General features: G+C 66.7%; 46 protein-coding genes and 2 pseudogenes (2 of these 48 cut by a window edge). 28 read left to right on the top strand and 20 right to left on the bottom strand.

Features of this window, described 5'->3' with window-relative positions; all coding sequences use genetic code 11:
- From PWP93_RS19965 to ribA, 3 genes are all read right to left on the bottom strand, one after another.
- A protein-coding gene (locus PWP93_RS19965; RefSeq protein WP_421045651.1) for a helix-turn-helix transcriptional regulator crosses the window boundary here: on the bottom strand, positions 1–243 show its 5' portion. 9 nt of this gene lie to the left of the window's left edge; only the first 243 of its 252 coding nucleotides appear in the window; the start codon lies at positions 241–243; its stop codon lies off the left edge, out of view.
- A gap of 568 nt (positions 244–811) precedes the next feature.
- Positions 812–2086: a tyrosine-type recombinase/integrase gene (locus tag PWP93_RS19960; RefSeq protein WP_421045650.1), complete on the bottom strand. Its 1275-nt coding sequence runs from the start codon at positions 2084–2086 to the stop codon at positions 812–814.
- Positions 2087–2305: 219 nt separating this feature from the next.
- On the bottom strand, positions 2306–2953 hold the full coding sequence (gene ribA / locus PWP93_RS19955) for a GTP cyclohydrolase II (protein ID WP_421045649.1): 648 nt from the start codon (positions 2951–2953) through the stop codon (positions 2306–2308).
- Between the two features lie 290 nt (positions 2954–3243).
- Between ribA and PWP93_RS19950 the strand changes: the two genes are divergently transcribed.
- Complete coding sequence (locus tag PWP93_RS19950) at positions 3244–3687, top strand: CBS domain-containing protein (protein WP_421045648.1); 444 nt, start codon at positions 3244–3246, stop codon at positions 3685–3687.
- A 199-nt stretch (positions 3688–3886) separates the two neighbouring features.
- On the opposite strand, the gene PWP93_RS19945 is transcribed toward PWP93_RS19950, so the two are convergent.
- Together PWP93_RS19945 and PWP93_RS19940 are read right to left on the bottom strand one after the other, a co-directional pair.
- Complete coding sequence (locus PWP93_RS19945) at positions 3887–4240, bottom strand: DUF4148 domain-containing protein (RefSeq protein ID WP_421045647.1); 354 nt, start codon at positions 4238–4240, stop codon at positions 3887–3889.
- A gap of 158 nt (positions 4241–4398) precedes the next feature.
- Positions 4399–5097 carry a DNA-3-methyladenine glycosylase gene (locus tag PWP93_RS19940; protein ID WP_421045646.1) on the bottom strand — a complete coding sequence of 233 codons (699 nt, stop codon included), beginning with the start codon at positions 5095–5097 and terminating at the stop codon, positions 4399–4401.
- A 233-nt stretch (positions 5098–5330) separates the two neighbouring features.
- Here PWP93_RS19940 and PWP93_RS19935 point away from each other — a divergent pair, with 233 nt between their 5' ends.
- Complete coding sequence (locus tag PWP93_RS19935) at positions 5331–5723, top strand: hypothetical protein (RefSeq protein WP_421026547.1); 393 nt, start codon at positions 5331–5333, stop codon at positions 5721–5723.
- Between the two features lie 54 nt (positions 5724–5777).
- Here PWP93_RS19935 and prpR read toward each other — a convergent pair whose 3' ends face one another.
- Positions 5778–7889 (bottom strand): propionate catabolism operon regulatory protein PrpR, encoded by a 2112-nt coding sequence (prpR, locus tag PWP93_RS19930; protein WP_421045645.1) that lies wholly within the window; start codon positions 7887–7889, stop codon positions 5778–5780.
- A gap of 197 nt (positions 7890–8086) precedes the next feature.
- Here prpR and prpB point away from each other — a divergent pair, with 197 nt between their 5' ends.
- The 5 genes from prpB (at position 8087) to prpF (ending at position 14590) form a co-directional block, all read left to right on the top strand.
- Positions 8087–8977, top strand: coding sequence for a methylisocitrate lyase (gene prpB / locus PWP93_RS19925; RefSeq protein WP_421026545.1), 891 nt, complete (start codon positions 8087–8089; stop codon positions 8975–8977).
- Between the two features lie 54 nt (positions 8978–9031).
- Entirely contained in the window at positions 9032–10198 is a 1167-nt protein-coding gene (prpC, locus tag PWP93_RS19920) for a bifunctional 2-methylcitrate synthase/citrate synthase (protein ID WP_421045644.1), read from the top strand.
- Between the two features lie 137 nt (positions 10199–10335).
- On the top strand, positions 10336–12930 hold the full coding sequence (acnD, locus tag PWP93_RS19915; protein WP_421045643.1) for a Fe/S-dependent 2-methylisocitrate dehydratase AcnD: 2595 nt from the start codon (positions 10336–10338) through the stop codon (positions 12928–12930).
- A 61-nt stretch (positions 12931–12991) separates the two neighbouring features.
- On the top strand, positions 12992–13375 hold the full coding sequence (locus PWP93_RS19910) for an endonuclease domain-containing protein (RefSeq protein WP_421045642.1): 384 nt from the start codon (positions 12992–12994) through the stop codon (positions 13373–13375).
- A gap of 24 nt (positions 13376–13399) precedes the next feature.
- Positions 13400–14590, top strand: a complete 1191-nt coding sequence (gene prpF, locus PWP93_RS19905) for a 2-methylaconitate cis-trans isomerase PrpF (protein WP_421045641.1) — start codon at positions 13400–13402, stop codon at positions 14588–14590.
- A 174-nt stretch (positions 14591–14764) separates the two neighbouring features.
- On the opposite strand, the gene PWP93_RS19900 is transcribed toward prpF, so the two are convergent.
- Positions 14765–15688, bottom strand: a complete 924-nt coding sequence (locus tag PWP93_RS19900) for a peptidoglycan DD-metalloendopeptidase family protein (protein WP_421045640.1) — start codon at positions 15686–15688, stop codon at positions 14765–14767.
- Between the two features lie 660 nt (positions 15689–16348).
- Here PWP93_RS19900 and PWP93_RS19895 point away from each other — a divergent pair.
- Positions 16349–17449, top strand: a complete 1101-nt coding sequence (locus PWP93_RS19895; RefSeq protein WP_421045639.1) for an OpgC domain-containing protein — start codon at positions 16349–16351, stop codon at positions 17447–17449.
- Between the two features lie 286 nt (positions 17450–17735).
- Positions 17736–18494 carry an alpha/beta hydrolase gene (locus tag PWP93_RS19890; protein WP_421046126.1) on the top strand — a complete coding sequence of 253 codons (759 nt, stop codon included), beginning with the start codon at positions 17736–17738 and terminating at the stop codon, positions 18492–18494.
- 49 nt (positions 18495–18543) lie between these two features.
- On the opposite strand, the gene PWP93_RS19885 is transcribed toward PWP93_RS19890, so the two are convergent.
- A complete protein-coding gene (locus PWP93_RS19885) occupies positions 18544–19611 on the bottom strand; it encodes an AI-2E family transporter (RefSeq protein WP_421045638.1) in 1068 nt (355 codons plus the stop codon).
- A 382-nt stretch (positions 19612–19993) separates the two neighbouring features.
- Between PWP93_RS19885 and PWP93_RS19880 the strand changes: the two genes are divergently transcribed.
- The 3 genes from PWP93_RS19880 to PWP93_RS19870 all read left to right on the top strand — a co-directional run bounded on the left by PWP93_RS19880 (position 19994) and on the right by PWP93_RS19870 (position 25110).
- Positions 19994–20284, top strand: coding sequence for a DUF3331 domain-containing protein (locus tag PWP93_RS19880; RefSeq protein WP_421026537.1), 291 nt, complete (start codon positions 19994–19996; stop codon positions 20282–20284).
- 287 nt (positions 20285–20571) lie between these two features.
- On the top strand, positions 20572–23082 hold the full coding sequence (locus PWP93_RS19875) for an adenosylcobalamin-dependent ribonucleoside-diphosphate reductase (RefSeq protein WP_421045637.1): 2511 nt from the start codon (positions 20572–20574) through the stop codon (positions 23080–23082).
- A 138-nt stretch (positions 23083–23220) separates the two neighbouring features.
- Entirely contained in the window at positions 23221–25110 is a 1890-nt protein-coding gene (locus PWP93_RS19870; protein WP_421045636.1) for a putative bifunctional diguanylate cyclase/phosphodiesterase, read from the top strand.
- Between the two features lie 16 nt (positions 25111–25126).
- On the opposite strand, the gene PWP93_RS19865 is transcribed toward PWP93_RS19870, so the two are convergent.
- Positions 25127–26014: a LysR family transcriptional regulator gene (locus PWP93_RS19865; RefSeq protein WP_421045635.1), complete on the bottom strand. Its 888-nt coding sequence runs from the start codon at positions 26012–26014 to the stop codon at positions 25127–25129.
- Between the two features lie 150 nt (positions 26015–26164).
- Between PWP93_RS19865 and PWP93_RS19860 the strand changes: the two genes are divergently transcribed.
- From PWP93_RS19860 to PWP93_RS19850, 3 genes are all read left to right on the top strand, one after another.
- Positions 26165–27928, top strand: a complete 1764-nt coding sequence (locus PWP93_RS19860) for an acyl-CoA dehydrogenase family protein (RefSeq protein WP_421045634.1) — start codon at positions 26165–26167, stop codon at positions 27926–27928.
- Positions 27929–27938: 10 nt separating this feature from the next.
- Positions 27939–29159, top strand: coding sequence for a CaiB/BaiF CoA transferase family protein (locus PWP93_RS19855; protein ID WP_421045633.1), 1221 nt, complete (start codon positions 27939–27941; stop codon positions 29157–29159).
- A 190-nt stretch (positions 29160–29349) separates the two neighbouring features.
- Positions 29350–30657 carry an MFS transporter gene (locus tag PWP93_RS19850; RefSeq protein WP_421045632.1) on the top strand — a complete coding sequence of 436 codons (1308 nt, stop codon included), beginning with the start codon at positions 29350–29352 and terminating at the stop codon, positions 30655–30657.
- Between the two features lie 18 nt (positions 30658–30675).
- On the opposite strand, the gene PWP93_RS19845 is transcribed toward PWP93_RS19850, so the two are convergent.
- Positions 30676–32778 (bottom strand): EAL domain-containing protein, encoded by a 2103-nt coding sequence (locus PWP93_RS19845; RefSeq protein ID WP_421045631.1) that lies wholly within the window; start codon positions 32776–32778, stop codon positions 30676–30678.
- Between the two features lie 190 nt (positions 32779–32968).
- Positions 32969–33925, bottom strand: a complete 957-nt coding sequence (locus tag PWP93_RS19840) for an AraC family transcriptional regulator (RefSeq protein WP_421026529.1) — start codon at positions 33923–33925, stop codon at positions 32969–32971.
- A 264-nt stretch (positions 33926–34189) separates the two neighbouring features.
- Between PWP93_RS19840 and PWP93_RS19835 the strand changes: the two genes are divergently transcribed.
- The 3 genes from PWP93_RS19835 (at position 34190) to PWP93_RS19825 (ending at position 37554) form a co-directional block, all read left to right on the top strand.
- Positions 34190–35242 (top strand): NAD(P)-dependent alcohol dehydrogenase, encoded by a 1053-nt coding sequence (locus PWP93_RS19835; protein WP_421045630.1) that lies wholly within the window; start codon positions 34190–34192, stop codon positions 35240–35242.
- A gap of 280 nt (positions 35243–35522) precedes the next feature.
- On the top strand, positions 35523–36479 hold the full coding sequence (locus PWP93_RS19830) for a LysR family transcriptional regulator (protein WP_421045629.1): 957 nt from the start codon (positions 35523–35525) through the stop codon (positions 36477–36479).
- Positions 36480–36699: 220 nt separating this feature from the next.
- The gene (locus PWP93_RS19825; RefSeq protein ID WP_421045628.1) at positions 36700–37554 is read left to right on the top strand and encodes a helix-turn-helix domain-containing protein; all 855 of its coding nucleotides are present in this window, start codon (positions 36700–36702) and stop codon (positions 37552–37554) included.
- On the opposite strand, the gene PWP93_RS19820 is transcribed toward PWP93_RS19825, so the two are convergent.
- Positions 37541–39691 (bottom strand): ATP-binding protein, encoded by a 2151-nt coding sequence (locus PWP93_RS19820; RefSeq protein WP_421045627.1) that lies wholly within the window; start codon positions 39689–39691, stop codon positions 37541–37543. The genes PWP93_RS19825 and PWP93_RS19820 overlap by 14 nt on opposite strands.
- Positions 39692–39698: 7 nt before the next feature.
- Positions 39699–40280, bottom strand: coding sequence for a molybdopterin-dependent oxidoreductase (locus tag PWP93_RS19815; protein ID WP_421045626.1), 582 nt, complete (start codon positions 40278–40280; stop codon positions 39699–39701).
- A gap of 336 nt (positions 40281–40616) precedes the next feature.
- On the opposite strand from PWP93_RS19815, the gene PWP93_RS19810 reads away from it, so the two are divergent.
- On the top strand, positions 40617–41564 hold the full coding sequence (locus tag PWP93_RS19810; RefSeq protein WP_421026523.1) for a phosphoribosyltransferase family protein: 948 nt from the start codon (positions 40617–40619) through the stop codon (positions 41562–41564).
- Between the two features lie 135 nt (positions 41565–41699).
- On the opposite strand, the pseudogene PWP93_RS19805 reads toward PWP93_RS19810, so the two are convergent.
- Both PWP93_RS19805 and PWP93_RS19800 read right to left on the bottom strand, forming a co-directional pair.
- Positions 41700–43355 (bottom strand): annotated as a pseudogene (locus PWP93_RS19805) (ATP-binding domain-containing protein); the annotation flags it as partial.
- Positions 43356–43535: 180 nt separating this feature from the next.
- Positions 43536–43717: pseudogene (locus PWP93_RS19800) on the bottom strand (DUF1016 N-terminal domain-containing protein); the annotation flags it as partial.
- Between the two features lie 74 nt (positions 43718–43791).
- Here PWP93_RS19800 and PWP93_RS19795 point away from each other — a divergent pair.
- Together PWP93_RS19795 and PWP93_RS19790 are read left to right on the top strand one after the other, a co-directional pair.
- Positions 43792–44418, top strand: coding sequence for a glutathione S-transferase family protein (locus PWP93_RS19795; protein ID WP_421045625.1), 627 nt, complete (start codon positions 43792–43794; stop codon positions 44416–44418).
- A gap of 52 nt (positions 44419–44470) precedes the next feature.
- The gene (locus tag PWP93_RS19790) at positions 44471–45118 is read left to right on the top strand and encodes a Fur family transcriptional regulator (RefSeq protein ID WP_421045624.1); all 648 of its coding nucleotides are present in this window, start codon (positions 44471–44473) and stop codon (positions 45116–45118) included.
- Between the two features lie 72 nt (positions 45119–45190).
- Here PWP93_RS19790 and PWP93_RS19785 read toward each other — a convergent pair whose 3' ends face one another.
- From PWP93_RS19785 to PWP93_RS19775, 3 genes are all read right to left on the bottom strand, one after another.
- Positions 45191–45601 (bottom strand): response regulator, encoded by a 411-nt coding sequence (locus PWP93_RS19785; RefSeq protein WP_035533084.1) that lies wholly within the window; start codon positions 45599–45601, stop codon positions 45191–45193.
- Between the two features lie 167 nt (positions 45602–45768).
- Positions 45769–47289: a cryptochrome/photolyase family protein gene (locus PWP93_RS19780; RefSeq protein ID WP_421046125.1), complete on the bottom strand. Its 1521-nt coding sequence runs from the start codon at positions 47287–47289 to the stop codon at positions 45769–45771.
- A gap of 61 nt (positions 47290–47350) precedes the next feature.
- Complete coding sequence (locus PWP93_RS19775; RefSeq protein ID WP_421045623.1) at positions 47351–48085, bottom strand: TetR/AcrR family transcriptional regulator; 735 nt, start codon at positions 48083–48085, stop codon at positions 47351–47353.
- A gap of 126 nt (positions 48086–48211) precedes the next feature.
- Here PWP93_RS19775 and PWP93_RS19770 point away from each other — a divergent pair, with 126 nt between their 5' ends.
- Positions 48212–49732 (top strand): MDR family MFS transporter, encoded by a 1521-nt coding sequence (locus tag PWP93_RS19770; RefSeq protein WP_421045622.1) that lies wholly within the window; start codon positions 48212–48214, stop codon positions 49730–49732.
- A gap of 184 nt (positions 49733–49916) precedes the next feature.
- Positions 49917–51221, top strand: coding sequence for an MFS family transporter (locus tag PWP93_RS19765; RefSeq protein ID WP_421045621.1), 1305 nt, complete (start codon positions 49917–49919; stop codon positions 51219–51221).
- 29 nt (positions 51222–51250) lie between these two features.
- Here PWP93_RS19765 and PWP93_RS19760 read toward each other — a convergent pair whose 3' ends face one another.
- Positions 51251–52735 (bottom strand): PLP-dependent aminotransferase family protein, encoded by a 1485-nt coding sequence (locus tag PWP93_RS19760; RefSeq protein WP_421045620.1) that lies wholly within the window; start codon positions 52733–52735, stop codon positions 51251–51253.
- Between the two features lie 117 nt (positions 52736–52852).
- Between PWP93_RS19760 and PWP93_RS19755 the strand changes: the two genes are divergently transcribed.
- From PWP93_RS19755 to kch, 4 genes are all read left to right on the top strand, one after another.
- Positions 52853–53770 (top strand): DMT family transporter, encoded by a 918-nt coding sequence (locus tag PWP93_RS19755; RefSeq protein WP_421045619.1) that lies wholly within the window; start codon positions 52853–52855, stop codon positions 53768–53770.
- 136 nt (positions 53771–53906) lie between these two features.
- Entirely contained in the window at positions 53907–54473 is a 567-nt protein-coding gene (locus PWP93_RS19750; protein WP_421045618.1) for a GNAT family N-acetyltransferase, read from the top strand.
- Between the two features lie 177 nt (positions 54474–54650).
- A complete protein-coding gene (locus tag PWP93_RS19745; protein WP_421045617.1) occupies positions 54651–55523 on the top strand; it encodes a mechanosensitive ion channel family protein in 873 nt (290 codons plus the stop codon).
- Between the two features lie 54 nt (positions 55524–55577).
- On the top strand, positions 55578–56762 hold the full coding sequence (gene kch / locus PWP93_RS19740; RefSeq protein ID WP_421045616.1) for a voltage-gated potassium channel protein: 1185 nt from the start codon (positions 55578–55580) through the stop codon (positions 56760–56762).
- A gap of 20 nt (positions 56763–56782) precedes the next feature.
- Here the strand turns inward: kch and PWP93_RS19735 are convergent, their stop codons facing one another.
- A complete protein-coding gene (locus tag PWP93_RS19735) occupies positions 56783–57340 on the bottom strand; it encodes a putative glycolipid-binding domain-containing protein (protein ID WP_421045615.1) in 558 nt (185 codons plus the stop codon).
- A gap of 230 nt (positions 57341–57570) precedes the next feature.
- Here PWP93_RS19735 and PWP93_RS19730 point away from each other — a divergent pair, with 230 nt between their 5' ends.
- Positions 57571–57671 carry the start of an urea transporter gene (locus PWP93_RS19730; protein ID WP_421045614.1) on the top strand. Its footprint extends 892 nt past the window's final position, so only the first 101 of its 993 coding nucleotides appear in the window; it begins with the start codon at positions 57571–57573; its stop codon lies beyond the right edge, outside the window.

Below are 57671 nucleotides of genomic sequence, written 5' to 3'. Positions count from 1 at the left end.
GGGGCGCTCGCGTTTGTCTTCGCGGACTTGCCGCCTCTTCGCACCCGTATTTTCCGGTGGCAGCAGGTCTGCAACCGGACGGGCGTCAGCCCACTTTTGAACTTCATGCGTAAGCCATCCCACCCTGCGACCAGACAGTAGTCGCGGTTCAGGGAAAGTTTTCTCTCGGACAAGCTTTTGTACCGTCGTCTCTGATAGCGAGAGTGCCTCTGCCACTTCTTTCAGAGAGAAGTAGATCTTCATCACGATTTCACCTTTTGTCTGTTGCCGCTAATTTTTTATTCGCGCAGGGAGTCGTCAACGCGAGCGACCGACAATCGATAAGGAATGGAAAGCACTATCTTCACGCCGACAACCACGCAAATCCGAATTTAATTGGTCATATCAGGTCATGGCAAACGCATTTGTGAGAATAAAATTTCGCCTGGCAGTTCATCAGTAGCGCGATGGATGTCCCGGTAGTTCTACTGCAGTCCACCGATACAGGAGACTGAGCGGAAACTACCTGCGGGCCTGCTTCTTGGCGTGGATCTTTTTTGTTTCAAGTACGCGTGATCCTAGCCGTGCGGCATGTCGGCGGATGAATGAAATCTCGCGCCTTGGTCGTTGCACTATCGCTAGATTCGCCAATCGATAACCCTTCGTGGGGTCTGCTGGCTGAAACAGGCGCCATTCACGAACGCTCTCCCCTAATCCCGAAAGGTTCCAAGTCAACTCGTCAAATGTCTGCCCGCAAGTTCGAGGCGTGATCGAGCAACCGTAGCGATCTTCCCCACCGTCGAACGCTGACCACAATGATCTGCATGCGGGTCTACTTCGTTGTGGGATACTTAACTGCGATCGACTCCAAGAGATGCGACAGCTGGGTGAGCCATTCGCGGCGCTCCTTGTCATAGGTATGGCGGTTGTAGATACCAACTATTCCAGGCTGTACATGACCCAGCACCGCCTCGGCAATATCATTGGGGCATCCCAGCGTTGCAAGCAACGTCCGGGTCGTTCGTCTAAGGTCGTGGGCTGACCAATGCGTGACGGGCAAACGCGGCCGGTCATGCTTCGGAGTGATCTTGCAATACGGCTGATGATAGTAGACCCCGTGCTGAACCACGGTCTGGTCCATCGGCGTTCCTCGCGCTGATGAAAACAGAGATGTTCCCTTAGCCTGATCGAGGCGTCGTCGCACGACGACTTCGGCGCGACCTATAAGTGGTACGCGCAAGTCCGTTGCTCTCTCGTTGTTGAGCCCCTTAGTCTTTTGTTTCGGGACAGTCCACCAAAAGCCGTCTGCTTCCTCCGAGATCTCCGTGCTCTCCATGGCCACGATTTCACTGCCCCTCGTACCGGTCCAAAGGTAAAGTGTCAACGCATCGGCAACGGTCAAACTGAAGTTCGGCAACCAACGGATCAATATGCCAAGCTCGTCTGCGGAGAGCACCCGCTTCTGTGTTCCCGTATATTTCCCCTCGATCTTGCGCCCCTTGCTCTTCAAGCGCCCTCTTAATACATCTCTCCACCAATTCGCAGTGTTTTCCGGAAGACGGCCAGCATCGAGCGCGTAATGCCATGCACAACCTAGCTCCATACGCAGGCGTCCCGCGAGCACTGGCGTCGACCGATATGAGTCGAGGAAATCGAATGCCTGAGCGCGTGTGATATTGGCGGCGGGCAAATCTGCAATTGGCCCCAGCATCGCCTTGAATATGCGCGCGACTTCGACTGCCCCCTTAGCCTTGCGATTTACTTCTACGTGCCCTGCCAGGTAGTCGCGACACAGCTGATTGACGGTGTAGTCCGTTGGCGACGGACGAGTGCCAGCTTTTTTCCGCTTTCGACGCATTGCGGATAATTCTGCTCCCGAATCGCGCTCGACGCGGTTCGTTTCCCAGGCAGCGATCGCTGCAGGAAATGCCATAGCCGGCCATTCTCCGAGCTTGACCTGTCGCATGCGACCGTCGATTGGCGACTTGTAGCGATACGTCCATGACTTGCGGCTTGCCGAAGCCTGGAGGCGCAATCCCGGGAATTGCTCAAACGTCATGTGTTCGCCGCTCGGCAGCTTGGCCGCGACACGCGCATCGAAGTGCATTCTTCTCTCGGCGTAGGTTTTCCTGAGAGAAGGATAGTTGGCGTAGGTTTTTTGTTCAACGCCAAAAAACCTACGCCAACCCGGCGAGTTTAGGCGCACGGAGATAAGCGTCGATGCACCAATCCAAGGGCAATGAAATCGAAAATTTTTCTTTTAATTCATGCCGTTACAGTACTTATCGAATCACCCCGGACCTCCCCGGACACTGCTGAATTTTTCCTACTCATTCTCTTCGAAGTAATGCCCGAACTTGATCTGCTTGGTGCGGATATAGCGTTCGTTTTCCTCGCGCATCGGGATCGCCAGCGCAACGCGCTCGATCACGGGAATGCCGTGCTTCGAAAGCGTGTCGAACTTTTTGGGGTTATTGCTCATCAGCCGCACTGACGTAACCCTCAGCAGGCGCAGGATTGCCGCTGCCGAATCGTATTCGCGCGCATCATCGGGCAGGCCGAGGTCGAGATTCGCCTCGACGGTGTCGCGGCCCTGCTGCTGCAGTTGATAAGCGCGGATCTTGTTCGACAGGCCGATACCCCGGCCTTCATGGCCGCGCAAATACAGCAGCACGCCGCGCCCCTCGGCCGCGATATAGCGCAGCGCGAGGTCAAGCTGCTCGCCGCAGTCGCATCGGTACGAGCCGAACACATCGCCGGTCAGGCATTCGGAGTGCAGGCGCGCGAGCACGGGCTCGCCGCCGCCCACGTCGCCCATTACGAGCGCAACGTGCTCGGCACCGCCGTCCTTGACCCGATAAACATAAGATTCGAACGTGCCGTAACGGGTAGGCAGCGTGGCGACCGCGTCAAGCACGACGCATTCGTTGGCGTTATCACCATCCGCGCAGGACGGCTCGTGGGGCGTAGACATGATCTGGTACAAATCGCTGGCATAAACCGGCCCATGGCCGGATTGAAGTTTGGAACCGGAGTGTACCGCCATTTGTCCCGATCCGCCCCGCCCGCCCCCTCGCTGTGTGTCATCGGCCCCATAATCGGACGCATATCCTGGTGCCACGCGCCAGCCCATCGGCCTATACTGGTATGGCTTTCATGGCTTACTGCATCATGGCTCACTGAACGGTCGCGGGCAGCGCATACCCCGCTCGCGCCACACCACGCAATGTCCGAACCACACGAAGGACGAACAGGAGTCGCCCTATGACGAGCGTTGCCCAAGTACTCAAATCCAAGCCGGAACAGGTGGTCCATACGATTGCCGCCAGCGATTCCGTGTTCAACGCCATCCGCCTGATGGCCGAAAAGCAGATCGGCGCACTGGTGGTCACCGACGGCGACGCGATCGTCGGCATCGTGACCGAGCGCGACTATGCGCGCAAGATCGTGCTGATGGACCGCTCGTCCAAAACGACCCCTGTGCGCGACATCATGAGTCCGCACGTGCGCTTCGTTCAGCTCGACCAGACCACCTACGACTGCATGGCGCTCATGACCGAGCGGCGCATGCGCCACCTTCCTGTCATGGCCGAGGGCAAGCTCGTGGGCATGGTGTCGATCGGCGACCTCGTGAAGGAAATCATCGCCGAGCAGCAGTTCACAATCTCGCAACTGGAGCACTACATCACGGGCGGCGCGGGCGCGTGACGGCCCGCTCCCGTCGAAATACCCGCATGCGGCAGCCAGCAAAAAACGCCCAATCCCGAGCGGGTTGGGCGAAGCCGCCTTGCGGCGGCGGAGGTTACACGCATGAAAAAATCGGCGCTCGCTTGCAAACCGGCAAGCGAGCCGGCCAGGCGGGCGCCACCCGTCTGGCCGGCCTGCGCGCGGCGTCTGAGCGCCTGAATCAGTTACCGAAATAGGTCGACTGGGCCGGCGACGGCGCCACGCGCGGCGCGGGCTGGCCCGACTGCATCGTGCCCATCGGCGCGCCGCCGTAGCTGGTGTCGGCTACCGGCAATTGCGCCTGGGCCATGCCCTGTTGTTGCGACGCGCGCGCTTCGGCGGCCTGGATGTCTTGCGGATACATCGAGTCGTTAGCCGTCGCCGGGTTATAGCCGGCCTGCTCGATCTGGATCAGTTCCTGGCGCACTTCGGCGCGGGACTTGGGGGCGCTGCTCGAATCCTGCGCGAACGACAGCGCCGGAGCGGCAACGAGGGCGGCGACAACCGCGGCTTGAATCAGAGTACGGGTCTTCACGATCACTTACCTCCATAGCTTGTTCTGCGCCGGCCGGCAGCGCCTTGCCGCGAGCCAACGATTTCAAGTTTATTAAGACAAGAGATAAGGGCAAATACCTATTTCTCTAAAATACAATTCCGTACCGGGCAACAATGCAATATGCACATGAATCGGCTTCAAACGCCCTCCCCCAGCAGCTTGCGCGGACCGCTGACAAACGGGTTGCCCACCTCGTAAAAGCGCAGTAGCCGTTGGGTTTCGCGCGACAAGCCGATGCGCGTCGTCACGCCCGTGGCGCTCTCCAGCGCTTGCTCCGCTCCGTTTTGCATCGTCGCGTCCAGCCGCCCGATCCACAGCCCTTGCCCGCTGCAAAGATCGAAGCCGTCGAACGACTGGCCGACGCCATAAGCCTGCGTAAGCCGCCCGGGTCCGCGCGCGAGGTCGCGCAGCGGCGCGCCGCGGCGGCGGTGCGTCATCGCCGCCAGTCCTTCGAGCGGCTCCACGGCGCGAAACAGCACGCCCGCGCCCACCTCCTCGGCTTCGCTCGACATGTTGAGCATGTAGGCACTGCCGTAAGTGAGCCGGATATACGCATGCCCGCGCGCAAGGAACATCGACGCGTTCCAGGCGCGCCGCCCAATGAAGGCGTGGCTCGTCGAATCGCCGAGCGGGTAGGCTTCCACTTCGACGAGGCGGCCCGCGATGCGCCCCTCGCCGGAGTCGCGAACGAGATACTTGCCGACCATGAAGCGCGCAAGCTCGACCGTGTCGATGGGCAGGTCCTCCCGGCGCAGCGGCACGATGGGCAGCGCGACATGCGCGTCGCCGGATGGCGTGCTGGCGTTGCGGGTGAATTTGCTGGCTACGGTCGACATGGCGTGCGCCTCCGATGCGGGAATGGCCGATTGCCGTCGATCGATCCAGGGCGCGATCGCGGCCGTGCGGGAACCGGCCGAGTGTAGCGCCGCGCTCCCGGGCGCGCCCGCCCGCCTGGCTTCGATCACACCGCATCGGTGCCACGCGCGCTGCCCTGTTGCGCTACCATCGTCGCCATGGGCGCGCGCCTTGCGCGCCGCGCGATGTCGAACCCACTCCAGGAGCCGCCACGATGGACGAAGCCCGCGCAATCCAGTTCCTCTCCGAGATCCGCAAGCCGCTCCTCACGCTGCACAAGGCGATCCTCGACCACGAGCGCGCCGTATATGAACGCGAGTTCGGGCCGACGCCGCCGGCGGCCTTCCTGCAAGTGTTGATCAACGGGCCGGAGTTCCGCTGGCTGATGCCGCTCTCGACGGTGATTGCGAACGTCGACGAAACGCTCGACGCCAAGGACGCCAAGTCTGAAGACCGCGTGGGCGCCGCCGAAGGCGTGGCTGGGCTCTTCGCAGGCGAGGAATCGGTGGAGTTTTTCGAGCGCTATCAGGCGCTCCTGCAAAAGAGCCCCGAGGTGCTGCACCTGCACGGCGGGGTTGCGAAGCTGCTCAACGGCATCAAGAACTGAGCGCGCGACGAGGGCGGCGGCGCGTCCTCACACGCCCTCGCACGCCCTCCCACGTCAGGACTCGCGCGCCGCTTTGCGCCGCACACCCTCTCCATTTCCTCCGCCTGCGTGATTCGCGCCCGGTTTGGCCTTCGCGGCGTTCAGGCGCCGCCAGAGCGTCGTCTTGCTGATGCCAAGCTGCGCGCACACGCGGTCGCGGTCGCCGCCATGCGCTTCGAGCGCTGTGCGAATCTCGTCGGCTTCCACGTGCAGGCTGCGCTCGCGCAAGGTGAGCGGCTGACCGGCCGGGCCGGCTGGCATATCGACCGGAGCGGCCGTCGCATCCTGCACGGCCCGTGCATCGTGCAACGCCGCTGCGCTCGGCATGGACATTCCTCGCGCTGCGCCGCCGCGCAGCTCGAACACCTCGGGCGCGATCGAGCGCAGCACCTCGGGCGTGAGCACGTCCACGTCAGAATCGGCCAGCTCCACCACCATCCGCTCCACCACGTTCTGCAATTCGCGCACGTTGCCTGGCCACGCATGACGCGCAAGCGCGTCGCCGACGGGCGCGAGCGCGCGCGCCGCGTCGTCCTGGTTGCGGATGCGCAGCGCCACGCGCGGCTCGCGGCGCGCCGACTGCTGCAGCAACTCGGCGGCGAGCGGCACGATGTCCGCGCCGCGCTCGCGCAGCGGCGGAATCGCCAGATTCAGAATATTCAGCCGATAGAACAGATCCGCGCGGAATTCGCCCGAGTCGATCTGCTCGGTGAGCCCGCGGTGCGTGGCCGCCACCACGCGCACGTCCACGCGCGTGGGTTCGGTTGCGCCGAGGCGCACCACCTCGCGCTCCTGCAGCACCCGCAGCAGACGGCTTTGCAGCGGTAGCGGCATCTCGCCGATTTCGTCGAGAAAGAGCGTGCCGCGATGCGCGGCCTCGATCAGCCCGACCTTGCCGCCGCGCCGCGCGCCCGTGAACGCGCCTTCCTCGTAGCCGAACAACTCGCTCTCCAGCAGCGCTTCGGGAAACGCGCCGCAGTTGATCGCCACGAACGGGAAATCGCGCCGCGCACTCTCGCGGTGGATGCCTTGCGCCACCATCTCCTTGCCGGTGCCGCTTTCGCCGCGGATCAGCACGGTAGCGTCCGAGCGCGAGTAGCGCTGCGCGAGCTCGCGCACGCGCGCGATGCCCGGCGTCGCGCCGCTCAGGTCGCCGAGCCGGTAGCGCGCCACGAACTGCTGGGTGCGCTGGCGCGAGCGCAAGGTGCGGTCGAGCCGCTCCACCGCGCGCGATTCCTGGAACGTGAGCACCGCGCCCGAGGCCACGCCATTGTCGACGAGCGGCCCGCGATGCACGACATAGCTCACGCCGCGCACGGTTTCGAGCGATTCGCCGTCGGCGTCGGGCAGCGTGAAGGCGATGTCGGGCGCGAGCTCTTCGAGCGAGCGGCCCGCCGCCGCCGCCGGGTCGACGCCGAGCACGGCGGCAAGGCGCTGGTTGATCGCCTCCACGCGCCCGTTCGCGTCGAGCGCCACCACGCCGTCGCGCAGATGCTGGAGCACGCTGTCGAGGCGCTGACGCCGCTGCGTTTCGCGCCACGTGGCCTGCACGACTTCGAGCGCGTTGTCGAAGGCGAGCCGCACCGAGGAGCGCGAGTAGACGAAAAACGGCACGAGCCCGAGCCGCGCCGCAAGGTCGTTCACATGACCCGGCCCCACCACCGCGCCCACGCCCCGGTCGCGCAGGTCCAGCACGCAAGCCTCGGCGTCCTGCACGGTGCGGTAGGACGCGAACACCACATCGAGGCCGTAGGCGCTCGCGAAGCGCCGTACTTCGGCTGGCGTCTCGCCATAGGTCACGAGCGCGACGAGGTCGGCCTCGCGGCGCGCGCGCGCGAGCGCCTGCATCACGTCGAAGCCGGTGGGCTGCACTAGCACCACGGGCAAGTCGATGCGCGCCTTCAGCCAGGTGCCGTTCGAGCCCGCCGCCACGACCACGTCGGGCCGCTGATGGGGCGCGGCCGCCGCGATTTCGGCCGCGGCTTCCTCGAAGCCGCGCGGGACCACGCGCAGGTCGGCCAGCCCCTCGTATTCGCCGGCGATGTCGCGGAACAGGTCCCGCAGACGGCTGATGCCCATCGCCCAGACGCGCGGGCGAAATTCGGAAGCAGTGGGAAAGCGGTTCATGGGGCGGCGGTTCATCATCGGCTCGAAATTTCATTATCGCGCGATGATTTCAAATTTGAAATCACAATTTCAGGCAGGAAATTGGGGCGCAAGGCGGCCTCGGCGCGATCAGGCGAAAAATCAACGCATTAGCGGCGTTGGTCAGAGCTGGCACGGTATCTGCAGTATGAGCCCCGTTCCTTTGGAGACTCGCACACATGAACAGCAAATCCCCCGCAAGCGCCGGCGCGAAATTCCGCGCGGCCGTAGCCACCGAACAACCGCTGCAGGTCGTGGGCGCCATCACCGCCTATGCCGCCAAGCTCGCCGAGCAGACCGGCTTCAAGGCGGTGTACCTCTCGGGCGGCGGCGTGGCCGCCAACTCGCTCGGCGTGCCGGATCTCGGCATCAGCACGATGGACGACGTCCTGATCGACGCGCGCCGCATCACCGACGCCGTCGACATCCCGCTGATGGTCGACATCGACACCGGCTGGGGCGGCGCCTTCAACATCGCGCGCACGATCAAGTCGTTCATCAAGGCGGGCGTCGCCGCCGTGCACCTCGAAGACCAGGTGGGCCAGAAGCGCTGCGGCCATCGCCCGGGCAAGGAAGTCGTCTCGACCGACGAAATGGTGGACCGCGTAAAGGCCGCCGTGGACGCGCGCACCGACGATGGCTTCGTGATCATGGCCCGCACCGATGCAGCAGCCGCGGAAGGCATCGACGCCGCCATCGAGCGCGCGGTCGCCTACGTGGAAGCGGGCGCCGACATGATCTTCCCCGAAGCCATGAAGACGCTCGACGACTACCGCCGTTTCCGCGCGGCCGTGAAGGTGCCGATTCTCGCGAACTTGACCGAATTCGGCTCGACGCCGTTCTTCACGACCGAAGAACTGAAGAGCGCCAACGTGGACATCGCGCTCTACTGCTGCGGCGCGTACCGCGCAATGAACGCGGCGGCGCTGAACTTCTACGAGACGGTCAAGCGCGACGGCACGCAAAAGGCCGCCGTTTCGACGATGCAAACGCGCGAGGACCTCTACAAGTACCTCGGCTATCACGCGTATGAGGACAAGCTCGACGCGCTCTTCGCCGCGAAGAAGTAACGCCGCACAAGTATTCAACTATCTGCCCAGATTAGAGAGAGGAAGGACGACACCATGAGCGAAACCGACAACACCACTCAAGCCGCAGGCGCCTTCAAGCCGAAGAAGTCCGTCGCGCTGTCCGGCGTGACCGCGGGCAACACCGCGCTGTGCACCGTGGGCCGCACCGGCAACGACCTGCACTACCGCGGCTACGACATTCTCGATCTCGCCACCGCGTGCGAATTCGAAGAAGTCGCATACCTGCTCGTGCACGGCAAGCTGCCGAACACCGCCGAGCTCGCTGCCTACAAGACCAGGCTCAAGGCGCTGCGCGGTCTGCCCGCGAACGTGAAGGCGGCGCTCGAATGGGTGCCGGCTTCGGCGCACCCGATGGACGTGATGCGCACCGGCGTCTCGGTGCTCGGCACCGTGCTGCCGGAGAAGGACGACCACAACCTGCCCGGCGCGCGCGACATCGCCGACCGCCTGATGGCCTCGCTCGGCTCGATGCTGCTGTACTGGTATCACTACTCGCACAACGGCAAGCGCATCGAAGTGGAAACCGACGACGACTCGATCGGCGGCCACTTCCTGCACCTGCTGCACGGCCGCGAGCCGTCGAAGTCGTGGGTCGACGCGATGCATGTCTCGCTGAACCTGTACGCGGAGCACGAGTTCAACGCCTCGACCTTCACGGGCCGCGTGATCGCCGGCACGGGCTCGGACATGTACTCGGCCATCACCGGCGCGATCGGCGCGCTGCGCGGCCCGAAGCATGGCGGCGCCAATGAAGTCGCGTTCGAGATCCAGTCGCGCTACGACACGCCTGATCAGGCGGAAGCCGACATCCGCCGCCGCGTGGAAGCGAAGGAAGTCGTGATCGGCTTCGGCCACCCGGTCTACACGATCTCGGACCCGCGCAACAAGGTGATCAAGGAAGTCGCGAAGAAGCTCTCGAAGGAGCAGTCGAACCTGAAGCTGTTCGACATCGCCGAGCGCCTCGAATCGACGATGTGGGAAATCAAGAAGATGTTCCCGAACCTCGACTGGTTCAGCGCGGTTTCATACCACATGATGGGCGTGCCGACGGCGATGTTCACGCCGCTGTTCGTGATCTCGCGCACGGCCGGCTGGAGCGCGCACATCATCGAGCAGCGCATCGACAACAAGATCATCCGCCCGAGCGCCAATTACACGGGTCCGGAGAATCTGAAGTTCACGCCGATCGGCAAGCGCTGATCGAGGCACGCCAGCCTGCCGGACGGACTATGCCGTTTGGCAGGCTGTGAGACGGCGGCACGTGCGCGTAGAGTGAGCACATCGCTTACGGCGCGCGTGCCCGCCGCAACCCCACTACACCATTGGTCCCCACAGCCGTGAATACCGCCTACCGCAAGCCCCTACCCGGCACCCGGCTCGATTACTTCGACGCGCGCGAAGCCGTCGAGGCCATCCAGCCCGGCGCATGGAGCACGTTGCCCTACACCTCGCGCGTGCTCGCCGAAAACCTCGTGCGCCGCTGCGACCCGGCCACGCTCACCGACTCGCTCAAGCAGCTCATCGAGCGCAAGCGCGACCTCGACTTTCCGTGGTTCCCCGCGCGCGTCGTGTGCCACGACATCCTCGGCCAGACCGCGCTCGTCGATCTCGCCGGCCTGCGCGACGCCATCGCCGACCAGGGCGGCGACCCCGCCAAGGTGAACCCGGTCGTGCCGGTGCAGCTGATCGTCGACCACTCGCTCGCCGTCGAATGCGGCGGCTTCGACCCGGACGCGTTCAAGAAGAACCGCGCGATCGAAGACCGCCGTAACGAGGACCGCTTCGACTTCATCAACTGGACGAAGAAAGCGTTCAAGAACGTCGACGTGATTCCGCCGGGCAACGGCATCATGCACCAGATCAATCTGGAGAAGATGTCGCCGGTGATCCAGGCGCGCGACGGCGTGGCGTTCCCCGACACCTGCGTGGGCACGGACAGCCACACGCCGCACGTGGACGCGCTCGGCGTGATCGCCATCGGCGTGGGTGGCCTGGAAGCCGAGAACGTCATGCTCGGCCGCGCCTCGTGGATGCGCCTGCCCGACATCGTCGGCGTGGAGCTCACGGGCAAGCGCCAGCCCGGCATCACCGCCACCGACATCGTGCTCGCCCTCACCGAGTTCCTGCGCAAGGAAAAAGTCGTGGGCGCGTATCTGGAGTTCCGCGGCGCCGGCGCGTCGAGCCTCACGCTCGGCGACCGCGCGACCATCTCGAACATGGCGCCCGAGTACGGCGCCACGGCCGCGATGTTCTTCATCGACGACCAGACGCTCGACTATCTGCGCCTCACGGGCCGCGAGGAAGAGCAGGTCAAGCTGGTCGAAACGTATGCGAAGACCGGCGGCCTGTGGGCCGATACGCTGGCCAACGCGCAGTACGAGCGCACGCTGACGTTCGATCTGTCGAGCGTGGTGCGCAACATGGCCGGCCCGTCGAACCCGCACAAGCGCCTGCCCACCTCGGCACTGGCCGAGCGCGGCATCGCGGGCAAGTGGGAAGAAACGCCGGGGCAGATGCCCGACGGCGCGGTGATCATCGCCGCCATCACGAGCTGCACGAACACCAGCAACCCGCGCAACGTGATCGCCGCCGCGCTGCTCGCGCGCAACGCGAACGCGCGCGGCCTCACGCGCAAGCCGTGGGTGAAGAGCTCGCTCGCGCCGGGATCGAAGGCGGTCGAGCTGTATCTGGAAGACGCGAAGCTGCTGCCCGAACTCGAAAAGCTGGGCTTCGGCATCGTGGCGTTCGCGTGCACGACATGTAACGGCATGTCGGGCGCGCTCGATCCGAAGATCCAGCAGGAGATCATCGACCGCGACCTGTACGCAACCGCCGTGCTCTCGGGCAACCGCAACTTCGACGGCCGCATCCATCCGTATGCGAAGCAGGCGTTCCTTGCCTCGCCGCCGCTCGTGGTCGCGTATGCGATTGCCGGCACGATCCGCTTCGACATCGAGCAGGATTCGCTGGGCACGGACCAGAACGGCAAGCCGGTGTACCTGAAGGACATCTGGCCGAGCGACGAGGAAATCGACGCCATCGTCGCGCAAAGCGTGAAGCCCGAGCAGTTCCGCAAGGTGTACGAACCGATGTTCGCGGTCACGGCCGCCAGCGGCGAGACCACCGACCCGCTCTACGACTGGCGCGCGCAAAGCACGTACATCCGCCGTCCGCCGTACTGGGAAGGCGCGCTTGCGGGCGAGCGCACGTTGAAGGGCCTGCGCCCGCTCGCCGTGCTTGGCGACAACATCACGACCGACCACCTCTCGCCCTCGAACGCGATCCTGGCGAACAGCGCAGCGGGCGAATACCTCGCGAAAATGGGCCTGCCCGAAGAGGACTTCAACTCGTACGCTACGCACCGCGGCGACCACCTCACGGCGCAGCGCGCAACCTTTGCGAACCCCACGCTCATCAACGAGATGGCCGTGGTGGACGGCGCCGTGAAGAAGGGCTCGCTCGCGCGCATCGAGCCGGAAGGCAAGGTCACGCGCATGTGGGAAGCCATCGAGACCTACATGCAACGCAAACAGCCGCTCATCATCGTGGCGGGTGCGGACTACGGCCAGGGCTCGTCGCGCGACTGGGCGGCCAAGGGCGTGCGTCTTGCGGGCGTGGAAGTGATCGTGGCGGAGGGCTTCGAGCGCATTCACCGCACGAACCTGATCGGCATGGGCGTGCTGCCGCTGGAGTTCAAGGCGGGCACGAACCGCACGACGCTGGGCATCGACGGCACGGAGACGTATGACGTGATTGGCGAGCGCACGCCGCGCGCCGACCTCACGCTCGTGATCCAGCGCAAGAACGGCGAGCGCGTGGAAGTGCCGGTCACGTGCCGCCTCGACACGGCGGAGGAAGTCTCGATCTACGAAGCGGGCGGCGTACTGCAGCGCTTCGCACAAGACTTCCTGGAGTCCTCCCAGGCGGCGTAACCGGCGATAGCCCCTCTCCCCTTGGGGGAGAGGGGTTGGGGAGAGGGGAAAGGGAAACGCGATGAATCAGACCCAACGAGCCAGAGCCCTGCGCCAAACCATGACCGACGCGGAACGGCTGCACTGGCGCCACCTCCGCGCGCATCGCCTGCACGGTCAGAAATTCCGCCGCCAGCAACCCATCGGTCCGTATATCGTGGACTTCGTGCATTTCGGTGCGCGCTTGATCGTCGAAGCCGATGGCCGCCAGCACAACGGCAACGCCAACGATGCGGTGCGTGACGCGTGGTTGAAGCGCCAAGGCTTTACGGTGCTGCGTTTCTGGAACGACGAGATATTGCTGAACACCGAAGCGGTGCTGGAGGCAATTCTTGGCGCGCTCGGCAAGAACACTTCCCCCTCTCCCCCGGCCCCTCTCCCTCAAGGGAGAGGGGAGATCGCGTAACTTCATCGATACAGGATTTTTTCCATGGGACATAAACCCCAGATCCGCATTCCCGCCACCTACATTCGCGGCGGCACCAGTAAAGGCGTGTTCTTCCGCCTCCAGGATCTGCCCGAAGCCGCGCAGCAACCCGGCGAGGCGCGCGACAAGCTGCTCATGCGCGTGATCGGCAGCCCCGACCCTTACGGCAAGCAGATCGACGGCATGGGCGGCGCCACCTCAAGCACCAGCAAGACCGTGATCGTCGCTAAAAGCAGCCGGCCCGACCATGACGTCGACTATCTGTTCGGCCAGGTCGCCATCGACCGCGCCTTCGTCGACTGGAGCGGCAACTGCGGCAATCTCTCGGCCGCGGTCGGTCCGTTCGCGATCAGCGGCGGGCTTGTCGACCCGAGCCGCATTCCCGCCACTGGCACCGCCACCGTGCGCATCTGGCAGGCCAATATCGGCAAGACCATCGTCGCGCATGTACCCATCACGGACGGCGAGGTGCAGGAAACCGGCGACTTCGAGCTCGACGGCGTGACCTTCCCCGCCGCCGAAGTGCAGCTCGAGTTCCTCGACCCCGCCGCCGAAGAAGAAGGCGCGGGCGGCGCGATGTTCCCCACCGGCCAACTCGTGGACGATCTCGAAGTGCCGGGCGTCGGCACGCTCAAGGCCACCATGATCAACGCCGGCATTCCGACGATCTTCGTGAACGCCGAAGCCATCGGCTATACGGGCACGGAACTGCAGGACGCCATCAACGGCGACGCCGAAGCGCTGAAGAAGTTCGAGACCATCCGCGCGCACGGCGCGCTGCGCATGGGCCTCGTCAAGCACCTCGACGAGATCGCCACGCGCCAGCACACCCCGAAGATTGCCTTCGTGGCGAAGCCGCAGGGCTATGCGGCTTCGAGCGGCAAGCGCGTGGAAGCCGGCGACGTCGATCTGCTGGTGCGCGCGATGTCGATGGGCAAGCTCCATCACGCCATGATGGGCACGGCGGCGGTGGCGATCGGCACGGCGGCGGCCATTCCGGGCACGCTCGTGAATCTCGCGGCGGGCGGCGGCGAGCGCAAAGCGGTGCGCTTCGGCCACCCGTCGGGCACGCTGCGCGTGGGCGCCGAGGCGCACGAGGAAAACGGCGAGTGGGTGGTCAAGAAAGCCATCATGAGCCGCAGCGCGCGCGTGCTGATGGAAGGGTCGGTGCGGGTGCCGGGAGATGCGTTTTAAGAAGCGGTTTGCAGCAGCGCACGGTTTGCGCTGATTGAAAAAAACGTCCTGACGCGGCGATGCGTCAGGACGTTTTTTGCTTTACGGCAATGTGTTGGCTCTATCTGATCGAGCAAGCGAAGCTGTCCGGCAATCGGCCGCGACGCCCTTGCGCCGCGCTCCGAAACGGCGCGCTCAGCTTTGCGGAGCGGGCAGATACGGTATCGGGTCGACCGGCTTGCCGTCGCGGCGCACCTCGAACATCACCGCCACGCGGTCGTTGTTCTCGCTGCCCATCTCCGCGATCTGCTGGCCCTGGTGGACCATGTCTCCCGTCCTCACGAGCAGGCGCCGGTTGTGCGAATAAGCCGTCAGGAAGTCCTTGTTGTGCTGGACGATGATCAGGCTGCCGTACTCGTTCAGGCCCGTGCCCGCATACATGACCTTGCCGTCGGCGGCGGCAATCACCGGGTCGCCGGCCTTGCCCGCGATCTCGATGCCGCGCGTCGTGCCCGGCTCGAACGGCTCCACCACCTTGCCCTTAGCGGGCCACACCAGCGCCACGCTGCGGGCATGGCGCTTGACTTCGGCCGCGACCTGGCGGCTGTCCTCGGCGCTCGTCGTCGAGCTTGCCGCCGAATCTGCTGCCGCGCTGCTTCCCCTGCTTGCTGCGCCGCCGGACTGCGCGGGCGCGGCGGCTTGCACCGTGATCGTCTGCTTCGAGACCAGCTTGAGCGACTGGCCGATCCGCACGTGGCTGGTGGGCTTGATGCCGTTCCATGCCGCGAGGTCCTTGACCGCAACCTTGTGGCTCGCCGCGATCCCGAGCAGCGAGTCGCCGCGGCGCACACGTATCCACGTGGTCTTGGTGACCACGCGCGTGACAGGCGCGGCTGCTTGCAGCTGGCTCGCCGACGCTTTCGCGGCGGTGGCGGCCGCATCCGATGCGGCGCTCGCGGCAGCCGACTGATCGGGCTGCGGCTGCGGCTGCGGCTGCGCCGGTTGCTGGTCAACGTTTGCGCAAGCGCCCAGCAATGCCGCGAGACCGAAGCCTGCGAGACATTGCCAGAGACGGCGCGCCAGACCGTTGGCGCCCTGCCCGGAACGATCGTCGAACATGGTTGTTGCTCTCCTGTCCCATGCAAAGCCGCTCATCGCAACGGAACGCCACTCGGGCGGCCCCGAGCAGGTCTGCAGCGTCGAAACGCGCTCCCTTCCGCTCCCCGGCCAGTCGCATGCGCCGGCCCGGCCCCATCTGCGTTCAAATTGCGGGCTTTACATGACAAAATCCGCTACCGTCGCGCAAATTCCATGACAGCAGCTCCGAATCCATCTTAAAAACCGTCTGGCATTGTAAAACGCATTTCACATATATCCGGTAGGCAACAACACTCTGATACAAATCTTAAAAATACGAAGAATGTTCTCGTCCCGCGCGACTGAAATAGAGTCAGATCGAGCGCTCATCCGACATATCGGCAGGCTGAACCAGAACTTAAGTAGCCGAGTCTCCTGAAAGCCGTTTGAAACTCATGTAGTATTGCCCCCGTCAAGCGGATAACCCGAAGCATGGGAACCTTGACGCGTCAATTCAGGTCATTCCTGGGGCCTCCGTTGTGCATTCGCGGGGGCTTTTGACTTTTCGCGCCCCTCCGGCTTCGTGCGGGAGGCGGCCCGCCACTGCAGCGACCTTTTTGCATGCGCCAGCGCGGCCGTGCGCGCCCTCCCAGGCCGACCCTGGCCCCACATGGCGCGCCATAGCCGGCTGACGCCCGATCCATGTCACAGTCACCCAAACGTCTCGTCGAGCTCGACTTCTTTCGTGGCCTTGTCCTGCTGATCATCGTCGTCGATCACATCGGCGGCAGCATCCTCTCGCGCGTCACGCTGCATGCTTACGCGCTGTGCGATGCCGCCGAAGTGTTCGTGTTCCTGGGCGGCTTCGCCACGGCCACCGCGTGGGCCGCGCTATGCGCGCGCCGCACCGAGGCCGCCGCGCGCCAGCGCTTCATCAAGCGCGCGTTCGAGATCTACCGCGCCTTCGTGGTCACCGCGCTGCTCATGCTGCTCGTGACCGCGATCATGGTCGCCTGCAACGTCGACGCGCCGAACCTCGCCACCACCGATCTCGACGATCTCACGCTCGCCCCCGCCGCCGCACTGCGCGATATCGTGCTACTGCGCCGCCAGCCGTATCTCGCGGGCGTGCTGCCGATGTACGCGTGCTTCGCGCTGGCCGCGCCGCTGGCCCTGCCGCTCGCGCGCACGCGCCCGTGGCTGCTGGCCGCCATCAGCTTCGCGCTGTGGGCCATCGGCCCGTATCTCACGCCGTGGCTGCCGCACGTGGCCGACATGAGCTGGGACTTCAATCCGTTCGGCTGGCAATTGATGTTCGTGGCCGGCGTGATTGCCCAGGCGCAGCCGGTGTTCCAGAGCGTCACCGCGCAGCGCAGGCTCGGTGCTTTCGTCACCGCGCTCGCGCTCGCCGTTGTCGTGGCCGCCGCCATCTACCGCCTGCATCTGGGCGACACCACGCTCGACGGCGACTACAAGCGCAATCTCACGTGGTTTCGCGCCGTCAACTTCTTCGGCATCGCGTGGCTCACCGCGCACATGATCCGGCTCGGCTGGGCGAAGAAGCTCGCCGCCGCGCTGCCGTGGGTGGGACTCGTAGGCCGCAAGGGGATGCTGTCGTTCGTGGCCGGCGCGGTCATCTCGCTGACGGTGGACTCGGTCCTCTACTGGTACACCGACGGCTATCTGAACGTGCCGCTCGGCCTCGCCGCCGACGCCATCGCATTGACCTCGCTGCTGCTGGTTGCACGCGCATCCGATCCGCTCAAGCGCCTGCTGGCCTCGCGCGCGAGGGTGTCGGCCTGAAGAAGGGTCGGCCTGAAAAGCGTCGCCGCGCTTCCGGCGCGCACGGGCCGCTGCTAGCATGATGGGCCCGCGCGCCGCTGACGCGCCTTCCTCATCGGCCACGCCTGCCATGCGCAGACCTCCCCGCACCGCGGACTTTGCACCGTCTTTCGCACCGTCTTTCGCACGGTCTTTCGCCGCGGCGCGCATGGCGCTGCTCCGCGCGGCGCTCGTGATCCTCATGGCCTTCGCGACCTTCGCGGCGCTCGTCCCGTTCGCCGGGCGCGCCACGGCCGGCACGGTCGCCATGCACAGCTTCCACGCGACGGCGCTCGGGCGCGACTGGCCTTACGCGGTCTATCTGCCCACCGGCTATCGCACCGACGCCGCACGCTATCCGGTGCTCTACCTGCTGCACGGCAACAACGGCGACGCGATGGACTGGGTCACCCAAGGCGACCTGCAAAACACCGCCGACACGCTAATTGCGCGCCACGATATTCCACCAGTCGTGATCGTGATGCCGCAAGGCGGCACCGACTGGTATGTCGACCGCAAGGAAAAGATGGAGACGGCCTTTTTCGCCGATCTGATTCCGGAGATCGAATCGCACTTCGCCGTCGAGAACCAGCGCGACGGCCGGGCAATCGGCGGCGTCTCGATGGGCGGATTCGGCGCGCTGCGCTACACGCTCGAACACCCGGAAATGTTCTGCGGCACGCTGCTGCTCTCGCCGGCGATCTACTCGGGCGAGCCGCCGCGCTCATCGTCGGCGCGGCGCGTGGGGGTGTTCGGCGAGCATCAGTTCGACTCGCACGTCTGGCACACGCTCAATTATCCCGCGCTCTGGAGCGGCTATTTCGGGCGGCCCTGGCGCATCCCCATCTTCATCGCCTCGGGCGACGACGACCTCGTGATCCAGGCCGAGTCGTCGCTGCTCTACACGCGCTTGCGCGAGGCCGGCAATCCGGCTGCGCTGCGCATCGTCGATGGCGGCCACGTCTGGCCCGTCTGGCGCCAGTTGCTGCCCGCCGCGCTCAAGTACGCGCTCGCCTGCGTGCACTGAGCGTGCGCTGAGCGCGAGCCTCAAGAAGCCGAGGGCAAAAGCAACCGCATCACTCGGCCCAGTTCACCCACAGCACCATCAGCACCGTCATGAGCGCCGGGCCGATGAAAATGCCGATCAGCCCGAACGTGGTTGCGCCGCCGAGAATGCCGAACAGCACGAGCAGAAAGGGCAGGCGCGTCGAATTGCCGATCAGCACGGGCCGCACGAAGTGCTCGGCGACGAACACGACCACGCAGCCGCACACCGCGAGCACGATGGCGCCGATGACCGAGCCCTGCACCAGCAGCCACAGCGCCGCGCCGCAGAACACCACGGGCGCGCAGAACGGCACCATCGCCGCAATGGCGGTCACGGTGCCGAGCAGCGCCGCGTGCGGCACGCCGGTGAGCACGTAGGCAAAGCCGAGCAGCACGCCCTCGCCCAGCCCGACGACCACGAGTCCCGTCACGGTCGAGCGCACGGCCGAAGCCATGCGCTGAAGCAATTGCGCGCCGTCCGCGCCGAACGCGCGCCGCGCGCCGCGCATCACGGTGCCGGAGAGCCTCGGCCCCGCCTGAAAGATCGCGAACAGCGTGACGAGCATGAAGCCGAAGGTCATCGACGCATGCAAGGCGCGCGCACCGAAATGCCGGCCGAACGAGACGAGGGTGTCGCCATGCAGGCTCTTCATCGCGGACGAATCCTTGAGCGGCTGCGCAAGATTCGCCTGCCACCAGGCGCTCACCGTATGGCTACCGATCGGCAGCCGCGCGACGAAGTCGGGCACCGGCACGCCGTTCTCCTGGGCCGCGCGCAGCCACAGATAGAGCTCGTGGGCCTCGCCCCCCGCCTGGATCGCCGTGACCGTGATCGGCAGCACGACGAGCAGCGCGATGGCCACCGTGAGCACCGTGGCGATCCAGGTCGTGCGGCACTCGAACCAGCGGTGCCGCTCGATGGCTTGATAGGCCGGCCACAGCGCGATCGCGACCACGCTCGCCCAGGCCACGGCGGGCAAAAATTCGCGCACGACCCACAGCGCGAGCAGGACGAGCACGGCGAACAACGCGGCGGACGCGAAGCGCTGGAGTTTTTGCTCGTTTGCGGAGTTCGGAGCGGGTGGGCGTTGAATCATGTAACCTCATAAAAATTCAGCAAGACGGCGCGTGCGGTGCAGCAAATGTTTCCCGCCGCGAGCCGCCAGCATAAGCGCGGCACGCTGAAAACGCGAACGCCCAGGTGCGGCGACAGGCCGCGTTTAACCAGATGGGCGCCACCTTCCAGCGTTTGAACACTCCCTCCTCCAGGCCATAGTCATGTCGCGCCTGGTACAACACTGCGTTGCACAAATTCGGCAGGTCAAACCTTGATCGCCCGCAAACCCGCATTCCTTCGTCATTCGCAATGTGTCGCAGGGGGATTGTTTCGGTAACCGCAACGGTGTTTCTACGCGGGCACAATGGCTCTCGGCAGCGCGCAGGAATACAGTCCGGGCACACCCACTTACGGAGCCGACAATGACAAAGAACGCGTGCCTCGCGCTTGACGGAATCCACGGTGAACGCATCGAAATCCTCGAACAAACGGATTCCGCGCTCGTGATCCGCTGGGTCGAACCCGGCCGCTGCCACTACGGCGAGCAGCGCTGGCGCCGCCGCTCGGCGCACACCTCGGGAACCTGCGCCGTCACGCGCCGCAAGATCCGCCGCGGCGACGCCGTGTTCAAGCCCGCCGAACGACCGGCCCCGCTCAATGCTTCGGTGATGATCGCGGCAGAAGTATTCGGCGACCTGATCGAAGAGCGGTAAGCGCCGGCGACACCCGGCCGCCACTGCGGTAAGGTTGCACAAGATGGCGCCGGTTGCGCACGGCATGCGCAGCGGACGCCCCGTCCCGCAACCGCCGCGCGCCCATCGCATCGTTTGTTTTCGCCCACGTGTGGCGCGGCGCTCCGAGAGGCCCCGCCATGGCAGAAAACACGCCCCCGCTTCCGCTCGCTTCAAGGTCCGTTTCAAAGTCCGCCTCCAAGTCGGCCTCAACGCCCGCTCCAAAGCCCGCTTCAAAGCCGCCTGTCCAGCCCTTCTCGCTCGACGTGATGCTCGAAAAGTACGCCAAGGGCGACGAGCAGAGCGCCGACGACATCTACCGCCGCGTCGCCCACGGCGTCGCACAGGCCGAGCCGCCCGCGCTGCGTGCCGAAGTGGAGGCGCGCTTCGTCGACAACTTGCGCCACGGCGCGCTGGGCGCGGGCCGCATCATGAGCGCGGCGGGCGCCGGCATCGAGGCCACGCTGATCAACTGCTTCGTGCAGCCAGTGGGCGACAGCATCCAGGGCACCGACGACGAAGGCCGCCCCGGCATCTACGTGGCGCTCTTGCAAGCCGCCGAAACCATGCGGCGCGGCGGCGGCGTCGGCTACAACTTTTCGGCGATCCGCCCGCGCGGCGCGCACGTCAAATCGACGGGATCGAGCGCTTCCGGGCCGTGCAGCTACATCGACGTGTTCGACGCCTCCTGCCGCACCGTGGAGAGCGCGGGCTCGCGGCGCGGCGCGCAGATGGCCGTGCTCGACTGCGATCACCCCGACCTGCCCGAGTTCATCGAGGCCAAGCATTCGAAGGGCCGCTGGAACAACTTCAATGTCTCGGTGGCGGTCACGGACGCGTTCATGCGCGCCGTCGAAAACGACGAGATCTGGCCGCTCGTGCATCGCGCCGAACCCTCGCCCGCGCTGCGCGCGGCGGGCGATCTCAAGCAGCGCGAAGACGGCCTGTGGGTCTACGCCGAAAAGCGCGCCCGCGCGCTGTGGGACACCATCATGCGCTCGACCTACGACATGGCCGAGCCCGGCGTGGTGTTCATCTCGCGCATGAACGAGGACAACAATCTGCGTGCGCTCGAAAGCATCCGCGCGACCAATCCGTGCGGCGAGCAGCCCCTGCCCGCCTACGGCTGCTGCAATCTCGGCCCGCTCGACCTCACGCGCTTCGTGCGCGAGCCGTTCGCGCAACTGCGCGGCGGCCAGCCCGCCTTCGACTGGGACGAGCTCGCCGCGCGCACCGCCACCCAAGTGCGCTTTCTCGACGATGTGCTCGACGTCACGCTCTGGCCGCTGCCCGAGCAGCAGGCGGAAGCCGCAGCCAAACGGCGCATCGGCGTGGGCTTCACCGGCCTCGGCGACACGCTCGTGATGCTCGGCATCCGCTACAACTCGGAGGCCGGCTGCGCGTTCGGCGCGCGCGTGGGCCGCACCATGCGCGACGCGGCCTACCGCGCGTCGGTGGCGCTCGCGCGCGAGCGCGGGGCGTTCCCGCTGTTCGAGGCCGCCACCTATCTCGCGCCCGGCACCTTCGCCTCGCGCCTGCCCGGGGACCTGCAGGCCGAGATCCGCGCGCACGGCATCCGCAACAGCCATCTGCTCTCGATCGCGCCCACCGGCACGGTGAGCCTCGCGTTCTCCGACAACGTCTCGAACGGCATCGAGCCCGCGTTCTCGTGGACCTACCAGCGCACCCGCCGCATGGCCGACGGCAGCAACGAAACCTTCATGGTCGAGGACCACGCGTGGCGCGTCTATCGCGAGCTCGGCGGCGACGTCGACACCTTGCCCGACTATTTCGTGAGCGCGCTGCAGATGAGCGCGCAGGAACACGTGGCGATGATGGCGGCCGTGCAGCCGTTCGTGGACACGTCGATCTCGAAGACCGTAAACGTGCCCGCCGACTACCCGTTCGACGCGTTCGAAGACCTCTATCTCGACGCCTGGCGGCGCGGCCTCAAAGGCCTCGCCACCTATCGGCCCAACGAGACGCTCGGCGCGGTGCTGCAAACGCTGCCCGCCGCCGGCAACGCGCTCGACGACGCCCAGGGCGACGCCCTGCTCGACCCGCTGCGCGTGGCGATCGACCATCGGCCCAAGGGCGAGCTGCCCGCCGTGATCGAGAAAATCGAATACCTCACGCAGACCGGCAAGGTCTCGCTCTACGTGGCCGTTTCGTTCCTCGAAGTGACGGGCCAGGTGGGCGGCGAATCCGTGACGATCGAGCGGCCCATCGAATTCTTCATCCCCGTCGGCCAGCGCGACGAGTCGCAGCAATGGATCACGGCGACGATGCGTTCGCTCTCGCTCGCGGCGCGCGGCGGCTTCGTCGCGCGCAATCTGCAGGACTTGCGCAAGGTGTCGTGGGACCGCGGCCAGGTGCGCTACGGGCAGACACAGCGGCTCGACGGCACGCGCACGCCTCGGTGGCACGACTCCGAGGTCGCGGCGATCGCCTATGCGATCCAGCAAATCCTGCACCGGCGCGGCTTTCTCGATGCCGAGGGGCGCCAGGTGCCGTCGCGGCTGCTCGCCCAGCGGCGCGCCGAAGCGGCGGCGTTCTCGAACGCCTCATTGGCATCGGCGGCCATCGACGAAGCCGATGCCGCAGCCCGCGCGGGCGACCAGGTGCTGGACGGCCCCAATGCGCTGCCCGCCGATGCGGCGCTCGCCGCGCCACACGCGATGCTCGGCCGCAAATGCGGTTCGTGCGGCGCGAACGCGGTCATCCGGCGCGATGGCTGCGACTTCTGCACCGCGTGCGGGGACATCGGCAGCTGCGGTTAGGCCGGAATTCGAGCGGAGGTTGGGTAGGTTGGGGGGAGATTTGGACATTGATACTCCCCCGTTTTTGATCACCTGCGCGCGATCACCCGATCTGGTCTACTCTTTCGTTAAATCATATGAACCCATTCAGGAGACCGCGTGCTCACGTCCGCCCAGGGCGATAACGCCTGGACTATTGGCCTTGTGCAGCGCATTTACGTGCTCAGGACCCTGGGCTACGCAATGGGCACGCTACCCGTCCTGTTCCTGCTGCGCCTGCAGCAGGCGCCCGCCTGGGTCCTTGCCGTGGTGCTGGCCGTCTGCCTGCTCTGGCCGCATTTCGCTCACCGGCTCGTGGGCCCCGTTATCGCCGATGCACCGCGCAAAGAGCGACGGAACATGCTCATCGATTCGGTGTTCGGCGGCTGGCTCGTCGCCGCCGTGCATTTCGAGCCGGTTGCGACGATCGTCACCCTGTTGATGTTCTCGCTCGACAATATGGCGATCGGCGGGTGGACGCTGTTCGCCGCCGGGACGCTCGCCAGCGCGGCGGGGCTTGCAGCCGGCGTGGCGATTTTTGGCATCGCCCTTGATCCCTTCAATGGGCAGATCGCGCCGGCCTGGCTGCCCATCATCTTCATTTATCCGCTCCTCTTCGCCAAAACGACGCATGACGTCTCGGTCAAGCTGCTCGATCGCTCGCGCCGCATGCGCGAGCTGAGCGAATGCGACAGCCTGACCGGGCTCCTGAATCGCGCGGCGATCAGCGCAAGACTGCAGACGCTGCTCGCCGCCCAGGGCCGCGACGGCGCTTCGGTTCATGTGGTGTTCGTCGATCTCGATGCCTTCAAGACCGTCAACGATGCGCTCGGGCACAGCGTCGGCGACCAACTGCTCGTGGAGGTTGCCGCGCGTCTGCGCGCGTGCGCCCGGCCTGGCGACATCGTCGGCCGCTACGGCGGCGACGAGTTCATCATCGTGGCGCCCGGCGCGCGGGGCGACGCGGCGCGCTTCGATCTGCCCGATGCCGTGCTCGCGGCGATGGCCCAGCCCGTGCTCGTCGACGGACATGAACTCGTGGTGAGTGCGAGCGTGGGCGTCAGCGTGTTTCCGACCGATGCGGGCGATGCCCAGACGCTGATCCCCTGCGCCGACATGGCGATGTACGCGGCCAAGAATCGCGGCCGAAATTGCTGGGAGCGCTATCGGCCCGACATGCGCGCGGACGCCGATGCGAAGCTGATTCTTTCGGCGCGCCTCAGAAAGGCGATCGAAGCCGGCGCGCTGCGGCTCCATTACCAGCCGCAGGTGGACATGCGCAGCGGCCGCGTAGTGGGCGTGGAAGCGCTCGTGCGGTGGTACGACGAGATTTACGGCGAGATCGCCCCGGCGGACTTCGTGCCGATTGCGGAAAAGTCGGGATTCGTAGCCAGACTCGGCGAATGGGTGCTGCACGAGGCATGCCGCCAATCCGCCGTCTGGCGGCGCATGGGCATTGCGCCGGGGCGCATCTCGATCAATCTGTCGCCGCTGCAGCTGCAGCGCGCGAATATCGTCGAAACGTTTCAGGCCAGCTTGCGCGACACAGGCATCGATCCAGCCGGGCTCGAACTCGAGGTCACCGAGACCGCGCTGATCCAGCAGCCCGAGATTGTCGTGCGCCGCCTTCATGAGTTGCGCCGCGTCGGCATCAGCGTGGCGATCGACGATTTCGGCATGGGCTACTCGAGCCTGAGCCAGTTGCGCGCGCTGCCGGTCGATCGCATCAAGATCGACCGGGCGTTCGTGCACAGGATCGATGAAAACGACACCGCTGCGATCGTGAAAGCGATCGTCACGCTGGCGAAGGCGCTCGAACTATCGGTGATTGCGGAAGGCGTCGAGACGCTCGCGCAGCAGGAGTTCCTGCTGGCGCTCGGCTGCGTGGAAGCGCAAGGCTACCGTTTCAGCAAGCCGCTCGACGCGAAGCGCATCACCCAGCTGCTCGCCGATGGCGGCCCGCTGCCGCCGCCGTCGCACGCGACGCGCGACGATCAGGTGAGCGCGTAAGGCCCCCCGTCATGGGCTAGCTGCCCGGCCCCTGCACTGCCAGATACCCCGCGAAACCTTGCACGATGGCGTCGGTCTCGCCCGTGCGCACGAGCCGGAGCACCTGCGACTCATAAGGATTGCTTGCCAATGGCCGAAACACCGCGCGCTCGCCGCCCATGTTGCCGAGCGCCGCGGGCACGAGCGCGATGCCCATGCCGAACTCCACCATCGTCACCACGGTCTGCCACAGGCGCGCCTCGTGACGGATCTGCGGACTGAAGCCTGCATCCACGCAAGTCGCGATGATCTGATCGTGATAATGCGGCGACACCGAGCGCGGAAACAGAATGAACGGCTCGCGCGCGAGCGTGGCGAGTTCGATGCGCCTGCGCCGCGCGAACCGGTGCCCCGCCGGCAGGCAGCACAGAAATGGCTCGGAAAACAGCGGCTCCGATTGCACCTCGGCGGGAAAGCGCCCCCAGTGCGCGAAGCCCAGATCGATCTGCAAACGCTGCAGCGCATGGACCTGCTCGATGGTGTTCATCTCGCGCAGCACAACCTCCACGGCGGGGTGATCCGCTTCGAAGCGCCGGACCGCTTCGGGCAGCCCGCGATACAGCATCGAGTTGACGAAGCCGATGCGCAGCCGCCCCGCGAGCCCATGCGCCGAGCGCGCCGCGATGCGCCGCACTTCGTCGGCCTGTTCGAGCAGCCGCCGCGCTTCTTCGAGCAGCACGTAGCCCGCGTTCGTGAGCGCGACGGCCTTGTTGGTGCGCTCCAGCAGTTGCACGCCCAGTTGCTCTTCGAACTTGCGGATATCGAAGCTCAGCGCGGGCTGCGAGATGAAGAGCCGCCGCGCCGCGCGGCCGAAATGCAGCTCCTCGGCCACGGCCACGAAATAGCGCAATTGCTTGAGTTCCATTTCGGGGTCTCCGGGTGCCGTTATCGATAGATGCTGCTTATCGTACAGGACATCGTTTGTATTGGACCGTTATCGTTGCGCTGCCTAAGCTTGCTTTCCATTACGGCGCAGTGCGCGCGCCGATCCGAACAAACCCCTGGAGACACCCCGATGAGCGATCTTCCCGCCGTCGCCGCTCAGGCCGACGGCTCGGCCAATATTCCCGACAGCCGCGGCATCAACTTCTTCACGAGCGACCCCGGTCTGGCCCCGCTGCTGCGCAGCTATCTCGGCGATGCGGCCTACGCGGCCATCGAGCCCCAGCTCGTCGCGCTCGGCCAGCGCGCCTCCGACGAACTCGATGCGCTGGCGCTCGTCGCCGACCGCCATCCGCCCACGCTGAAGCCGCGCACGCGCCGCGGCGAGCCCATCCAGAGCATCGAGAAGCACCCCGATTACGTCGCGCTCGAACGCGTCGCGTACGCCGAACTGGGCCTCGCGGCAATGAGCCATCGCGAGAACCCGCCCGCGCCGCTCGTCAAATACGCGCTCACCTACCTGTTCGTGCAGGCCGAGTTCGGCCTGTGCTGCCCGGTGAGCATGACCGACTCGCTCACGCGCACGCTGCGCCGCTTCGGCTCGCCCGAGCTCATCGCGCGCTATCTGCCGATGCTCGCTTCGCAGGACTTCGACACGCTCTATCAGGGCGCGATGTTCATGACCGAGCAGGCCGCGGGCTCGGACGTCGCGCGCATCGCCACGCGCGCCACGAAGGAGCGCGGCGCGAATGGCGCAGACATCTGGCACCTGCACGGCGACAAGTGGTTCTGCTCGAACGCCGACGCCGATCTCGCGATGGTGCTCGCGCGCCCCGACGATGCGCCTGCGGGCATCAAGGGCCTCGCGCTGTTTCTGCTGCCGAAGACGCTGCCCGACGGCACGCGCAACCGCTATCGCATCGTGCGCCTGAAGGACAAGCTCGGCAGCCGCTCGATGGCGAGCGGCGAGATCGTGCTCGAAGGCGCGCAGGCGTATCTGATCGGCGAAGTGGGCCGTGGCTTTCATCAGATGGCGGACATGATCAACATGTCGCGCCTGTCGAACGGCGTGCGCGCGGCGGGCCTCATGCGCCGCGCGCTCACCGAGGCGCTGCACGTGGCGCGCCATCGCGAAGCGTTCGGCCGCAAGCTGATCGAGATGCCGCTGATGCAGCGCCAGTTGCTCAAGATGATGCTGCCCGCCGAGCAGGCCCGCACGATGTTCATGCAGATCGCCGCGCTGCTCGCGCGCGCCGACCATGGCGACGAGCTCGCCGCGAAGTGCGTGCGCATCCTCACGCCGCTCGTCAAGTTCCGCGCGTGCCGCGACGCGCGCCGCGTGACCGGCGACGCCATGGAAGTGCGCGGCGGCGTGGGCTATATCGAGGAATGGAGCGACCCGCGCCTCGTGCGCGACGCGCATCTGGGTTCGATCTGGGAAGGCACAAGCAACATCGTCGCGCTCGACGTGGCGCGCGCGGCCAAACGCGAAGGCGCGCTCGATGCGCTCGCGCGCTACGTGCGCGCACAGCTTGCGGAAAGCGGTCTGCCGGAAGCGAGCGCGGCGCTCCTGCGCGCCGCCTTCAAACGCGCGGGCACGGCGCTCGAGAGCGTGGCCGAGTGCGGCCGCGACGAATCGGTGCGCCAGGCCGCGAGCGCGCTCTATCACGCCGCCACGGCCGCCTTCATGGCTTGCGAAGCCGCGCAGGTTTCTTCGCGCGGCGCGCATGACTACCGGCGTCTCGCGCTCGCGCACCTGATCGTGCGCCACAAGCTGCTGCCGCGCGACCCGCTCGCGCTCGACGAACGCGACGCTAGCGCCGCGCAACTGCGCGCGCTCGTCGACGAACTCCCGCTACCGCTCGCCGATGCGATGCAGTTGCTGCCCGCACAGTGAGGTCCGCGCGATGAACATTCATCAGATATTCGAAACATCTGCGCAGGGAAAGGTCAATGGCGCACTGCACGGACTGCGCGTAATCGACCTGAGCCGCGTGCTGGGCGGCCCGTACTGCACGCAGGCGCTGGCCGATCATGGCGCCGAGGTCATCAAGCTCGAGCCGCCCGACGGCGACGAAACGCGCGGCTGGGGCCCGCCCTTTCTCGACGACACCGCCTGGTACTACATGGGCGTGAACCGCAACAAGCAGGGCATCGCCGTGGACCTGTCTCGCGACGAAGGCCGCGCGATTCTCTGGCAGTTGCTCGAAGGCGCCGACGTCCTCGTCGAGAACTTCAAGCCCGGCACGCTCGCGCGCTGGGGCATGGATTACGAACGCGATCTCAAGCCGCGCTTTCCGCGCCTGATCCATTGCGCGATCTCCGGCTTCGGCCCGGACGGCCCGCTCGGCGGCCTGCCCGGCTATGACGCCGTAATCCAGGCGATGGCCGGCCTCATGAGCGTGAACGGCGAAAGCGACAGGCCCGCGCTGCGCATCGGCCTGCCCATCGTCGACATGGTGACGGGCCTGAACGCGCTCGCCGGCATCCTGCTCGCGCTCGCGGAGCGCGAAAAAAGCGGCCAGGGCCAATCGGTCGACATCGCGCTCTATGACTGCGGCGTCGCGCTGCTGCATCCGCACCTGCCGAACTTCTTCGGCAACGGACGCACGCCGCAGAGGAGCGGCAACGCGCATCCGAACATCGCGCCCTACGACAGCTACGCGACCGCCACCGCGCCCATCTTCCTCGCAGTGGGCAACGACCGCCAGTTCGCGAAGCTTTGCGCGCATCTCGACCTCCCCGATCTCGCCGACGACCCGCGCTTTGCCGACAACCGCAGCCGCTGCGCGCACCGGCCCGAATTGAAGGCGGCCCTCGAAGCGCGGCTCGCGCAGCACGCATGCGAGCCGCTCGCGCGCGACCTGATCTCGGCCGGCGTGCCGTGCGGCCCCGTGCAGACCGTCGACGCCGTGGCCGCGCATCCGCACACGCAGCATCGCCGCATGCTGGTGGAGATGGAGGGCTATCGCGGCACCGGCGCGCCGGTCAAGCTCTCGCGCACACCGGCCACCTACCGCACGCCGCCGCCCGCGCTTGGCGGCGACACGCGCGCGGTGCTGGACGCGCTCGGCATTGATGCCGCCACCCAGCAGAAGCTGTTCGATGCGGGTGTGGTGAAAGGATGAGGAATCCGTAGCAACCCGAAGACAAACTCGCGAAACATCGGCGGACAGAAGACCGGCCCCAGCCGGCTCGACCGAACAATGCGTTGCATGAGACCCGAGAAAGCGCTCCGCACTGGCCCGGAGTAAGTGCAGAAGCACTAACTCCGGCCGACAGCTAAAGCGCCAACTCTGGTCGACACAGGAGACAAACATGACGAGCATCCCCACGCGCCAACCCGCGCGCGCTTCACTGGCCGCTTTCGTCGGCACGACGATCGAGTGGTACGACTTCTACATTTACGCCACCGCAGCGGCGCTCATTTTCGGCAAGCTGTTCTTCCCGTCGACCGAGCCCTTCTACAGCACGCTCGCTTCGTTCGGCACCTTCGCCGTGGGCTTTTTCGCGCGGCCGCTCGGCGGTCTCGTGTTCGGCCATCTTGGAGATCGCATCGGCCGCAAGAAGGCGCTCGTGGCCACGCTCTCGATCATGGGGCTCGGCACGGTGAGCATCGGCTTCCTGCCGACCTACGCCAGCACGGGCGCGCTCGCGCCGGCCCTGCTGGTCGCGCTGCGCATCGCGCAGGGCATCGCGATCGGCGGCGAATGGGGCGGCGCGGTGCTGATGGCGGGCGAGCATGCGCCCAAGGAAAAGCGCACGTTCCTCGCCTCGTTCGCGCAATTGGGCAGTCCAGCGGGCCTGATTCTCGCGCTGCTCTCGTTTCGCAGCGTCGCGCATCTGGACAAGGCTGCGCTTTTTTCGTGGGGCTGGCGTCTGCCGTTCATCGCGAGCGCGGTGCTGCTCGTGGTGGGCCTGCTGATCCGCTCAGGCGTGGGCGAATCGCCCGAGTTCGAAGCGCTCAAGACCCAGCGCCGCACCGCCGCGCTGCCCATCCTCGACGTGCTGCGCGACAGCTGGCGAACCGTGCTGCTGTGCCTGGGCGCCAACGTGATCGGCGTGGCGGGGGCGTGGTTCGTCAACACCTTCATGCTCAACTACACGACGCAGACGCTCGGCCTCGACCGCGCGCTGATTCTCGACTGTCTGTTCGTCGTGGCGTTCATCCAGTTCTTCACCCAGCTCGCCTCGGGCTGGTTCGCGCAGCGCGTAGGCGCGGGCGGCTTTCTCAAGCTCGCTGCCGGGCTCGCGATGCTCTCGCCTTATCCGATGTTCGTGCTGGTCTCCACGGGCAAGCCGGCCGCCATCGTGATCGGCATTGCCGTTGCGGTGATGTGCATGTCGAGCTCGTATGCGGTGATGGCAGGCTTCATGACGAACGCCTTCCCGGTGCGCGTGCGCTATTCGGCTATTTCGATCTCCTACCAATGCTGCGCGGCGCTCGCGGGTGGTCTCACGCCGCTCGTGGGCACGCTGCTCGCCCACGACTTTCCCGGCCAATGGTGGCCGCTGGCGCTCTTCTATAGCGCGCTTGCGGCGATCTCGCTCGTGTGCATCGCGGCGCTGCAGCGCAGACAGCCCGCGGCCGCGCAAGCGAGCGCCGCCATCGCGTTGACCGAGTGAAGCACAGGCGCCGCTCGCTCAGTGTGTGTGCGAGGGCGCCGGTTCAGTGGGCGGGGTTGCGTGCGCCGTCGCGGCGATCGAGCTCTTGAGGCGATCGAGCGCGGTGCGCCATGCATCGCTTTCGCGGCCGCCGTCCAGCAGGGCGCGCAGCAAATCGAGCTGAAGCGCGTCGCGTTCCTCACTCGCTGGAAGCACGTCGCCGAGACCCAGGAGTTCTTCGGCCAGCGGCGTGGGCGGGACAAACCCGGAGGCTCTCAAGCGATCGCGCACCGCGCCGGGCGCGCCCGCAATCAGCAGCACACGGTCCTCCCACACCACGAAGCGCGCAAGCCGGGCCAGCACGCTGTCGCCCGCCGTTGCGGCAGGCTTGTCGCGCGCGCCACACGCATCACACGCTCCATGCTCATTCGCGCCTTCGATCCAGCCAGGCAATTGCGCGGCCGGCATGGGCCGCGCGATCACGTAGCCCTGTGCGCCATCCACACCGAGTATCGCGAGCGCGGCCAGCAGATCCGCCGAATCGACGCCTTCCGCGAGCACGAGCTTGCCCAGCGCGTGGCCCAGACGCGTGACCTGATACACCACGCGCAGCGCGTCGAGCGCCGCGTCGCCATCGATCTGGGCGATCTCGCGGTCGATCTTGATCCAGTCGAACGGCAGTTCGCGCAGCCGCGCGAGCCCGCTATGCCCCGAGCCCAGATCGTCCTGCGCGAGCAGCACGCCCAGCGCGCGAAACTTCGCGAGAATCGAGCGCCGCCCGTCGTCCAGTGTGAATGATTCGGTCTCCAGAACTTCGAGCGTGAGCCGCGCGCTCTGGCAAGCGTGGGCCTGAAGCGCCTCGCGGGTTGCCTCGAAGTAGCGGATGTCGTTGAGCGCGGCCGGCGGCAGGTTGATCGATATATCCAGGTCGTGCCCCGCCGCGAGCCACTGGCGGCGGTCGGCGAGCGCCTGATGCAGCCCGCGCGCGAACAGTTCGAGCAGATCGTCGGAGGCCAGCGAAAACAGAAATTCGTCGGGGGTGAGCAGCCGTTCGCCGTCGCGCAGGCGTGCCAGCGCCTCCGCCTTGCCGCAACGGTCCGTTGCGAGATTCAGCAGCGGCTGGTAGTGCATCTCCAGCGCGCCGGTGCGCACGAGCGCGGCCCAATGCTGGCGCACGCTCACCGGCACGGCGGCGCCGTGCATGCCCTCGTGGGTCTGCAAACGCGTGACCGCGCAGCCGAGCAGCGTCTGCAATAACTCGACGAAAGCCACCTGGTCCGGGCCGACAAAACCGCCGGGCCAGGCGCTGAAGAGCATCAGGATCGCGATCGGCGGCTGGCCGCCTGTGGCAAGCGGCAGCGCGACGGCAGAGCGCAAGCCCTCGCGCGCCGTCATCTCGCGCCAGGGCGCGACGAGCGGATCGGTCTGATAGTTCACCACGCGCTCGGCTTTGCCACTGCGCCACGCGCGCCCCACCGCGCCCTGGCCGCACGCGTGGTCGGCGCGCACGCTGATATCGAGCCCCTGCGACGCCAGCGACGCGAGCAAGCCGCCGCCGTCCGGGCCGCTGCCGCCCGCGCCGGCCTCGAAGTGGAAGATGCCGTCCCGGTCGGGACGGCCGATCGCGCACGCGGCCACCTCGTCGTGGGCCGCAAGCGCGCCGATCACCTGGTCGATGAAATGCGTATAGCTGCCCGCCGCCCAGACGATGCGGGTGATGCGCTGAAGCACCTCCTGCTGCGAATCCTCCACCGCCTGATAGGCCTTGAGCTGCCAGGCGGTGTCCGAGGTGAGGCGGCGCGCGTAGAGCGAAAGCGCCTGGCTGCTCACGCTGCGCCCGATCTGCTTGTAGACGAGTTCCTGAAGGATGCCCCGGCTGCGCACGAGTTCTTCCTTGCCGAGCCCGACGATCGCGTGAATGCGCCCGATGCGCATCGCCATGGCGGCGTGCTCCTGCGCGTTCAGGTTCGGCTGGGCGAGCGCGCGGAGGTTCTGCACCTGCCGCTCCTTGAGATCCGCAAGCTCCTGCGCCGACAGCATTTCGAGGATGCGCCGGGACTTGGGCAAGCGCGCCAGTTCCTCATAGAAGTGGTTCACCACGAGGTCGGCAGTGGCTTGCAATGCCTCGATCAATGTTTGCATGTATGACGTGTCAGGGCGCCGGGGCGGAAAAAGTCGACCGGCCGCGCACCGCGCGCAAGGCGGCAAGCGAAGCCTCATCGCTCAACGAGCAATGATACGGCATGCATGAATGCGCGAAGGGCCGCCACACTGGAGATTGTCCTCGGGACGTGGGCCAGCGCACATACAGATTGATCGGCCGGCGCAGCACTCACACCGCAGCGCCGGCGTAGCGCGCCGCCGCTTCCACGCGCGGCGCGGCGGCTTCGGCAACGTTGCGTGCGCGGCGCATGTCGTCGGCGGGACTGCAGCCGAACAGGCGCTTGAACTCGCGGCTGAACTGCGAGGCGCTTTCGTAGCCCACGCGCGTGGCCGCCGCGCTCACACTCATGCCGTCGTGCGTGATCAACAGCCGCGCCTGATGCAGCCGCGTGGTCTTCACGTACTGCATCGGCGAGGTCGAGGTAACGGCTTTGAAGTGCGCATGAAAAACCGCGAGGCTCATGCCCGCCTCGGCGGCCAGCGTCTCCACGTCGAGGTCGCCGCGATAATCGACGTGGATGCGGCGCAGCGCCTTCGCGATGCGGCCGAAATGATGCTGATGCGTGAGCGCCGCGCGGATCGCGTCGCCCTGCTCGCCGGTCAGCACGCGATAGCAGATCTCGCGCACGATCGACGTGCCGAGAATGCGCGCGTCGCTCGGCTGCGCGAGCGCTTCGACGAGACGCAGCACGGCATTCGAAAGCGTCGCGTCGAGCGGCGTCGCGTAGATGCCCACCGGCTCCGCCACGGCGCTGCCGCGGGTGTCGTTGAGCGCCATCAGCAGCTCGGCCACCATGGTCAGATCGACGCGAATCGAAATCGCAAGAATCGGCTTCTCGGGCGTGGCCTCGGTCTCGCACTCGAATGGCAGCGGCACCGAGAGCACGAGGTATTGCTGCGCATCGTAGATGAACACCTGGTCGCCAAGAAAGCCGCGCTTGCGGCCCTGGCACACGATCACGATGCTCGGCTCGTACATCACCGGCCGGCGCGGATGGCTCTCGCTGCCGCGCAACAGGCGCACGCAGTCGATCGCAGTGGGATGCACGCCGTCGCGCTGCGTGAGTTGCAGCAGCAGCTCGACGATGCGGCTTTGCGTGACGTCGTCGGTTTGTGGACTTTTCATGACAGTAGCGCTCCTGAATTCATCGATAGAAGCGGAGAAACAGGCTTGCCAATCTATCACCGAACGCACGCTCGTGCTGCGCACCAGGAGAATCAGGCAAGTCTTCGATAGCTTCAGGTATTCCCTGGGTAGAGCGCGATCCTTAGCATGGGAACCCTGCCGCAACACCCATTGATCCAGCGCTTCCTCACGCGCTGCGAACCGGTATTTGCGTCCGCACGGCTTGCTAATTCAGCAAGTCAGTTCAGCCTCAGGAGCCAGCCTATGTACGCCACTTACGGATATGCCGCCCGCGATGCCGCCTCGCCGCTCGCCCCGTTCGAATTCCAGCGCCGCGACCTGCGCGAACTCGACGTGCGCATCAACGTGCAGTTCTGCGGCGTGTGCCACTCGGACCTGCACCAGGCCCGCAACGAATGGCGCAACACGCTTTACCCGGTCGTGCCGGGCCACGAGATCGTCGGCCGCGTGACGGAAGTGGGCAAGGGCGTCACGCGCTTCAAGGTGGGCGAGCTCGTGGGCGTCGGCTGCCTGGTCGACTCGTGCCGCACCTGCGCGAGCTGCGCCGAAGGCCTCGAACAGTATTGCGAGAACGGTTTCGTGGGCACCTATAACGGCATCGACCGCGTGAGCGGCGAGCTCACTTACGGCGGCTATTCCACGCAACTCGTGGTCGACGAAGCCTTCGTGCTGCGCGTACCCGAGAACCTCGACCCGGCGGGCGCGGCGCCGCTCCTGTGCGCGGGCATCACCACGTATTCGCCGCTGCGCACATGGGGCGCGGGCCCGGGCAAGAAAATCGGTATCGTGGGGCTCGGCGGTCTCGGTCACATGGGCGTGAAGCTCGCGCACGCGATGGGCGCGCAGGTAGTGCTGTTCACCACCTCGCCCTCGAAGATCGAAGACGGCAAACGACTCGGCGCGGACGAAGTCGTGATTTCGAAAGACCCGGAGCAGATGCGAGCGCACGCCAACAGCTTCGATCTGATCGTCAACACGGTGGCCGCGCAGCACGACCTGAACCCGTTCATCGAGCTGCTCAAGCGCGACGGCACGCTGACTCTCGTGGGCGCGCCCGAGCACGATCACCCGTCGCCACAGGTGTTCAACCTGATCTTCAAGCGCCGCCGTCTGGCGGGCTCGCTGATCGGCGGCATCGCGCAAACGCAGGAAATGCTGGATTTTTGCGGACAGCATGGCATTACGTCCGATATCGAAATGATCAAGATGCAGGACATCAATCACGCTTACGAGCGCATGCTCGAGAGCGATGTGAAGTACCGCTTCGTGATCGACATCGATTCGCTGCGCCAGTAAGTGACCTCTGACGCCTGACACAACGCCTGTTCCCTCCGGGCCGTCCGTTCCTGACGGGCCCACCCAGCTCCCTTCGTGCCGTTGCACCGAGGCCTGCTTTTCCCGGCCTCACGTAGTCGAGCGGCGCCGCCTCGCGCGAGGCGCGCCGCCCTGAAACCGCTATAGCCGCTTTGCGCTGCTTCGTGCCGTGGCGCGGATTTCGTTCCCGCCGTTTGAGTTCGTTGCCTGGCGTGTTTTTGCCGGTTGTTCCCGCTTATTCCCGTTAACCAGGAGCTCGCCCGTGATCGACCGCATTCAGGCGATGCGCACCTTCGTTCGCATCGTCGATACCAACAGCTTCACTAAAGCCGCCCAATCGCTCGACATGCCGCGCGCCAGCGCGACCACGCTGATGCAGAGCCTCGAAGCGCTGCTCGGCACGCAATTGCTCGTGCGCACGACGCGCCGTCTTTCGCTCACGCCCGAAGGCGCGGCGTACTACGAGCGCGCCGCGCGGATCCTCGCCGACATCGACGATGCCGAAGCCAGCGTGCGCCAGTCGCCCGGCGCGATCGGCGGCCGCCTGCGCGTGGAGATGCCGGGCCTGATCGCCAACGCGATCGTGCTGCCCGCGCTCGACGACTTTCACGCGCGCTATCCGCAAATCGATCTCGTGATCGGCGTGAGCCTGCGCAATGTCGACCTCGTCGGCGAAGGCGTGGATTGCAGCATCCAGCTCGGCGAATTGCCCGATTCGGGGCTCGCGGCGCGCCGCCTCGGCGTGCTCGAGCACGTGACCTGCGCGAGTCCCGCGTATCTCGCGCGCCACGGCGCGCCGCAGTCGCTCGACGACCTCGCGCGGCACCCCGTGGTGAATTTTCTATCGCCGTTCACGGGCCGCCCGTTCGAGTTCGATTTCGAAGTGGACGGCAGCGCGACCAAGGTGAAGGTGGACGGCTTCGTGCACGTCTCCGACGAGTTCGCCTACCTCACCTGCGGGCTGCAGGGCTACGGGCTGATCCAGCCGCCGCTGCTCGCGGCGCAGCCGTATCTCGACAGCGGCGCGCTCGTCGAAGTGCTGCCGCAATGGAAGCCGCTGCCCACGCCGGTCTCGGTGGCGTTCGTGAAGTCACGCCAGATCTCGCCGCGCGTGCGCATCTTCGTCGACTGGCTCGCCGCGCTGTTCGAGGACGCCGGCACGATCAATCGCGATCTGTCTCGCGTGCGGCAGTTGCTGGAGGGACTGCAGCCGGCTTGAGGGCGGTGCAGGTCGAACTGGCGTGCACCGGGAACACTCGTTGCAAGGGATATCGACTCATCACCGGATGTTGCCGATTTAGGACTTGCGTAATTGTAAAATTATGCATTTAGAATATTCCGTGCGCCGGCGTTCTGTCAGAATTATTCCTTTGTGGCGCCGCGTCGCGACACGAGATAATTAGTCTAAACCGCCCCTCGATCCTTCCCCCATTTGCAGCATGTCGAACCTTGAAGCTTCAACCGACTCGGCCGCGGTCGCGGAACGCGTCCGCGAGTTGATGAGCCGTCATGGCATCGGCAAACGTCAGCAAACGACGGAGCTGTGCCGGATTCTCGACCTGAGCTTTTCGCAAGGGCACCGCAAGCTGCGCGGCAATAGCCCGTGGACGCTCGCGCAAATCAAGAAAGTCGCCGAGGCGTTCGACGAACCCGCCGGGCAGTTGTTCGGCGCGCAGCTGCTCGACCCCGGCACGGTGGGCGCGAGCGCGCAGGAAGCGCTGCTATGCGTGAGCGCCGTGGAGCTCGCCTGCACGGCCTGGATTGGCGCGCCCGTGGAGCCGGGCAGCCGCCCGGACTTCGTCGCCTACGAGAAGCAGGGCCAGTGGCGCGTGGTGCGCCCCGACGGCGCGCTGTACCAGAACGCGCGCGAAGTCCACAAGATCGAGATCTATCCGCGCCGCGCCGAGTCCGATAAGCCGCTCATCGCCGTGGTGGACGACGACCAGGCGTCCGCAGACAACCTGCGCGATTATCTCGAGCACAGCGGCTATGCGGCGCACGCGCTGTATGGCCTCGCCGCGTTCGAGCAGGCGCTGGAGCACAACGTGTTCGACGGCGTGGTGATCGACTGGCTGTTCGGCAGCCAGACTTCCGCCGGCGCCATCCGCCAGGTGCGCGCCTCCGAGAACCCCGACGCGCCCATCTTCGTGCTGACGGGCGAATTGCTGACGGGCAAGGCGAGCGAGTCGGAGATCAGTCAGGTGGTGCGTCACTACAACGTGGCGTGCTACGAAAAACCCGCGCGCATGGCGATTCTCGTCGCCGATCTTTCCAAGCGGCTCAATCGAGGCTGACGCCGCGGCTCACCACTTCAGTTGCCCCATCCTGCGTCGGCCGCTGCTTCTGCTCCATTGGCTGGCCAGCCGCGCTCGCGCCGCCCGCAGCTGCTGGAACGGGCCGCGCATTGAACGCGCGCAGCAGCGTCTTGCGCAGCACTTCGTAGTGCACCGGCTTGGGCAGCAGATCGAAGAACGGATTGCTGCTGTCGGCGGCGGTGGCCGCGAGCGCAGCCACGTCGGCGCTCACGGCGATCACGCGCGTGCGCCCGCCGCTGCCGCTCATCTCCTCGCCCCCGTCCCCATCCGCGCCCTCGCGCGCCTGCAACTCGGCCACGAATGCGTAGCCGTCGCGCCCCGGCATGTGCAGATCGAGCAGCACGACTTCGCACTGCGCCTCGTCGAGGCGGGCCAGCGCGCTGTCCGTGTCGGCGGCGGCGAGCGCCGCGTAGCCCATGTGCGCGACCATCTCGCAGAGCGACTCGCGCACGAGCGGGTTGTCGTCCACGACCAGCACCTGCTGCTGCGCCTTGTCATGAGTTTGCGGCGCGGCCACCTCGGCTAGCGGCGCGGCAACCGCCGTGACGGGTATCGTCACCGTGAAGGTCGTGCCCTTTCCCACCCGGCTATCGGTGTCGATCGTGCCGCCGAACAGGTCGACGAGCCCGCGCACGATCGCCAGCCCCATGCCCGCGCCTTCGTAGCGGCGCGTGCTCGAGGTGTCGAGCTGCGTGAACTCCTTGAAGATGAGCGGAATCTGCGCGGCGGATACGCCCGGCCCGGTGTCGCTCACGATGATCGCTAACGTTTGCGCGAGCGGCACGCCGCCTGGCGCACTGCCTGGCGCACTGCCTGGCGCACTGCCTGGCGCACTGCCTGGCGCACTGCCTGGCGCACTGCCTGGCGCACTGCCTGGCGCACTGCCCGGCGCACTGCCCGGCGCACTGCCCGGCGCACTGCCCGGCGCACTGCCCGGCGCACTGCCCGGCGCACTGCCCGGCGCACTGCCCGGCGTCACGCTGCCGGTGACGAACTCGATGCACACCGAGCCGCGCTCGGTATAGCGAATCGCGTTGGTCACGAGATTGTTGGCGATCTGGCGAATGCGGTGCGGATCGGCCACGAGCGTCTGATGCAGGCCGTGGCAGGCATGCTCGAACGCCAGACCGCGAACCCGCGCGGCCTGCTCGTTTTCGTCGACGATCGACTGAAGAAGCTCGCGCACGTCGAACGCTTCCTGGCGCAATTCGAGCTTGCCCGCGCCGAGGCGCGCGTAGTCGGTAAGGTCCCGCATTTGCGCTTCGAGCTGGCGCGCGGCGGTTTCGAGCCGCTGGATCACCTTGCTGTCCGCCTCGGAGTGCGAGTTGAAGCCGAGCAGCTCGATCGACGACACGATCGCATGGAGCGGCGTGCGCAATTCGTGGCTGATCATGCCGAGAAACGCGTCCTTGGCCATGCTTGCCTCGCGCGCGGCGCGGCTCGCCTGGGCCTCCGCCTCGAGCGCCGCGTGCTGCTGCCGGATCAGGCGCGTGCGCCGGTAGCCGTTCATCACGAGCAGCGCCCCCGCAGCCGCCGACAGCATCAGCAGCACGATGCCCGCCGCGAACAGATCGCGGCGCTTGGCGATGAAGTCGCGCCGCATGCCCTCGCGCTCGGTCACGTCGGCAAAACGCCGGTTCAGCGCGAGATCGGTCACCTGGGTCCAGTGCGTGTCGAGCGCCATCAGCATGGGCACGGCGCGTTCGGGGTTGTCGGCGAGCGTGTCGATCTCGGCGTCGAACGGCGCAATGGCGACGTCGATCGCGGCAAGGTCGTCGTGCTGGCGCCGCATGAGGTCGGGCTTGCCCGCGAGCTCGCGCGTCGAGCCCTTCATCACGTTGAGCTTCGATTGCAGGACTTCGTAGCGCAGCCGCACCTTGTCGAGGTCGCGGTCGAGGCCATCGGCGTAGATCAGCAACTGGCTCTCGAAGCGCGCGTAGGCGATCTGCATCTGCGCGGCGTCCCAGTAGAGGCCGTCGTAGCTGCCGGTCAGGCGCTGCACCACGTTGGGATTGAGCAGGTTCGCGTAGAGCAGGTAGCCCACGGCCACCACCGGCGGCGCCAGCGCGGCAATCCAGATCAACACATGCAGCATGCGCCGCAACGGACGTCGCATCACCCTCTCACTGCTTGATGGTCATCGAAACGATCTGCCAGGCGAACTTGGCGTCGCCCGCCGCGCCTTGGAGCTCCTGCGGGAACTGGTCGCGCGGATAGACCAGGAACAGCGGGCCGAAATTGCTCACCTTCAGGCGCTGGCCGTTCATCTCGTAGGCCAGCACCGCGCCGTAGCGCGTGGCATCGGAAACGGGCACGACGCAGGTATAGTCGTCGATGGTGTGGATCTCGATCTGGCTGCCGTAAGCGCCCACGATGCCGAGCACGTCCGAGAGCAGCGGGCCCGTGAAGGTCGAGCGCGGCGTCCAGGTGGTGGACGTCACGATCGAATGCGGCGGCAGCTTGAGCAGCGCCTCGGCGCTGAAGTGCCATGCGGTGTGCGCGGCGTTGTTGGTCGCGCGCACCTCGCCGTTCACGTCGAGCTGGAGCGAATCGCCCGGGGCCGCCAGCGCAAGCCGGGGCGGGGCGGCCGCGGCCGCCAGCCATCCCGCGAGCGCGGCCGTGAAGCGCCTGCGTTCGAGGGAGGCGAGCCGGCCGGCCGGCCTGCGCTCCTCCCAGCCGTCTTGCACGACAACGGGTTCCTGCATCGCTCTTGCTCCCCTTGCGCAAATTCATGGTGCGGTCATGCGCCGGCCTTACGATCCGGCCCGTCGCGCCTGCTTATGCCCTGCTTATGCCCTGCTTATGCCCTGCTTATGCCCTGCTTATGCCCTGCTTATGCCCTGCTTATGCCCTGCTTATGCCCTGCTTGCGCCTTTGCGTGGCTCGCACCGCGCCGGTCTGCATGAGCTGGCAAGCATAGGCATAATATCGTCAAACATTGATCCAGCCATAGGTGTCTCGTTCGCCATCCGGTTCTCCCGTGCATACTCCGGCAGCGCGCGGCGGCGCGGCGCAACGGACCGTCCTCGCACTGCCATTCCATGAACAAGCCCGTCGTCCCTCTCACTTACGAACAGCTCGACCATTGGGTCGAATCGCTGCAGCCGTTGCTGATCGAGGAGGATTTCGCCGCGGTCGTCGGCATCCTGCGCGGCGGCGCGCCGCTCGCGCTGATGGTTTCGCACGCAACCGGCGCGAACGTCGCGTTCCTGCGCTACTCGCGCGAAACGCGCGAAGTGCGCTGGGATTCCACGCTGCCCATGCCCGAGCCCGGCTCGAAAGTGCTGGTGTGTGAGGACATTGCAGGACGCGGCCACACACTCGTCGACTGCATTGCGTTCCTGCGCGAGCACGGCCTCGTGGTGCGCACGCTCACCGGCGCCTACGACGACCTGAGCCGCCTGCGCCCCGACTATTCGATCGACGCGAGCGGCTATTTCGCGCTGTTCCCGTGGGAGCGCCAGGCCTACACCGACCGCTACCGCGCCGACTGGACGCGCGACGGCGTGCGCGAAGGCACGGGCATGGCCAACGATCACGACTACACGGTCTATGCGATCGACCTAGACGGCATTCTCCTGCCTGACATTCCGCTCTCGCGCTACGACGAGGATCTCGAGGCGGCGCTCGCCGAGCGCGATGCGCTGCTGCCGCTCGAGCGCATCCCCGACATCGATCTGAAGCATGCGCGCGCAATCATCACGGGACGCCCCGAGATCGATCGCGAGCGCACCCAGGCCTGGCTCGACCGGCACGGCTTCGGGCATCTGGAACTGATGATGCGCGCCCCGGGCGAGCACGACGACACGCCTTCGGGCGCGGCCGGGCACAAGGCCGCGGCCGCGGTGCGCTGCGGCGTGACGCATTTCATCGAGAGCGATCCGGTGCAGGCCATCTATATCGCGCGGCGCGCGCCGCTGCTGCGCGTGATCTGGTGGAATGCCCAGGTGCGCGTGGGCACGCTGATCGGCGCTTCGGCCTGGGGTTGAGGCGCGCGGCGCTCCGGCTCCTTCCCGCGCGCAGCCGCTGCCGGCTTTTCCCGCGCCGCTATTGCGCGCGTGCCTCGGCCTCCCGCCCGGCCCGGCGCGCTCGCCGGACGCCGCCGCCGGATCATGCCCCATCGCCCGCGCGGCGCGCGCCGACGCCACCACGATCAGCTTCATCGTCGCCCGCGTCGCGCCCACGAAAAGCTTGCGCGCGGTGCGCTCGTCGAGCGTCTCGAAGTCGACATCGGTGAGGATCACACAGGGCGCCGACTGCCCCTTGAAGCGATAGATCGAATCGAGCAGCACGTCGCCGCCGCGATACTGCGGATTGCCGAACAGGTCGTATTGCCCCGTGAAGCTGCGCAGCCGGTGCGGCCCCAGGTGGTCGAGCGCCGTGAAGTGCGAGTGCTCGCGGCCCCGGAACGACAGCACCACGATGTCCTGCTTGCGAAAGCCGAACGAGAGCGCCTGGGTGATGGCGCGCTTGGTCGCCGCCGCCACGGCGCTCTCCGGCGCGAGCGCAGCGCCTTGCTCGGCGCGCTCGTCCCATACGGCAAACGTGACCTCCGAACCGTCGAACGGGCTGCCCGCAACCAGTTGCGCGAGCGCGGGCGCGGCCTCACCCGCCGCCTCGCGCAAAAACGCGAGGATGTCGCGCGGACTGCGGTAATTGGTGGTCTCGCGCAGCACGGTCCAGCCTGGCAAGGCCACCGGCTCGCGCACATAGAGGTTCTGCAACGGGTCTTCGAGCCACCACCACGCCGCGCCGGGCCGCAGCAGCCGCGCGAGCGCATCGACCCATGCCGGCTGGAAATCCTGGCCCTCGTCGACGATCACCACGTCGAACTGCCAGCGCGCGTCGATGGGCGCCTGCGCGAAACGCCGCTCCAGATCGTCGAAGACATTTGCGCCCTCGAAGTCGGGTACGTGGCCGCTGTCGCGCGAAACCCAGTCGCATAGCTGATGGTAGTTGGCCACTTTCGCCTCGGGCGGCGCGACCTTCGCGATGTGATCGGCGAGCGGCCGGTTGAAGCACACATAGAGCGTGCGCGCGCCGCGCGCGACGGCGTCCTTCATCACCTGCAACGCGAGCTGCGTCTTGCCCGAGCCGGCCGTGCCGATCACGCGCAGGCGAAACGGCTCGAACTCGAGGCGCCGCGCCCAGCTGGCGAGCCCGCCCGCCAGACGCGTGACGAGCGTGCCCGCCGCGCCCACCAGCGCGCTCGCGTCGGGGGTGAGCGAGAGCTCGTCGGCGAGAAAATGATGGATCTTCGCGGCGCTCGGCAGGCGCGGCTCGTCGGCGGGCAACGCCTCGCGCACGATGGCCGCGAGCTGCGACTTGCGCGTGGCGTCGACGATGCGGGAGGGCTGCACGCCCGCGATCGCCGGCTCGCGCACCACGTGGTCGGGACAGTAAAAGAGCTCTTCGAGACCGTAGTTGCCCGCGCCGAACGCGGCCGTGAAGCGCCGGTGCAATCGTTCCACCGTGCGCGCGAGCCCGACCGCGACATTGCGCTCGGTTTGCAGATACGCCTTCACGAGACCGTTTTTCGTCTCGCGCAGAAAGCCGGTGCGTTGCTCGACGATCAGCGCGCGCCCGGACGGGCTCACGATCACGAAGTCCGCTTCGCCGAACACGGAGAACCCTTCCACGATGCGCGTCCAGTGCACGCCGTGGTAGACGGTGTAGCCAGCGGGCAGACCGCGCTCGAACAGCGCGAGCGTCTCGCGTTCGCGCGCGGCCGCGCCGGTCGCTTCCAGATGCTGCCAGTCGTCGGGGACAATGCGAGCCATGGGCGGTTCTCGTCGCGCGTCGTCGCGCGGTGAGTCGGGTTGGGCCGGGTTCGGCCGGGTTCGGCCTGACTCGGGGTGGGCGTGGGTTGAGTGCGTTGCGGCTATTCTACGGATGAGGCCGGGGCGCATGTGCGAACAAGCTTAATCGCTGACGCCCCTGCGTTGCCCGATTTGCAACTGTGCCCGCTGCACTGCCAGCACTTCCGTATGAATGCGCTGGCCGATACGCCAGAACAGCAGGGTCAACTCCGCATTGACTGCCTGGACTGCGCGCTGGCGCGATGCCTCGATCAATGCACAAATGTCACCCAGCAGCGTTGCAGACTCCGCGGTGACGCTAAAGATGTCTTTCGGCGGGTCATGCCACTGGCAGCCCCTCTCGTTGCGCCCGGATCGTGTATCGTTGCTATCTTTGCGGCAAAGGAGAAAGCGCCGGATGATCAAGATCTGGGGACGCGCCAATTCGGTGAACGTCCAGAAAGTGCTGTGGTGTTGCGACGAACTCGTGCTGCCGTTCGAACGTATCGACGCGGGCGGCCAGTTCGGCCATCTCGACGACCCGTCCTACCTCGCGATGAATCCGAACGGCAAGATTCCGACCCTCGCGGACGGCAGTTTCGTGCTGTGGGAATCGAACGCGATCGTCCGTTATCTGGCGATGGAATACGGCCCCTCGAGCCTGCTCTACCCCACCGACCCGAAGGTGCGCGCCTCGATCGAGCGCTGGCTCGACTGGTCGCTCGGCACGCTCGCGCCCGCCGAGCGGCCGCTCTTTCTCGCGCTCGTGCGCACGCCGCCGGAAAAGCGCGACCCCGCGAAGATCGAAGCCGATGTGCAAAACGTGGCCGCGTTGTGGACGCTGCTCGACCGCCATCTGCAAGGCCGCTTCTTCCTCGAGAACGAGCGCTTCTCGCTCGCCGACATCGTGCTGGGCGCGTACGCGCGGCGCTGGTTCGGGCTCGAAGGCATCGAGCGGCCCGCGCTGCCGAATCTCGAGCGCTGGTATCAGCGCCTCGCGCAGCGCCAGGGCTTTCGCAAGTACATCGATCTGCCGCTGACCTGAGCCGTCTCGGGGCGCGCCGGCGCACGCGCGACGCGCCCCGTATAATCGCAGCATGAAGACAGTCAAACCGTCCATCAGCGCCGCGGCCTCGCACGGCCACGTGCACGATCATCCGCTTGATCACGATCGCGCTCACGAGGCGCACGATCACGGTCACGGCGCGGGTGGCGTGAACGGAGTTGTGGGCGGCGTTGCGGGTATTGGAGGCGCACCGCTCGAAAACGCGCTTGCGATGGCCGAGACCTACTGCCGCGAGCGCGGCGAGAAACTCACGCCAATCCGCCGCAAGGTGCTCGAGTTGCTGCTCGCCTCGGGCCGCGCCACCAAAGCCTATTCGCTGCTCGACGAAATGCGCCAGATCCATCCGGGATCGGCACCGCCCACGGTTTATCGCGCCCTCGACTTCCTGCTAACAGCGGGGCTCATCCACCGCATCGAGTCGATCAACGCGTTTGCCGTCTGCCACGACCTCACGCAATGCCAGCACGGCATTCTCGTGGTGTGCCAGCAATGCGGCAACGTCACGGAACTCCACGAGCCCAAGCTTCGCCAGGCGCTGGTCGCGCAGATAGAAGCCGCGGGTTACCGCCTCTCCGGCGACGGCATCGAGCTCAAGGGCGTCTGCGCGCAATGCCAGACCGCCGATGCGGCACCTGCCGAAACGGCCGCCGAACGCACGCAGGCCGCCGCACAGCCCTGAAGCGGCACCAGGAGACCTTGATCTCGAGCCTGACCGGCGCCGGGCCACCACCCGGCGCCGCGAAAGCACTTGTCAGGGCATCTGGCGCGCGTCGATTGCGTCGCTCAGCAGCGCCACCAGCGCCTCGGGCCGTGCCGGCTTGGTCATGAAGTGCTGAAAGCCCTCGCCGATGCTGCGCAGACGCCAGCTTTCGTCGGTATGGCCCGTGAGCGCCACCGCCACAACCGGGGCATGATCGCCGCGGATCTCATGATCGCGCAGCCGCTGGATCAGGTAGAAGCCGTCCATCGCGGGCAGGTCCAGGTCGCAGACCACGGCGTCGGGCAGCAGGCTCAGCGCCGCTTCGATACCCGTTTCCGCGTCCTCCACCGCCACGACCCTGGCCCCTTCGGATTCCAGCAGCGAGGTCAGGGAGTCCCGGCTTTGCGGGTCATCTTCGACCAGCACGATGGTCGTCTGGTCGAGCTTGTGTACTGCGTTCATTGTGTTTGCTTGAGTGCCATTCTGTCTGTTTCGCGTGCCGCGCGGCGCAATGGGCGCGCGGCACGCAGCGGGCAACACACTACGGGCAACGTGCCCGATCGCCCAATTAGAGCAATCCCGATGCCGCGCGTTCAACGATGCGACGCGCACGATAGCCGCAATCGGCGTCAAGCCGATGACAGCCGCGCCGGCTTGCCTTGCGCCTTGCCGGTTTTCGCGAACGCCTCGAGCGCCCGCTCGCGCGCCGCCTCATGCGCCACCAACGGATGCGGATAATCCACGCCAAGCCGTACGCCGGCCGCCGCCAGCTCTTGCGCGCTCGCCTTCCAGGGCTGATGGATCAGCCGGTCGGGCAGCAACGCAAGCTCGGGCACCCATTTCCTGACATACGCGCCGCGCGGGTCGAACTTCTGACCCTGCAATACGGGATTGAAGATGCGAAAGTATGGCGCGGCGTCGACGCCCGAGCCGGCGACCCACTGCCAGTTGGCCGGGTTGCTGGCCGTGTCGGCATCGACGAGGGTGTCCCAGAACCACTGCTCGCCTGCGCGCCAGTCCAGCAGCAGATGCTTGGTCGCGAACGAGGCGGCCACCATGCGCACGCGGTTGTGCATCCAGCCGGTGCGCCACAGCTCGCGCATGCCGGCGTCGACGAATGGGTAGCCCGTCAGGCCGCGCTGCCAAGCGTGCAGGCCGCGGGCATCGCGGCGCCAGGGCATGGCATCGAATGCCGGACGCAGGTTGCGCCGTGCCAGATCGGGATAGTGGTAGCGCTGGTAGTAGCAGAACTCCCGCCATCCCAGCTCGCTGGCGAATTTTTCCGCGCTGGCTTCGCGGCGCGCGGACGAGCCCGCCGCGCCGTCGGATTGCGCGGCCCGCAGCGCTGCATACAGTTGGCGCGGCGAGAGCGCGCCCACGCGCAAATACGGCGACAGGCGGCTGGTTGCCGCGAGATCCGGCGCGTCGCGCTCGCCTGCGTAGGCCTCGAAATCGTCGGAGAAAAACGCGCGCAGACGTTCGAGCGCGGCCTCCTCGCCCGCCGGCCACGCTTCGCGCAGGCCTGCGGCCCAGTCGGGCTTGCGCGGAGCAAGGCCGAGATCGTCGAGCGTGGATGCGAGCCGGGCAAGACGTGCCGGTAGCGATTGAAAATTCCACCGTTGCGGTGCGCTGCCCGGCAACGGCGGATCGCCGGCGCGCCGGCACGCACGCCACCAGGCCGAAAACACCTGGAAGGGCTCGCCGGCCTGGTTGAGCACCGTCCACGGCTCATAAAGGAGCGTTGCATTGAAGCTCTCGGCCGTCAGCCCGCGCTCGCGCAGCCCCGCCTTCAGGCGCGCGTCGCCGTCGCGCTCCTGGCCGCCGTAGCGTCGGTTCCAGAAGACGCAGGCCGCGCCGCTCGCCGCGACGCATGCCTGCAGCATCTCGCTCTCGGCGCCTTGCATCAGCAGGAGCCGGCCGCCGCGCTCGCGCAGCGCCGCGTCGAGCGCGGCCAGCGTTTCGTGCAGCCACCAGCGCGCCGCGCCCCCGGGCGCTCGTTCGCCGGCCGCTTGGGGATCGTGAATATAGAGGCAGATCAGCGGCCGTCCCGTGGCGGCCGCACGGGCCAGCGCGGGGTGATCGGCGAGGCGCAGATCGTCGCGGAACCAGACGACGACGGGAGCATGAGCGGAGTGTGCGGAAGTCAGAATGAACCTCGATCGAACAAATGCCGCTATGCGGCGATGAGTTGCCCGCGCGCCGGCTTGCGGGCTAAGCGGGCCGGATGCCCTGCGTGATGAGCGCCACGGCGTGGCGCGCGATCTCCTCGGCGCCCACGCGCCGCGGCACCAGGTCGTCGCGCCACACCTGCGCGGTGGCGAGGGGCAGCAGCGTCAGCCCGAGCAGCGACTGGAACAGCAACGAAGGCTCCAGCGCCGCGTTGAGCTTGCCTTCGCGCTGCCAGCGCTCGACCGCTTCGTGCGCGGCGCGCTGGTGCTCGTCGCCGTAGCGCTCGCGCATGCGCTGGCGCAGCAAACCGCCCTCGCTGATCACCTCGCGCACCCACAGCGGCGCGAACCACGGGTGCGTCTGCCCCACCTCCACGAAGCGCTGCGTGAGCGCCGTGAGCGCGGCCACGGGGTCGTCGGGCCAAGCTTCGAGCCAGCCGCCCATGGCCGAGCGCAACGGCACGAAACGCTCGTCGATGATCACGTCGATGAGCTGGTCGCGGGTCTTGAAATAGTAGTGCACCATTGCCGGCGTAACACCGGCCTCGCGTGCGATCGCGGCCAGCGTCGTATCGACGATGCCCTGCCGCGCGAACAGCGTGAGCGCCACGGCAATCAGACGCTCGCGCTGCCCGGCGCCGGCCTGGCCGCCGCTCGGGCGGCCAGGCCGGCGCGGCGCGGGCTTGCCGGCGGCAGGGCTGGCAGCAGGCGTGCCGCCCGTTGCTGCAACGGATGGATGGGCGTGCGGGAACGCCGCCCGCGAGCCGGACTCTTTCATCGGATTACGCTCACGTTTTCAGGTTTTGACGACCATCAAGAATTATCCTAATATTAACTTTCACGTTAATTAATTTCAAGATCGAAAGCGGTGTCTGACCCGTTCGGGCGCCGCCGGACTTCCCCGATGGCCTCCCCCATGCAAGACACCGCACAAGACGTCGTCCGGTCCGCGACCGCCGGGCATCCGCCGATCCGGCTGCTGTTTCCCGCGCTGCTGCTCGTCATGCTGCTTGCCGCGCTCGACCAGACCATCGTGTCGACGGCGCTGCCTACCATCGTCGGCGAGCTGGGCGGGCTCGACCGGCTCTCGTGGGTCGTGACCGCCTATCTGCTCACGTCCACCATCGTGGTGCCGCTCTACGGCAAGCTCGGCGACCTGTACGGCCGCAAGATCGTGCTGCAGGCGGCCATCGTCATTTTCCTCATCGGCTCCGCGCTATGCGGCGTGGCGCAAAACATGGCGCAGCTCATCGCGCTGCGCGCACTCCAGGGCGTGGGCGGCGGCGGTCTCATGGTCGTGACGATGGCCGCCATCGGCGACGTCATTTCTCCTGCGCAGCGCGGCAAGTACCAAGGCCTGTTCGGCGGCGTGTTCGGCCTCGCCACGGTGGTCGGGCCGCTGCTCGGCGGCTTTCTCGTCGAGCACCTCTCGTGGCGCTGGATCTTCTACATCAATCTGCCGCTGGGCGCGGTGGCGCTCGCCGTGATCGGCGCCGTGTTCAAGCCGCGCGTCGCGCATGTGAAGCACGTGATCGACTATATGGGCGCGGCGTGGCTTGCCGCCGCTCTCACCTGCCTGATCCTCTTCACGAGCGAGGGCGGCTCGCTGCTGCCGTGGAGTTCGCCGCAACTGTGGCTCACGCTGGTGCTCGGCGCGGTGTCGGTGGCGGGGTTCATCCACGAGGAGAAGCATGCCGTCGAGCCCATCATGCCGCTCGAACTCTTTCGCGAGCGCACCTTCGTGCTGTCGAGCCTGATCGGCTTTATCGTGGGCGTTTCGCTGTTCGGCTCGGTCACGTTCCTGCCGCTCTATCTGCAGGTCGTGAAGGGCTCGACGCCTTCGGAAGCCGGCATGCAAATGTTGCCGATGATGGGCGGCGTGCTGACGATGTCGGTCATCTCGGGCCGGATCATCAGCAAGATCGGCAAGTACCGCGTGTTTCCAATTGTGGGCACCGCGCTCGTGGCCGCCGCGATGATGTTGCTCGCGCAACTACACATCGAAACGCCGCTCGCGCGCATGTATCTCTATATGGGGCTGCTCGGTTGCGGGCTCGGCATGGTGATGCAAGTGCTGATTCTCGCGGTGCAGAACACCGTCGCGTTCAGGCACATGGGCGTGGCCACTTCGGGCGCGACGCTGTTTCGCTCGATTGGCGGCTCGGTGGGCGTGGCCGCGTTCGGCGCGGTGTTCTCGCATGGCCTGAGCGCGCGCCTCGCTTCCCTGCTCGCGAGCGGCGTCGAACTGCCCCAGCCGCTCACGCCCGATGCGATCCATCATCTGCCGGACACGGTGCGCGTCCACTATCTCGAGGCCTTCGCGGTTGCGCTGCACACGGTTTATTTTTCGGCTGCGTGCGTGGTCGTGCTGGCGTTCGCGCTGGCCTGGCTGCTACGCGACGTGCCGCTGCGCAAGCATCCTTGAGCGGCACGTCTTGCTTACCGCATTGCTTACGTTTTCTGGAAAAAATATTACGATTGGCTAAAATCCTGTAGCCGCACGCCTGACAGGGCGACGCGCGCACCACGACGCAATCGCACGCGACGCTCACTCAGCCGTCGTGCCCCAAAGTGCAATATCAGGCGCATTTACAGGAAAAGACCAACTCATGAACGTCAAGACCGAGCTAGCCGTGCCCAGCGCGCACGACACCAGGAGACGTGTGCTCGCCATTGTCGGCGCTTCTTCGGGCAATCTCGTCGAGTGGTTCGACTTCTACATCTACTCGTTCTGCGCGCTGTATTTCGCGCCCGCCTTCTTCCCCAGCGGCAACACCACGACGCAGTTGCTGAACACCGCCGGCGTGTTCGCGGCCGGCTTCCTGATGCGCCCGATCGGCGGCTGGCTGTTCGGCCGCATCGCCGACCGGCACGGCCGCCGCGCCGCGATGATGATCTCGGTGCTGATGATGTGCGGCGGCTCGCTCGTCATCGCGGCGCTGCCCACTTACGCGCAGATCGGCTCGCTCGCACCGCTGCTGCTGCTCGTGGCGCGCCTGTTCCAGGGGCTTTCGGTGGGCGGCGAGTACGGCACCAGCGCGACCTACATGAGCGAGGTCGCGCTCAAGGGCCGGCGCGGTTTCTTCGCCTCGTTCCAGTACGTGACGCTGATCGGCGGGCAGCTCTGTGCGCTGCTCGTGCTCGTGATCCTGCAGCAGACGCTCTCGACCGCCGAGCTCAAGGCCTGGGGCTGGCGCATTCCGTTCGTGGTGGGCGCGGCCGCCGCGCTGATCTCGCTGTATCTGCGCAAGTCGCTCGACGAGACCTCCACGAGCGAATCGCGCCACAAGAAGGATGCGGGCACGATTCGCGGCGTGTGGCAGCACAAGGGCGCGTTCCTCACCGTGGTGGGCTTCACCGCGGGCGGATCGCTGATCTTCTACACGTTCACGACCTACATGCAGAAGTACCTCGTGAACACGGCCGGCATGCACGCGAAAACCGCCAGCAACGTGATGACTGCCGCGCTCTTCGTGTACATGCTGCTGCAGCCCGTGTTCGGTTCGTTCTCCGACAAGATCGGCCGCCGCATGTCGATGATCCTGTTCGGCATCTTCTCGGTGCTCGGCACGGTGCCGCTCATGCACGCGCTCAAGGACGTGTCGAATCCCTACGCGGCGTTCGGGCTCATCGTGGTCGCGCTCGCGATCGTGAGCTTCTACACGTCGATCAGCGGCCTCATCAAGGCGGAGATGTTCCCGCCCGAAGTGCGCGCGATGGGCGTGGGCCTCTCGTATGCGGTGGCCAACGCGATCTTCGGCGGCTCGGCCGAGTATGTGGCGCTGTGGTTCAAGTCGGTCGGCAGCGAATCGACTTTCTATTGGTACGTGACCGCCCTGTGCGCGATCTCGCTGATCGTGTCGTGGCGCATGCGCGACCCGAGCAAGGAAGGGTATCTGCGCCACGAGCCTTGATTTGGCGGTTCAAGCGGATTCAAGCAGATTCAAGCGGGCTCGGTGCTCTCGTGCCTGGCCCGCTCCATTGCACGCTGCAGCGTTTCGTAGACCTTCGGCCGATTGCACTGCGAAACGTTGAAGCGCAAGAACCCGCCCGCGCTGCGAGACACACTGAAGACGTTGCCCGGCGCGAGCACCACGCCATGCTCGAGCGCCTCGCGCGCGACCCGCGCGGCGTCGAGTCCGCCGGGCAATTGCGCCCATATCAGCATGCCCGCCTGCGGGCGCGTCCACGCCGTGATGCCCACCGCCGCCAGACGCCGCAGCGTCTCGCCCATCGCATCGGCAAGCTTCGCGCGCAAGCCGTCCAGATAGCGCCGGTACGTGCCGTCCACCAGCAGCCGCTGCACGAGATCGGCGGCCAGTTCCCCATTGCCGAACGACACCGACAATTTCAGGTCGACGAGCGGCTCGATCCAGTCCGCGCGCGCCGCGATATAGCCGCAGCGCGCCGCCGCCGTCATCGTCTTCGAAAAGCTGCCGATGGCCACCACGCGCCCGAGGCCGTCGAACGCGGCGAGGCGCGGCGCCGGATCGGTCTCGAAGTCGGCGAAGATATCGTCCTCGACGATCAGCAGGCCGTGCTCCTCGGCGAGCTTGAGCAGCCGGTGCGCAACCGCGGGCGCGAGCGTCGCGCCGGTGGGGTTGTGGATCGCCGAGTTGGTCACGTAAAGACGCGGGCGATGCTCGGCGAGCACGCGCTCGAACGCCGCGAGATCAGGGCCCGTGGGCGTGAACGGCACGCTCACGACCTTCACGCGATGCACGCGCAACAGCGCCTGGAAGTTGAAATAGCACGGGTCGTCGACGACCACGGTGTCGCCGGGCTCGAGCAGAAAGCGGCACAAAAGGTCGAGCGCCTGGCTGCCGCCGTCGGTGAGCACGATCTGCTCCGGCGCGGCTTCCACGCCATGCTGCGCGAGCCGCCATGCGAGCTGCTGGCGCAGCGCCGGCAGGCCGAGCGGCGAAGCATAGTTGGTGAGCTGGGCGTGCGGATCGCGGGCGATCGCGCGCAGCGCGCGCCGCACGGCCTCCTGCGGCAGCCACGACGCGGGCAGCCAGCCGCAGCCCGGCCGCAGCGCGCGCGCATCGGTTTCGAGCGACTGGCGCGTGAGCCAGAGCGGGTCGATCTCGCGGTCGAGGCGCGGGCCCGCCGCGCCGACCGAACCCAAGAGCCCGCGCGCCGCGAATGTGCCGGGCGCTCCGTAAGCTCCGAGCGCGCCCGGCAGCGCGTGCGCCGCCACGAAAAAGCCGGAGCCGCGCCGGGCAATCAGCGTGCCTTCGGCCACCAGCCGCTCGTACGCCTCCACCACCGTCGATTTCGACACGCCGATCTGCTCGCTCGTCATGCGGATCGACGGCACGCGCGCGCCCGCCGCCAGCGCGCGCGAGGCGATGCGCTCGCGCAACGCCTGCATCACCTGCTCGACGCGAGTCAGCGCGAGGATGCCTGTCTGCCGGGTGTTTTCCATCTGTACTGCTCCGTGTTTAATACAGTTTGTCCATATTGTACTGATCCTTGGCTTACCGGCTCGCCGCTGCGCGCGCATGATGCACCGATCCGCCCAAGCTCTTTTCGACCACGGCTCATGCGCAAATCTCTCGACTCCACCACCGACGGCTGGCTCTGCGGCCTCGCGGGCGTGCTGATCTTCAGCGGCTCGCTGCCCGCCACGCGTCTGGCCGTGCTCGGCCTCGACCCGCTCTTTCTCACCGGCGCGCGCGCCACGCTCGCGGGCGCGCTCGGCGCGCTGCTGCTGCTCGTCTTGCGCGCGCCCCGGCCCGAGCGGCGCGAGATCTGGCCACTCGTGATCGTGGCGCTCGGCGTGGTGGTGGGCTTTCCGCTGCTCACCGCGCTCGCGCTGCGCCATGTGAGCTCGGCGCACGCGATCGTGTTCGTCGGCCTTTTGCCGCTCGCCACGGCGATCTTCGGCGTGCTGCGCGCCGGCGAGCGTCCGCAGCCCGCGTTCTGGGTCTTCTCGGCGATCGGCAGCGGCGCCGTGGTCGCGTTCGCGCTGTGTCACGGCGTGGACGCCTCGCCCGTCGGCGACGCGCTGATGCTGGCCGCCATCGTCGCCTGCGGGCTGGGCTATGCCGAAGGCGCGCGGCTCTCGCGGCGTCTCGGCGGCTGGCAGGTGATCTGCTGGGCGCTCGTGATCTCGCTGCCCGTGATGGCGCCGCTCGCGTGGGCGTTCCTGCCTGCTTCGTTCGCGGCGGTGAGCGCGGCTTCGTGGTGGGGGCTCGCCTATGTGTCGCTCTTCAGCATGCTGATCGGCTTCGTGTTCTGGTATCGCGGCCTCGCGCTCGGCGGCATTGCGGGTGTGGGCCAGCTGCAATTGCTGCAGCCGTTCTTCGGCTTCGTGCTTGCCGCGCTGCTGCTGCACGAAGCGGTGCCGCCCGCGATGATCGCCGTGACGGCCGTGGTGATCGGCTGCGTGGCGGGGGCGCGCCGCTTCGGGCGCCGTGCCGCGGCGTCGACTCGCGCGCCGCAGGCGCAGCGCGGTTGACGTCGGCGCCCGTGGCGCGCCATTTTTGACGCGCTTCATTTCGCTGCCTACCCGAGGCATAGTGAATGGCGTTGCCGCGCCGTTCATGCCTTTGCGCAGATCGCCCGCGCGGCGCTCACTTACCCGCGCCTGCCTCATGAATGCATCCCGGAATCCCCCTCGCATCGACGCGCCGCTGCTGCGCGACGCCACGCCCGCCGACTTTCCCGCCATCGCCGCGATCTACGCGCATCACGTGCTGCACGGCGCGGCCTCGTTCGAAGAGCAGCCGCCCGCGCAGGACGAACTGCTGCGCCGCCACGCCGCGGTGCGCGAGCAAGGCTTGCCGTGGCTCGTCGCCGAAATCGACGGCCAGGTGGCTGGCTATTGCTACGCCACGCCCTATCGTCCGCGCGCGGCGTACCGCTATACCGTCGAGGATTCGATCTATATCGACGACGCGTTTCGCGGACGCGGTCTCGGCCGCACGCTCCTCGAAGCGCTGATTGCGCGCTGCGAGGCTGGCCCGTGGCGGCAGATGATCGCCGTGATCGCCGACCCGAAAGGCGGCTCGCTCGCGCTTCACGAGCGCCTCGGCTTCGAGCTCGTGGGCACGCTGCGCGCCGTTGGCTTCAAGCACGGCGCGTGGCGCGACACGACGCTCATGCAACGCGCGCTGGGTGACGGCGCGCAGACGCTGCCGCATAACTCGGCGCACACATAACGCACAAGTAACCCACGCATAACGCACGCATCGGCGCATACGAGCGCGCCACCCCGAACACGAGCCTGAATGCGAAATGCGCACCGTATGGCTCACTGCCATACACGCGCCTTTACAATACGTCCTCCAGTCAGACCGGCCGCGCGCCGGTTCGCAGAATTCGAGGACTTCGCGCTTATGGCATCCCTGTTCGCTCACATTCAACCGTCCAACTGGAATTTCCTGTGGGACGCGCTCACCAGCTTCGCGCTGCGACTTTGCGCGGCCATCGCCATTCTCTGGATCGGCTGGTGGATCGCGCGGCGCGTCGGCAACTGGTTCGCGCGCCAGGACACCATCGACGCAACGCTGCGCCCGATCATGCGCGATTCGTCGCTGTGGGGCGTGCGCCTCGTCGCAATCGTGGGCGCGCTTTCGCAGATCGGCGTGCAGACCGCGAGCATCGTGGCCGTGCTCGGCGCCGCCGGCCTCGCCATCGGCCTCGCGCTGCAAGGCACGCTGCAGAACATCGCCGCCGGCATCATGTTGCTGCTGCTGCGGCCCTTCAAGGTAGGCGACTATATCGACGGCGGCAGCAGCGCGAGCGTCGCGGGCACCGTGGAAGAGGTGAATCTCTTTACGACGCGCCTCACCAAACCCGACGGCATCTGCGAATACGTGCCCAATAGCGGCCTGTGGAGCAATTCGATCCGCAATTACAGCCGCAATCCCACGCGCCGCCTCGATCTCGAAGTGGAGGTCTCGATGAGCGACGATATGAATCGCGCCATCGAAGTGCTGCGCAAACTGGCCGCCGCGGAGCCGCACGTGCTGGCGTCGCCGGAACCGCAAGTGATGGTGAGCCGTTTCGACGACAGCACCGCCGTGCTGAATATTCGCGTCTGGTCCAACATCGACACGTTCTGGGACATGCGCTGGAGCCTCGCGAGCAAGGTGCGCCAGGCGCTCAACGATGCGCAATGCGCACTGCCGCTGCGCGCGCGCGAGCTGCATATCGTGCAGGCGCCGCCGGCGCAATCGACGCCGTCAGCCGCCCAGCGCAGCGCCTGATCCGCGCGACGCTGACCTGCGCGACACCGCACCGCCCGAACCACCACCGCCCGCATGAAAACCTTCGCACGCCGCCTGCGCACGTTCGCCACCCAGCTGGTGCCGCACGGGTATCTCGCGCTGCTGCTCGTCGTCGATGGGCTGATGCTGCTGCGCCCCGTGGCCGAGAACGCGCTGCGCCGCTCGCGCGGCTCGTGGTACGAGGACTGGATCACGCTCATCAACGCGTTCGGCGTGCTCGCGCTGCCGCAGGCCGTGATCGCGGCGGGCCTCACGACCATGGCGATCGGCATCGCGCTGCGCGCCCGCGTGGCATGGGTGATCTCGCTGCTGCTGCTCGCGGCGGCGGCCGGCATCAGCCGGTGGGGCGACTATCGCAGCGGCGTGATGTTCGCCTTCACGCTCGCGCTGGCCGTCACGCTGCTGGTTTACTGGCGGCGCTTCGACCGCTCGAGCTTCGCCGCCAGCACATTGTTCGCGATCCTGAGCATCGGCTCGTTGCTCATCTACGCGATGTTCGGCGCGCTCTATCTCGGCGACGAGTTCGCGCCGCCCGTGCGCACCATGGCGACGGCGTTCTATTTCTCGATCGTGTCGATGTCGACCGTGGGCTACGGCGATATCGTGCCGCGCTCGGACACCGCGCGGCTCTTCACGGCCTCGATCATCGTGCTCGGCATCACCGTGTTCGCCACGTCGATCAGCGCCGTGCTCGGGCCGGTGATCGGCGGCAAGCTCAAACGCATCGTGACCGGAGGCATCTCCAACGTGACCCGCAAGAACCATTATTTGATCGTCGGCGCCTCGCCGCTCGCGCACAGCGTGTACGCAGGCCTGAAAAAGCGCGGCTACGCCGTCACGGTGATCGTGTCGCCGGGCACGCCGCACACCTATCCGCCCGACGCCGATCTGGTGGTAGGCGATGCGAGCGACACGGCCACGCTGCACCACGCGAGCGCGGAAACCGCGCTCTCCGTGCTCGCGCTGCGCCTGGACGACGCCGAGAACGCCTTCGTGATCCTCGCGATCAAGGAGCTCGCGCCGAACGTGCGCACCGTGGCGCTCGTGAACGACAGCCGCAACCTGCAGCGCCTGCGCCTGCTGCAGCCCGACATGGTGTTCTCGCCGCAGCTGCTCGCGGGCGAGCTGCTCGCGCGCACGCTCAACAACGAGACCATCGACAACACGCTCATCGAGCATCTGCTGTTCGGCAAGACGCGGGCCGGCGAAGCAACATGATGCGGCAACGCTGCGCCGCTTCAGCGCGCGGGGGACGGCAAGCGGCGAAACAGCGTGGGATAGTCGATCACGAGGCCGTCTTCGTCGACGCGCAGGTTCGCGGTGAAGTCGCGGAAGATGCCTTCGTAGCGGTACTCGCGATCCGGCTCGATGCAGACATAGGCCTGCTCGACGCGTTTGGGCTCGAGTCCCGGCGCGGCGATATAGGCGACTTCGATCGGCCGCCGCTCGCCGCGCGCGAGATTCAGGCGCCGTATCGGCAGCGAGTTCGTGAAGGGCGTGGCCGCAATGTCGATATCGATGCAGCCTTCGATGGCCTCGAGCACGCGGCCTTCGCCATCGCGCCAGTGGCCGTGGCCGTCGCCATGCATCGCGAACGCCTTGCCGCCCATCACGCGAAACGCCGCGTAAGTCGCACGCCAGTGCGCATCGCAATGCACCGTGTAGCACAGGCCATAAGCCTGGCCGTAGCGCTGCCCGATCACCACGCTCTCGACGCGGATCGCGCCGCCGCTCGAATCGAAGGACAGATGCTCGATGCCTTCGCCCTCTTCCGACACCCAACGTAGCTCGCGCATGGCTCGTCTCCTTGCTGACCGCAGCGGCAATACTACCGGCAAATAGCGACTATCAACGCCCGCGCATGCGCAAGATGGGCCGCTTCGCCTATCCTCGCGCTGCGGGCCGACCGGGCGCGGTTTGCGGCCCGCCGCTTTTGTTTTGGTCCGCCTTCCTGGTCCACCCAGGCCCCGACCCGCTCGAATCCGCATTTCACAGGCCGCGCCTTCCTCGTTCCCGTTTGCCCATCATGTCCACCCCAGCGCCCGCTCAAGCCAATCCGGACGCCGCTTTCGCCAGCCCATCCGCCCACGCTGCGTCCACGGACGCTCCGCCGGGCTTCGCCGGGCG

The organism is Paraburkholderia sp. A1RI-2L (assembly GCF_048957375.1).
In the GTDB taxonomy this organism is placed as follows: domain Bacteria; phylum Pseudomonadota; class Gammaproteobacteria; order Burkholderiales; family Burkholderiaceae; genus Paraburkholderia.
The sequence above is the reverse complement of the archived record's forward strand: the minus strand, read 5'-3'. Positions and strand labels throughout refer to the sequence as shown.

Coding starts and splice junctions, on each gene's coding strand:
- kch (WP_421045616.1), top strand. CDS start 55,578: ATGAAAACCTTCGCACGCCGCCTGCGCACGTTCGCCACCCAGCTGGTG.
- PWP93_RS19735 (WP_421045615.1), bottom strand. CDS start 57,340: ATGCGCGAGCTACGTTGGGTGTCGGAAGAGGGCGAAGGCATCGAGCAT.
- PWP93_RS19750 (WP_421045618.1), top strand. CDS start 53,907: ATGAATGCATCCCGGAATCCCCCTCGCATCGACGCGCCGCTGCTGCGC.
- prpB (WP_421026545.1), top strand. CDS start 8,087: ATGAACAGCAAATCCCCCGCAAGCGCCGGCGCGAAATTCCGCGCGGCC.
- PWP93_RS19745 (WP_421045617.1), top strand. CDS start 54,651: ATGGCATCCCTGTTCGCTCACATTCAACCGTCCAACTGGAATTTCCTG.
- PWP93_RS19960 (WP_421045650.1), bottom strand. CDS start 2,086: ATGCACTTCGATGCGCGTGTCGCGGCCAAGCTGCCGAGCGGCGAACAC.
- PWP93_RS19910 (WP_421045642.1), top strand. CDS start 12,992: ATGAATCAGACCCAACGAGCCAGAGCCCTGCGCCAAACCATGACCGAC.
- ribA (WP_421045649.1), bottom strand. CDS start 2,953: ATGTCTACGCCCCACGAGCCGTCCTGCGCGGATGGTGATAACGCCAAC.
- PWP93_RS19895 (WP_421045639.1), top strand. CDS start 16,349: ATGTCACAGTCACCCAAACGTCTCGTCGAGCTCGACTTCTTTCGTGGC.
- PWP93_RS19835 (WP_421045630.1), top strand. CDS start 34,190: ATGTACGCCACTTACGGATATGCCGCCCGCGATGCCGCCTCGCCGCTC.
- PWP93_RS19850 (WP_421045632.1), top strand. CDS start 29,350: ATGACGAGCATCCCCACGCGCCAACCCGCGCGCGCTTCACTGGCCGCT.
- prpR (WP_421045645.1), bottom strand. CDS start 7,889: ATGAACCGCTTTCCCACTGCTTCCGAATTTCGCCCGCGCGTCTGGGCG.
- PWP93_RS19940 (WP_421045646.1), bottom strand. CDS start 5,097: ATGTCGACCGTAGCCAGCAAATTCACCCGCAACGCCAGCACGCCATCC.
- PWP93_RS19810 (WP_421026523.1), top strand. CDS start 40,617: ATGAACAAGCCCGTCGTCCCTCTCACTTACGAACAGCTCGACCATTGG.
- PWP93_RS19755 (WP_421045619.1), top strand. CDS start 52,853: ATGCGCAAATCTCTCGACTCCACCACCGACGGCTGGCTCTGCGGCCTC.
- PWP93_RS19880 (WP_421026537.1), top strand. CDS start 19,994: ATGACAAAGAACGCGTGCCTCGCGCTTGACGGAATCCACGGTGAACGC.
- PWP93_RS19765 (WP_421045621.1), top strand. CDS start 49,917: ATGAACGTCAAGACCGAGCTAGCCGTGCCCAGCGCGCACGACACCAGG.
- PWP93_RS19885 (WP_421045638.1), bottom strand. CDS start 19,611: ATGATTCAACGCCCACCCGCTCCGAACTCCGCAAACGAGCAAAAACTC.
- PWP93_RS19900 (WP_421045640.1), bottom strand. CDS start 15,688: ATGTTCGACGATCGTTCCGGGCAGGGCGCCAACGGTCTGGCGCGCCGT.
- PWP93_RS19825 (WP_421045628.1), top strand. CDS start 36,700: ATGTCGAACCTTGAAGCTTCAACCGACTCGGCCGCGGTCGCGGAACGC.
- PWP93_RS19820 (WP_421045627.1), bottom strand. CDS start 39,691: ATGCGACGTCCGTTGCGGCGCATGCTGCATGTGTTGATCTGGATTGCC.
- PWP93_RS19890 (WP_421046126.1), top strand. CDS start 17,736: ATGCACAGCTTCCACGCGACGGCGCTCGGGCGCGACTGGCCTTACGCG.
- PWP93_RS19795 (WP_421045625.1), top strand. CDS start 43,792: ATGATCAAGATCTGGGGACGCGCCAATTCGGTGAACGTCCAGAAAGTG.
- PWP93_RS19935 (WP_421026547.1), top strand. CDS start 5,331: ATGGACGAAGCCCGCGCAATCCAGTTCCTCTCCGAGATCCGCAAGCCG.
- PWP93_RS19760 (WP_421045620.1), bottom strand. CDS start 52,735: ATGGAAAACACCCGGCAGACAGGCATCCTCGCGCTGACTCGCGTCGAG.
- prpC (WP_421045644.1), top strand. CDS start 9,032: ATGAGCGAAACCGACAACACCACTCAAGCCGCAGGCGCCTTCAAGCCG.
- PWP93_RS19845 (WP_421045631.1), bottom strand. CDS start 32,778: ATGCAAACATTGATCGAGGCATTGCAAGCCACTGCCGACCTCGTGGTG.
- PWP93_RS19790 (WP_421045624.1), top strand. CDS start 44,471: ATGAAGACAGTCAAACCGTCCATCAGCGCCGCGGCCTCGCACGGCCAC.
- PWP93_RS19815 (WP_421045626.1), bottom strand. CDS start 40,280: ATGCAGGAACCCGTTGTCGTGCAAGACGGCTGGGAGGAGCGCAGGCCG.
- PWP93_RS19855 (WP_421045633.1), top strand. CDS start 27,939: ATGAACATTCATCAGATATTCGAAACATCTGCGCAGGGAAAGGTCAAT.
- PWP93_RS19865 (WP_421045635.1), bottom strand. CDS start 26,014: ATGGAACTCAAGCAATTGCGCTATTTCGTGGCCGTGGCCGAGGAGCTG.
- PWP93_RS19950 (WP_421045648.1), top strand. CDS start 3,244: ATGACGAGCGTTGCCCAAGTACTCAAATCCAAGCCGGAACAGGTGGTC.
- PWP93_RS19770 (WP_421045622.1), top strand. CDS start 48,212: ATGGCCTCCCCCATGCAAGACACCGCACAAGACGTCGTCCGGTCCGCG.
- prpF (WP_421045641.1), top strand. CDS start 13,400: ATGGGACATAAACCCCAGATCCGCATTCCCGCCACCTACATTCGCGGC.
- PWP93_RS19875 (WP_421045637.1), top strand. CDS start 20,572: ATGCTCGAAAAGTACGCCAAGGGCGACGAGCAGAGCGCCGACGACATC.
- PWP93_RS19785 (WP_035533084.1), bottom strand. CDS start 45,601: ATGAACGCAGTACACAAGCTCGACCAGACGACCATCGTGCTGGTCGAA.
- PWP93_RS19840 (WP_421026529.1), bottom strand. CDS start 33,925: ATGAAAAGTCCACAAACCGACGACGTCACGCAAAGCCGCATCGTCGAG.
- PWP93_RS19775 (WP_421045623.1), bottom strand. CDS start 48,085: ATGAAAGAGTCCGGCTCGCGGGCGGCGTTCCCGCACGCCCATCCATCC.
- PWP93_RS19860 (WP_421045634.1), top strand. CDS start 26,165: ATGAGCGATCTTCCCGCCGTCGCCGCTCAGGCCGACGGCTCGGCCAAT.